This is a genomic window from Paenibacillus thalictri (assembly GCF_004307995.1).
Taxonomy (GTDB): Bacteria; Bacillota; Bacilli; order Paenibacillales; family NBRC-103111; genus Paenibacillus_AF; species Paenibacillus_AF thalictri.
In genome coordinates, this window is sequence record NZ_SIRE01000004.1 from 1 (window position 1) to 57671 (window position 57671).

At 52.3% G+C, this 57671-nt stretch carries 41 protein-coding genes, 1 rRNA gene and 1 riboswitch (1 of these 43 running past the window's edge); of the genes, 10 read left to right on the forward strand and 32 right to left on the reverse strand.

What is annotated here, in order from left to right:
- The 4 genes from EYB31_RS04715 to EYB31_RS04730 all read right to left on the reverse strand — a co-directional run.
- A 16S ribosomal RNA gene (locus tag EYB31_RS04715) occupies positions 1 to 213 on the reverse strand; the annotation flags it as partial.
- Between the two features lie 386 nt (positions 214 to 599).
- Positions 600 to 1373 carry a thiazole synthase gene (locus EYB31_RS04720; protein ID WP_131012136.1) on the reverse strand — a complete coding sequence of 258 codons (774 nt, stop codon included), beginning with the start codon at positions 1371 to 1373 and terminating at the stop codon, positions 600 to 602.
- A gap of 43 nt (positions 1374 to 1416) precedes the next feature.
- Positions 1417 to 1617 carry a sulfur carrier protein ThiS gene (gene thiS / locus EYB31_RS04725; RefSeq protein WP_131012137.1) on the reverse strand — a complete coding sequence of 67 codons (201 nt, stop codon included), beginning with the start codon at positions 1615 to 1617 and terminating at the stop codon, positions 1417 to 1419.
- 227 nt (positions 1618 to 1844) lie between these two features.
- Positions 1845 to 1984, reverse strand: a riboswitch (TPP riboswitch).
- A gap of 27 nt (positions 1985 to 2011) precedes the next feature.
- The gene (locus EYB31_RS04730) at positions 2012 to 2881 is read right to left on the reverse strand and encodes a nucleotidyltransferase-like protein (protein ID WP_131012138.1); all 870 of its coding nucleotides are present in this window, start codon (positions 2879 to 2881) and stop codon (positions 2012 to 2014) included.
- A gap of 122 nt (positions 2882 to 3003) precedes the next feature.
- Here EYB31_RS04730 and EYB31_RS04735 point away from each other — a divergent pair, with 122 nt between their 5' ends.
- Positions 3004 to 3354, forward strand: a complete 351-nt coding sequence (locus EYB31_RS04735; RefSeq protein WP_131012139.1) for a DUF2614 family zinc ribbon-containing protein — start codon at positions 3004 to 3006, stop codon at positions 3352 to 3354.
- Positions 3355 to 3511: 157 nt separating this feature from the next.
- On the opposite strand, the gene EYB31_RS04740 is transcribed toward EYB31_RS04735, so the two are convergent.
- The 3 genes from EYB31_RS04740 to EYB31_RS04750 all read right to left on the reverse strand — a co-directional run bounded on the left by EYB31_RS04740 (position 3512) and on the right by EYB31_RS04750 (position 7091).
- Complete coding sequence (locus EYB31_RS04740) at positions 3512 to 5251, reverse strand: glycosyl hydrolase family 18 protein (RefSeq protein ID WP_131012140.1); 1740 nt, start codon at positions 5249 to 5251, stop codon at positions 3512 to 3514.
- Between the two features lie 108 nt (positions 5252 to 5359).
- On the reverse strand, positions 5360 to 5794 hold the full coding sequence (gene perR / locus EYB31_RS04745; RefSeq protein ID WP_131012141.1) for a peroxide-responsive transcriptional repressor PerR: 435 nt from the start codon (positions 5792 to 5794) through the stop codon (positions 5360 to 5362).
- A 61-nt stretch (positions 5795 to 5855) separates the two neighbouring features.
- Complete coding sequence (locus EYB31_RS04750) at positions 5856 to 7091, reverse strand: DUF4097 family beta strand repeat-containing protein (RefSeq protein WP_131012142.1); 1236 nt, start codon at positions 7089 to 7091, stop codon at positions 5856 to 5858.
- 207 nt (positions 7092 to 7298) lie between these two features.
- Here EYB31_RS04750 and EYB31_RS04755 point away from each other — a divergent pair, with 207 nt between their 5' ends.
- A complete protein-coding gene (locus EYB31_RS04755; protein WP_131012143.1) occupies positions 7299 to 9056 on the forward strand; it encodes a hypothetical protein in 1758 nt (585 codons plus the stop codon).
- 10 nt (positions 9057 to 9066) lie between these two features.
- Here the strand turns inward: EYB31_RS04755 and EYB31_RS04760 are convergent, their stop codons facing one another.
- From EYB31_RS04760 to gatC, 4 genes are all read right to left on the reverse strand, one after another.
- Complete coding sequence (locus tag EYB31_RS04760; protein WP_131012144.1) at positions 9067 to 9561, reverse strand: GNAT family N-acetyltransferase; 495 nt, start codon at positions 9559 to 9561, stop codon at positions 9067 to 9069.
- Between the two features lie 52 nt (positions 9562 to 9613).
- On the reverse strand, positions 9614 to 11059 hold the full coding sequence (gatB, locus tag EYB31_RS04765; RefSeq protein ID WP_131012145.1) for an Asp-tRNA(Asn)/Glu-tRNA(Gln) amidotransferase subunit GatB: 1446 nt from the start codon (positions 11057 to 11059) through the stop codon (positions 9614 to 9616).
- 332 nt (positions 11060 to 11391) lie between these two features.
- Positions 11392 to 12849, reverse strand: a complete 1458-nt coding sequence (gene gatA / locus EYB31_RS04770; RefSeq protein WP_131012146.1) for an Asp-tRNA(Asn)/Glu-tRNA(Gln) amidotransferase subunit GatA — start codon at positions 12847 to 12849, stop codon at positions 11392 to 11394.
- A gap of 144 nt (positions 12850 to 12993) precedes the next feature.
- Positions 12994 to 13281, reverse strand: a complete 288-nt coding sequence (gatC, locus tag EYB31_RS04775; RefSeq protein ID WP_240762069.1) for an Asp-tRNA(Asn)/Glu-tRNA(Gln) amidotransferase subunit GatC — start codon at positions 13279 to 13281, stop codon at positions 12994 to 12996.
- A 358-nt stretch (positions 13282 to 13639) separates the two neighbouring features.
- Here gatC and EYB31_RS04780 point away from each other — a divergent pair, with 358 nt between their 5' ends.
- The 7 genes from EYB31_RS04780 (at position 13640) to EYB31_RS04810 (ending at position 24216) form a co-directional block, all read left to right on the forward strand.
- Complete coding sequence (locus EYB31_RS04780; protein WP_165452210.1) at positions 13640 to 15409, forward strand: sensor histidine kinase; 1770 nt, start codon at positions 13640 to 13642, stop codon at positions 15407 to 15409.
- Positions 15402 to 16454 carry a helix-turn-helix domain-containing protein gene (locus EYB31_RS04785; RefSeq protein ID WP_131012149.1) on the forward strand — a complete coding sequence of 351 codons (1053 nt, stop codon included), beginning with the start codon at positions 15402 to 15404 and terminating at the stop codon, positions 16452 to 16454. The genes EYB31_RS04780 and EYB31_RS04785 overlap by 8 nt, the downstream gene beginning before the upstream one ends.
- Before the next feature lie 152 nt (positions 16455 to 16606).
- Entirely contained in the window at positions 16607 to 18280 is a 1674-nt protein-coding gene (locus EYB31_RS04790) for an extracellular solute-binding protein (protein WP_165452211.1), read from the forward strand.
- Positions 18281 to 18306: 26 nt separating this feature from the next.
- Complete coding sequence (locus tag EYB31_RS04795) at positions 18307 to 19197, forward strand: ABC transporter permease (protein ID WP_131012151.1); 891 nt, start codon at positions 18307 to 18309, stop codon at positions 19195 to 19197.
- Positions 19198 to 19246: 49 nt separating this feature from the next.
- Complete coding sequence (locus EYB31_RS04800; RefSeq protein ID WP_338119903.1) at positions 19247 to 20146, forward strand: carbohydrate ABC transporter permease; 900 nt, start codon at positions 19247 to 19249, stop codon at positions 20144 to 20146.
- 30 nt (positions 20147 to 20176) lie between these two features.
- Positions 20177 to 21115, forward strand: a complete 939-nt coding sequence (locus EYB31_RS04805; RefSeq protein ID WP_131012152.1) for a metallophosphoesterase family protein — start codon at positions 20177 to 20179, stop codon at positions 21113 to 21115.
- A 143-nt stretch (positions 21116 to 21258) separates the two neighbouring features.
- Entirely contained in the window at positions 21259 to 24216 is a 2958-nt protein-coding gene (locus EYB31_RS04810) for a lamin tail domain-containing protein (RefSeq protein WP_131012153.1), read from the forward strand.
- 319 nt (positions 24217 to 24535) lie between these two features.
- Here EYB31_RS04810 and EYB31_RS04815 read toward each other — a convergent pair whose 3' ends face one another.
- The 3 genes from EYB31_RS04815 to EYB31_RS04820 all read right to left on the reverse strand — a co-directional run bounded on the left by EYB31_RS04815 (position 24536) and on the right by EYB31_RS04820 (position 25861).
- Positions 24536 to 25081, reverse strand: a complete 546-nt coding sequence (locus tag EYB31_RS04815; RefSeq protein ID WP_165452212.1) for a GNAT family N-acetyltransferase — start codon at positions 25079 to 25081, stop codon at positions 24536 to 24538.
- Complete coding sequence (locus tag EYB31_RS40070; RefSeq protein ID WP_165452213.1) at positions 25038 to 25211, reverse strand: hypothetical protein; 174 nt, start codon at positions 25209 to 25211, stop codon at positions 25038 to 25040. Before EYB31_RS40070 ends, EYB31_RS04815 begins: the two co-directional genes overlap by 44 nt.
- Before the next feature lie 272 nt (positions 25212 to 25483).
- A complete protein-coding gene (locus EYB31_RS04820) occupies positions 25484 to 25861 on the reverse strand; it encodes an ATPase (protein WP_131012155.1) in 378 nt (125 codons plus the stop codon).
- 387 nt (positions 25862 to 26248) lie between these two features.
- Between EYB31_RS04820 and EYB31_RS04825 the strand changes: the two genes are divergently transcribed.
- Positions 26249 to 27709, forward strand: a complete 1461-nt coding sequence (locus EYB31_RS04825) for a sulfatase family protein (RefSeq protein ID WP_131012156.1) — start codon at positions 26249 to 26251, stop codon at positions 27707 to 27709.
- 119 nt (positions 27710 to 27828) lie between these two features.
- Here EYB31_RS04825 and EYB31_RS04830 read toward each other — a convergent pair whose 3' ends face one another.
- The 18 genes from EYB31_RS04830 to EYB31_RS04915 all read right to left on the reverse strand — a co-directional run.
- Entirely contained in the window at positions 27829 to 28815 is a 987-nt protein-coding gene (locus tag EYB31_RS04830) for a Gfo/Idh/MocA family protein (protein WP_131012157.1), read from the reverse strand.
- Complete coding sequence (locus EYB31_RS04835) at positions 28802 to 29833, reverse strand: Gfo/Idh/MocA family protein (protein ID WP_131012158.1); 1032 nt, start codon at positions 29831 to 29833, stop codon at positions 28802 to 28804. The genes EYB31_RS04830 and EYB31_RS04835 overlap by 14 nt, the downstream gene beginning before the upstream one ends.
- Before the next feature lie 13 nt (positions 29834 to 29846).
- Positions 29847 to 30905: a Gfo/Idh/MocA family protein gene (locus EYB31_RS04840; RefSeq protein WP_131012159.1), complete on the reverse strand. Its 1059-nt coding sequence runs from the start codon at positions 30903 to 30905 to the stop codon at positions 29847 to 29849.
- Positions 30906 to 30938: 33 nt separating this feature from the next.
- On the reverse strand, positions 30939 to 31676 hold the full coding sequence (locus EYB31_RS04845; RefSeq protein WP_131012160.1) for an endonuclease/exonuclease/phosphatase family protein: 738 nt from the start codon (positions 31674 to 31676) through the stop codon (positions 30939 to 30941).
- Between the two features lie 127 nt (positions 31677 to 31803).
- Positions 31804 to 32643, reverse strand: a complete 840-nt coding sequence (locus EYB31_RS04850; RefSeq protein WP_165452214.1) for an endonuclease/exonuclease/phosphatase family protein — start codon at positions 32641 to 32643, stop codon at positions 31804 to 31806.
- A 19-nt stretch (positions 32644 to 32662) separates the two neighbouring features.
- Positions 32663 to 41500: a lamin tail domain-containing protein gene (locus EYB31_RS04855; RefSeq protein ID WP_165452215.1), complete on the reverse strand. Its 8838-nt coding sequence runs from the start codon at positions 41498 to 41500 to the stop codon at positions 32663 to 32665.
- Positions 41478 to 43754 carry a lamin tail domain-containing protein gene (locus EYB31_RS04860; RefSeq protein WP_131012163.1) on the reverse strand — a complete coding sequence of 759 codons (2277 nt, stop codon included), beginning with the start codon at positions 43752 to 43754 and terminating at the stop codon, positions 41478 to 41480. The genes EYB31_RS04855 and EYB31_RS04860 overlap by 23 nt, the downstream gene beginning before the upstream one ends.
- Before the next feature lie 23 nt (positions 43755 to 43777).
- The gene (locus EYB31_RS04865) at positions 43778 to 45097 is read right to left on the reverse strand and encodes an ABC transporter substrate-binding protein (protein ID WP_165452216.1); all 1320 of its coding nucleotides are present in this window, start codon (positions 45095 to 45097) and stop codon (positions 43778 to 43780) included.
- Between the two features lie 331 nt (positions 45098 to 45428).
- On the reverse strand, positions 45429 to 46286 hold the full coding sequence (locus EYB31_RS04870) for a helix-turn-helix domain-containing protein (RefSeq protein WP_131012165.1): 858 nt from the start codon (positions 46284 to 46286) through the stop codon (positions 45429 to 45431).
- 213 nt (positions 46287 to 46499) lie between these two features.
- Entirely contained in the window at positions 46500 to 47654 is a 1155-nt protein-coding gene (locus EYB31_RS04875) for a stalk domain-containing protein (RefSeq protein WP_131012166.1), read from the reverse strand.
- A 101-nt stretch (positions 47655 to 47755) separates the two neighbouring features.
- On the reverse strand, positions 47756 to 49270 hold the full coding sequence (locus EYB31_RS04880; protein WP_240762072.1) for a sensor histidine kinase: 1515 nt from the start codon (positions 49268 to 49270) through the stop codon (positions 47756 to 47758).
- Positions 49267 to 49977 (reverse strand): response regulator transcription factor, encoded by a 711-nt coding sequence (locus EYB31_RS04885; RefSeq protein ID WP_131012168.1) that lies wholly within the window; start codon positions 49975 to 49977, stop codon positions 49267 to 49269. The genes EYB31_RS04880 and EYB31_RS04885 overlap by 4 nt, the downstream gene beginning before the upstream one ends.
- Positions 49970 to 51484 (reverse strand): FG-GAP repeat domain-containing protein, encoded by a 1515-nt coding sequence (locus EYB31_RS04890; protein WP_131012169.1) that lies wholly within the window; start codon positions 51482 to 51484, stop codon positions 49970 to 49972. The genes EYB31_RS04885 and EYB31_RS04890 overlap by 8 nt, the downstream gene beginning before the upstream one ends.
- A gap of 383 nt (positions 51485 to 51867) precedes the next feature.
- Positions 51868 to 53979: a heparinase II/III domain-containing protein gene (locus EYB31_RS04895; protein ID WP_131012170.1), complete on the reverse strand. Its 2112-nt coding sequence runs from the start codon at positions 53977 to 53979 to the stop codon at positions 51868 to 51870.
- A gap of 129 nt (positions 53980 to 54108) precedes the next feature.
- Positions 54109 to 54957, reverse strand: a complete 849-nt coding sequence (locus EYB31_RS04900; RefSeq protein ID WP_131012171.1) for a carbohydrate ABC transporter permease — start codon at positions 54955 to 54957, stop codon at positions 54109 to 54111.
- A 15-nt stretch (positions 54958 to 54972) separates the two neighbouring features.
- Positions 54973 to 55920 carry a carbohydrate ABC transporter permease gene (locus tag EYB31_RS04905; protein WP_240762075.1) on the reverse strand — a complete coding sequence of 316 codons (948 nt, stop codon included), beginning with the start codon at positions 55918 to 55920 and terminating at the stop codon, positions 54973 to 54975.
- Positions 55921 to 56031: 111 nt separating this feature from the next.
- Positions 56032 to 57492 (reverse strand): ABC transporter substrate-binding protein, encoded by a 1461-nt coding sequence (locus EYB31_RS04910; protein WP_131012172.1) that lies wholly within the window; start codon positions 57490 to 57492, stop codon positions 56032 to 56034.
- A gap of 160 nt (positions 57493 to 57652) precedes the next feature.
- Positions 57653 to 57671: the 3' portion of a response regulator transcription factor gene (locus tag EYB31_RS04915; RefSeq protein WP_165452217.1), read on the reverse strand. It continues 1622 nt past the right edge of the window; the window shows 19 of its 1641 coding nt (coding positions 1623–1641); the start codon falls outside the window, past its right edge; the stop codon is at positions 57653 to 57655.

The window sequence follows — 57671 nt, forward strand, 5'->3', positions numbered from 1 at the left end:
TTGCCCCGTGTTTCTTGATCTCCTCATGCGAGAAAACCACTCATCCGGTCTTAGCTACCGTTTCCGGTAGTTATCCCGATCTTACAGGCAGGTTGCCTACGTGTTACTCACCCGTCCGCCGCTAACCATCCCCGAAGGAATGATCCGCTCGACTTGCATGTATTAGGCACGCCGCCAGCGTTCGTCCTGAGCCAGGATCAAACTCTCCATTAAGGTTTGTTTAATATAGCTCATAACACTACTGACTTGCTTGTTTTACATTCACTCGTTGTTCAGTTTTCAAAGAGCAATTTCTTGTTACTTTTTGTCGTCGTTTTTAGCGGCGACTTTTATAATATACCACACTTGCCTAGTTCGATGCAAGCACTTTTTTTAACCTTTTTTTCAAGCACTTGCTGTTTCTTGCTTTATTTGCTGCCGCTTCAGAAGCGGCGAGAGTTAATGTACCATATCCCGTTTATTAAAGTCAAGCATAAATAGAAAAAACTTTTGCTGCAATCAAAAGCTTGTTTCCGGGGCAAAATAAAAGACGCCAGATACTCCGCATGTGTATGCGTAACATCAAGGGGCGTCTCTTTTTCAGAGGGATCTTGTAATGGTTACTCAATCATTCCTTCAACTGGACTGCTAGCTGAAGCATACCGCTTTTTCGGGATACGTCCTGCCATATATCCCTTTCTGCCTGCTATGACTGCCCATTTAAATGCCTCCGCCATTAGGGCCGGATCCTGGGCCCCGGCCACGGCCGTATTCAAAAGCACTCCGTCCGCTCCGAGCTCCATCGCCAGAGCCGCATCGGAAGGTCCGCCAATACCTGCGTCAACAATGACCGGCACCTTAGCTTCTTCAATAATGAATCGCAGATGATTCGGATTAACGATGCCTTGTCCCGACCCGATCGGAGAAGCTCCCGGCATGACCGCAGCGGCTCCGGCCTCCTGAAGTTTTCTCGCCAAGATCGGATCATCCGAAGTATACGGAAGTACGATGAAACCTTCCTCAACCAAAATTTTTGTAGCTTCCAAGGTACCGATAGGATCGGGAAGCAGCGTTCTCGGATCTCCGATAACCTCCACTTTAATCATATCGCAAAGACCCGAAGCTTTCGCCAGCCGCGCAATGCGCACCGCTTCTTCAACGGTATAGGCGCCTGCTGTGTTCGGCAGCAGCGTAAACCGCTTCAAATCGAGCTGCTCAAGAAAGTTAGGCGCATCCGGAGTATCGATCGGCAATCTGCGAATGGCAAACGTCAGTATATCCGTCCCCGACGCTTCCACCGCTCTGCTCTGCACGTCAATTCCGGAAAATTTACCGGTCCCCAGCAGCAGCCTCGAATTAAATTCATACGGACCTATTTTTAATGTATCGTTCATATGTATGTCCCCTCTCATATTTTTTATTGCTGCAACCCCCGTATCAACCGCCCCCGACAAAATGGACGATTTCAATTTTATCACCGCCGCTCAGCTGCGTTTCATCGTATACATCCTTATTGATAATGACCCTGTTTAATTCGATGACCAAAATCTTATTCTGCAATTGAAAGGCGCGTAATAGATCGGCAACCGTGGAAACATTGTAAACTTCCTTGGTTTCCCCGTTGATAACAAGCTCCATAATTCCTCCTCCTTTATCCAAAATATCAAAACCTTAAAAAATCCATTTTCTCGCAGCGCCAGAAGAGGATCCCCGGACAAGATGATCCGTTCAGGGAAAAGAAGAACACCTTCTAACGAAAGTCTTCCATGATGAGCGACCGCGGTTTAGCGCAAGCTTTTCTTAATATAAGCTCAAAAAAGCCAACCTCGGGTAGGTTGGCTTCATGGCTGCATGCATATAAAACTTGATGCATTACTCCACTTCCCTACGCTGGCATAATCCAGAGCATAACCCGTAACTTCAGGTCATGCATAATCAGGTTCCAAGGGTCAAGGGTTTAGCTCCCTTTCTCAGCCCGGCTTCACGGGCTCCCCTAGTGGTTATATGAAATTCTATATAGTATATCACAAAATCAGGCTATCGTATATCGAAGCTCCAAATTGGATAATTCAAGATCGTCCGAATAAACAAGCTCCTTCACGACCGATTTTTGAACCAGCTTATTCATAAGCAACGATAGTTCCGCGCTAACTTCGCGTAAATCGGCAAGCAATTGCAGCTCGTTCATGCTCCACGCTTCGGGTCTGCTTTTCAAGATGTCAAGCAGAAGCCCGCAGCACGATTCCAAACGGGACATGACGGAGAAATCGCTGGCCAACAGCACAAGCTCGATTCGCTGCTTTAACGTCTCGCTGCTGAATGTAAGTTCCTCGTACAGCTTGTATACGCCAGGATTAATCGTCTTGACCTGTTTCCAGACCGTCACTTCCGGATGCGCGCCTTCTTCGATAATAACGATGCGGGCCCAATGATGGAGTGCCTCCATGATGTTATTGTACGCATCCAGCATCTGCTCTTCCAAAACAAACTCCTTGCTCTGCAAATAACAGCGCAGAAATCCGGAGAACTCGATAAGGAGCCTCTTGGCCCGCAAATCGGGCGGAAACTCCAGCATACGGTGTCGTAACCCTTCCAAATACGTATCCCGGTCCAGAATGATCTCCCCTTTTAAAATCCAATGGAACATGTTTCGGTGCGTCCCGCGCAAAATCCATTGTTCCAAACTTTCGGGATCCACCCATCTTTCTTGTATACGAAGATTGTCTCTTATATAATGAAATAGTTGATTGCCTGCGTGCAAACGGTTGGAGATGACAAGAAGCAGCAGATCGAACCCGTCAGTCAGCGAAGATTGGAGCTTCGACTTATCAATGACCGATACGCTAAGTACGTCGGGATTTCGTCCCAATCGTTCTGCCAATTGCTGTTTTAAGTAGTTCAACCGTTTCCAACCTCCTGAACATCGATTACGCGAATACTATCTATTTCTCCATCCAAATAAGGTTTCCTGCCTGCAATTGTGACAAAACACACATAATACTTACGAAAGAAGTGAAAAAAGGGATGCAGTTAAAATCTAGCAAAGTGAATGAATTCCGATTATGGGGGCTGCTGCTGACGATGGGCGGCATGCTGCTGATGATCGTTGGTCTAGCGGGAATTGTGTTTGATTGGGGGCAAGTCGGACGAATCGCCGCGGTAATCTGTATGCTCATCGGAGCGGTCAGCATGCTGGGGAGCATGGGCATTTATTTCTTCGCAGGCATGATGTCAACAAGCGCTGTTGTCGTAGAATGCCCGGAATGCGCCAAGCCGACTAAAATGATCGGTAAAACGGACCGCTGCATGTTCTGTAAAACCATTCTGACGATGGACCCGGAACATGCCACGAAACCGGAGAGCAAGACGACTTAAGCTTGCCGCTTAGACAGGTTCATCTTGAATAACAATCCGAGAATACCAACAATAACAACATTTCATCTGCGGCATATTTTACCCGCAGCAAAAAAGCTTCCCGGCCTCGGCGCAAAACCGAAAACCGGAAAGCTTTTTTTATTGCAGGTTTACGCTATCAAGGCCTTTTTTCCAACGCCGATTGAATAACCGGCCAAATACTTGCGTTTTCGAGCCCTCTTTTCCATGAAGCGACTCCTGCAAGACCGTACTTTTTGACGATATCGATACGCGCTTTCATTGAGGTTTCATCTTCAATCCATATTTTAATAAGCTTATTCCCGTCTTTGTATTCAACGTAATTTTGTCCGGCGTCCTCTTGAAATGCCGGTGTCAGCTTCTTATCCTTGATCGTCTGCTGCACGCTGTCCATCGTTACGGCTTTCGAGGATACCGAAGTTTTGCCATCCTTCGTTTCTTCCGTCCAGACGCGCGCATAAAAAGGAACTCCCAGTACAAGCTTGGACGGCGGTATCGCGTCTTCCTTCAACAATTGGGCGACCGACCTGTCCACCCATGGAAGCGAGGCGACAGAGCCCGCTTTGGGGCTTGTAGCCCAGTGCTCGTCATAAGCCATCACCATCATATAATCCAAAGTCTCGATAAGCGCGCGGCGGTCGTAGAACATCGACCAATTCTCGTTAGTTGATTTGACGGTAACGTCCATCGATACGACAAGCCCTTGTTCGTGCATGAACGGGGTCATCTCGCGGACAAACTGGACCAGCTCGTCCTTATCCGAAAGCGATACGTTCTCAAAGTCGATATTAATGCCTTGAAGAGAGTATAATTGCGCATAACTGATCAGCTGTTTGATCATTTTCATCCGTTTATCGTAGGTGGATAACGCTTCGGTTGTCCGTTTTGGTTCAAAGCCGTTGCTGAACAACGCCCATACCTGTAAATTTTTGCTGCGGGCCCACGTCATGTAGGCAGGGTCGGCCAGGTTCTTGATCGTGCCTTGGCCGTCCTCCAATTGAAACCAAGTCGGGCTGACCACGTTCACGCCAGGCATCGGACCGACCTTTTTCATATCCGGTGTCTTGGTAACGACCTGCTCCCAAGTCATATTGATTTTACCGCCGATCGGTTTCCAAGGAACAAAGGAGTCGGGAAGATCTTGCACCGGGAGCATGTCCACTTTATCCAGCACTACGTCGCTTTTCTGCATGTAACCTGTAACGCCGTTCTCCAACTGTGTGTAATACCATCCTTCCCGCTCCGACCAGATCATCACGGGAGCGGCCTGTTTCACATCCTCATAGATCGGGGCTTTAATGGACGGCTCCTTACGCAATGCGATAGTTTCTTGAGGTTTCTTGGGAATTGCCGCCGTTTTCCCCCATTGAATGACGTCGCCTTGCTTCTGTAAAATGATAATGCCCGTCTGCGGAGCTTCTTTCACTTGGATCGAATACAGCTGCAGCAGCGGCGCAATCGGCACATACATTTCATCGTTGATTTTCTCAACGGGGAAACTTAAGCTAAACGGCTTCTCGTTTATCATTGCGGTTAACTGGCTTGTTTTCAGCCGGACCACTTTATCTTGCGTCGTAATGATGACCGAATCGCTAGCCTGCTCGTACAACATGTTCGGGTCAATTTCCTTCTTGATCAGCGCATACGGCAGTTTCAAGCTTTCACTCTCTCCTGCCGCAGATTGCTCCAGCAGCTTGCCTTTATAATATACGGGTTTGGCCAAGCCTTTAAAATCGGGCTTGGTATGCTCCGTCGAGGCCCTCAGTTCGATCCAATAATACGCAAACAAGGCAGCTCCCATCAGAACAAGCAGCAGAAGCAGAAGCACTACCATGACGGTTTTGAGGCGATTTTTTCGAGTGCGTTGAACCGTATCCATAGATTCACTCCCGCTAGTTTAATAGATTGTAAAACGAAAAGAAACGTATCCGGAGGCGATAATCGCTTATCCGAACACGTTTCATTATACATGAAATATAGAGTGCTGTTAATGTTTAGTAATATCGGCGCAATTCGGGCATATGCCATATATTTCCAATCGATGTCCAGTCACGATAAATCCCGTCTGTTCGGAGGCCGCTCTTTCGACTTCCGCCAGCGGCGGATAATCGAAATCGAACATTCCCCCGCACCGCTCGCAATGAGCATGGTAATGATCGGTCATATCTGCATCGAACCGGCTTGATTGGTCGCCGTAATTCATTTCCCGCACCAAGCCAACTTCGATAAACACTTTCAAATTGTTATAGACGGTTGCCACGCTCATACTCGGAAAACGCGGCTCAAGCGCCTTATAAATATCATCCGCCGTGGGATGACACATCGTATCGATCAAATACGCGAGAATGGCATGTCTCTGAGGTGTCATGCGCACGCCGGTGCTTTTCAGCTTTGTTAACGCTAACTCCAATCGGGAGTCCATGCTTATCACCACCACGCAAGCTATGTTATTCATATATTTTACGATTGCGCCGCCTGATTTGTCAATCCGCCTTGCGCACAGAGACTCTGCCATTCGTATCCAAGTCGAGGCGGTACGTGCCCGAACCGATTTGGCCGCGCAGCGAACGCTTGTCGGTTTGCAGCGGGAAATCGCTGCTGATCTGGCCGGCGCCGCCTTTGCCCTTAACATCAAGATCGGCCTGGGCGGGGAGCAAAACGTCGATGCTGCCGTGCATCGTTTTCAAATCCCAGTTGCCTTGGATAGAGCTTGACTTCGCATTAATCGAGCCGTTGGTTGTATGGGCGTTCACATCACGCAGCGCATCGCTCACCGTAAGGGAACCGTTGATCGTTTCCGCCTGCAGCGATCCGCTTATGCCGACGGCGCTTATGGAACCGTTCGTGCTGGTCAACCTGGCATCGCCTTGATTATGAAGCAATGAAACGGAACCGTTGACTGTTTTCAAAACAGCTGTGCCTTTTATATTCTGAGCGTTAATATTCCCATTGGTGGAATTCAACTTGACGTTTGCTTCCAGGTCGGACACGTCAATTTCGCCGTTGATCGTAGAGGCGGTAAATTGGCCCCTTATGGGCAGTTGGGATGCCTCTGCTTTGCCGCTAACCAATGAGAGCTCGATATCCGCTTTAATCCCGGACGGCACGGTGACGGTAAGATTCATGCGCGGTTTGCGCCTTGCAAACACGCCGCTGCCGTATTCTTTGCCGCGGGCTTCAATTTTTAGACTACCATTAGAAACGAGAGACTCTACGGTGGATTGTCCGGCAATGCCCGCCGCGTCCTCTGCGTCTACATTATCGACCCACACCGTCGTATCGATTTGTATTTGCTCGACAGCTCCCGATTTTACCGTTACACTGCCTGATGGATTATCGATCAACACTTTTTCGGCATTCCGCTCCAGAGGAACGTTCATCACCGGTTTATCAAACCGGTTGCCCGACTCCGAAGATAAAGAAAACAGTCCGTCCAGGCGAAACCATTTTTCCGAAAACACCGAATTTTGCGTACTGAACACGACGGCTGACAAGATGCAGGCCAGCAGCATCCCCCCAATATCAAGCCGTGTCGGCTTGCCGGTGCGCCCATAGATCAGTTGAAAAAGCACGTATTCGATTCCAAGCGAGATCAGCAATACGGGCCACCACCGTGCAGCCAATGCCGTGTAGTCCGTGCCCGTCTGTTTGCCGGCGATAACCGCAACGCCGACGCCAACGAGCAGCAGCGCAGCCGTATATCTCCCTATTTTGCGCATGATGATTGACCCCTTAATGTATGTTGTCAACTTTTATTGTATCATGAGGCCGCCGACAAAGCTTTGTTTTTATACGGTATGCTTCACGGCAAACCTTGACGGCATGGAAATGTCGACTTTTTGAACTCGCAGGATATGCGCTTGTACTTTCCCGCTAACTCGCCTAGACTACAAGTACACATAATCTGCTTAGAAAGGATGAACGATGTGACGACGTTTGAACAGCGCCGCGCGGAAATATTGCGTTCGGCTGCACTTACGGCAGCCGGGCTGCCGCTGAAGGACAGCGGATTGTGGTTCCATGCGGATTTGCGCGATAACTATTATTTTGCCATTCATTTGTATGCTTTTATTACTCATACCCCGGAGGAAACGAGGACGGAGCAGCAGAAACACGATCTGAAGCTGGCCGTACGCATCATTTCCAAGGTGCTCAGCTTGCAGGATCAAAACCCGGAGAGCCCGATGTATGGACACTGGCCGCTGAACTTAGGCGAAAATCCCGATACGGCCAAACCTCACGTGCTCCCCGTCGAGCTGATGGGCTGTCTGATCGCTTTCTTCTACGATAAATATGCCGCAGATATGGATGTAAGTCTTAAAAGCGAGCTGAGTCTTGCTCTGACTCATATTTATCAAAGCGGCGTTTACCGCAACCCGCTGGAACAGATCCATCACCATGAAGCCAAACATACCTCCCTCAAGCTGCTGCTCGGTCATCTGTTTGGCGATAACGAGCTGCTTGCCGAAGGAATCGAGTGTGCACGCCGTCAGCTCGCTCATGTGCAAACCTTCGGTTTTAAGGAATACGGCGCGCTGCCGTGGTTCTGGCATTGGGTCCAAGCGTTTACGTGCGTGTGGGAGGTCGTCGACGATCCTCGGGCCAAAGCGGTCTCCGAGCAGCTGCTCGGGTATTTATGGGAGCTGCGGGCCGAATATTACCTGAAAGGCACATGGATCGGGCCAAAATCCCGGGAATGGCCGCACGATGCTCCCCGTGACCGGAATACGCCGCACGACTACATTCAGTTCGGCGATTTCCCCGCACCGCTCGATTTTCCGCGGGTGGAAGGCGCGGCGCTGTATTCCTACCAAATTCCGGCAGCGGTCCGCGAGAAAGGCACAACAAGGGCAGCGTCCGGTTCCGAAGAGCTCAAGAAACGGATCCGAATCACCAATGCGGATGCCGCTCTCGTGGAGGATGTGCACAGCTACACCTACGTAACGCCGGAATATGCGGTCGGCGGCTTGTGGGAACGGCGGTTGGAGTTTGACAACGAGCAGCACCGCTGGAACGTCACCCTGCCGCTCACCAATGTGGCAAACGGCGTAAATCAGGCCTACTTCTTCCATCCCGGCGAAAAATATAAGCCCGGAGACGACCGGCATGCCAGCCCGTATGGAGAGGTGCTGCTTCACCGCAACAGCGCTTGCGCGCTGTATATACTGCCGCAAAATGCAGGGGAAACACTGATCGGCTGCCTCCCGCGCGGGCAATGGATCTTTAACGAACATACCGGCGCCGGGAAAATCGGAGATGTGTATATCGCTTTTGCCGTGATGCAGCCTTATACAACCGAGGAAAAACCGGAGCGCATTTCCGTTTCAAGCAGCGGCCGGATCAACGGCGTGATGATGGAAGCCATCAGCGAGTATGAAGCGCGTTCCATTGGCATCGAGTCGCTGGAACAGCTCCAAGACAGATGGGGTCAACTGGCGCACCGTCAAGTCTTCCGTCAGATCGAAGCGGCGGAGGATAATGAAGCCGGTGATACAGTGGTATTCTCATATGAAAGCTTGCTCGGAACCAAGCTGGAGATGAGCCTGACCGCCGCGCATGACGAAAAGGACTGCCGCCTCCTCAAGCTTGAACGGAGCGTGAACGGCAGTCCGGTGGATTTCACCCAATATAAAGCTGCAGCTCTTGTAGAGCTGTCGGTGATGAGTGCGAGACAGAAAACTTAAAACAACAAACTTATGTGCGCCGATCGGCTTCCTGCCGGCCGGCGTTTCTGCGTTTCACCAGCATCGTAATGGTGATGCCCCTCGCGACCAGAACCTCGTTCTCCGGCACATATCCGTGCTTCAAATACAAACTCATCGCAGGTTCGTTTCGCGTCCCCGCCGGGACGTGAATGGTCAGATGAGGACCGATCCGCCGCTCCATCTCCAACAGCAGCATCGTTGCGACGCCTCGGCGAAAATGGTCTGGATGGACCATCATCCGGCAAATCGTCGCCTCATCCGCGCTTTCTTTGAAGGAAGCCGCGCCTATGAGCTTCCCCTCCTCATAGCAGCCGATAAACGTTTCTTTCGAACGCTGCAGTGTTTGAAAGGAATCCGAAAGCGGCGGAGCCTGCTCAAATCCGATCCGCTTCGCTTCAATCTCATAGGATATGATCTGCAGCGCCAACAATTCCAGTGCAGCCTGATGGTCGAAAACATCAATCGGACGGAGCAGCAAGGTCATCTTCCTTTCAGCGCAAACGAGGCGCGCCTTGCGGCTGCGCCTCGATATGATTTTACCCTTTGAGACGGTCCATAATGAGCTTGTTGGCCAATCCGGGGTTCGCTTTGCCTTTGGATTCCTTCATCACTTGACCGACCAGGAAGCCGATCGCTTTATCTTTACCTGCATGAAAATCGGCGACCGATTGCGGGTTGTTCGCAATGACCTGATCCACGATGGCCAAAATCGCGCCTTCGTCGCTGATTTGCACAAGCCCTTGCTCCTCGACAATCGTTCGCGGCGCCTTACCGGTTTCCAGCATCGCTTTAAATACCGTTTTGGCGATTTTGCTGCTGATCGTTCCTTTGTCCATCAGTCCGATCATTTCGCCGAGCGATTGTCCTGTAATCTTCAGATCGCCGAATTCCAGATTGTTGGCGTTCAAGTAGCCGAGCAGATCGCCCATAATCCAGTTGGAGGCCGCTTTCGCGTCCTTCGTGTATTTTAAGCTTTCCTCAAAAAAGTCGGCCATTTTCATCGAAGATGTGATGACCTCGGCGTCATAGCTCGGCAGGCCGAATTCGGACATATAACGCGCTTTACGCGCATCCGGCAGTTCAGGAATGGTAGCGCGGATGCGCTCCTTCCATTCGTCGTCGAGATGCATCTTCACAAGATCCGGATCCGGGAAGTAGCGGTAGTCGTGGGCTTGCTCTTTACCGCGCATCGACAGCGTCTTGCCTTGGGCTTCATCCCAGCGCCGCGTCTCCTGCACGACCTTGCCGCCGCCATCCAGCACGTCGGCTTGACGCCATTGCTCGTATTCAAGCCCGCGCTGTACGCCGCGGAACGAGTTCATGTTTTTCAGCTCGGCTTTGGTCCCGAACTCTTCTTGACCATAAGGGCGGAGGCTGATGTTGGCATCGCAGCGCATCGAGCCCTCCTCCATCTTCACGTCGGACACGTCGCAGTACTGCATAATGGCGCGCATCTTCTCGAGGTAAGCCTTTGCTTCCTCCGGCGTGCGGATATCCGGCTCGGAGACGATCTCAATGAGCGGCGTGCCGACACGGTTAAAATCGACAAGCGAAGCGTAACCGCCGTCCACATGCGTCAATTTGCCTGCGTCTTCTTCCAGATGAACACGTGTGATGCCAATCCGCTTTGTCTCGCCATTTACTTCGATGTCAATGTAGCCGTGTTCGCCGACCGGCTTGTCGTATTGCGAAATCTGATACGCCTTAGGCGAATCGGGGTAAAAATAGTTTTTGCGGTCAAACTTGCTTTCGGTGGCAACCTGGCAGTTCAGCGCCATCGCCGCTTTCATAGCATATTCGACGGCTTGCCGGTTCAGCACCGGAAGCACGCCGGGATACCCGAGACATACCGGGCATGTATGGGTATTCGGCGGCGCACCGAATTCGGTGGAGCAGCCGCAGAAAATTTTGGACTTCGTATGAAGCTCCACGTGAACTTCAAGGCCGATGACCGTTTCGTATTTCGTTTGCGTTGCTGACATACGGAACACTCCTAAGAGTTTTTTTGCGCCAGCAAAAAAGCTGGCTTCGTAAGCATAATCTTTAGGTTTTCGCAAGGAAAACTATATAAATTGAACCCATGGGGAAGTACGTTCCATTCCGGAAGGGATGATCTTGCCCGCTTCAAACATCTTGTTTTGAATTCCTTTTAGTAATGGGCCTGCGGATTGTAGGAATTCAAAGCCAAAACTCGCTGGCAAGACCATTCCCTTCCTCCATTTCTCTCTGCTTTTCCTGGTAGTATTCGGTTCAACTTATATAGCTTCGCAGCGTAATCTTTAAGCCTTCGCAAGGAAAACTTGCTTTCTATACCTTACAGCGCCGGGCGCTGTTTATGGAAATCAGTCGCTTGCTCGTAGGCATGCGCCGCGCGAAGCACGGTTGACTCATCCAGCGGTTTACCCACGATCTGCAGTCCAACCGGCATTCCGTCCGCAAAACCGCACGGGATGCTAATTCCCGGTACGCCCGCCAAGTTGACGGGAATTGTCAAAATATCATTTAAATACATCGTGAGCGGATCGCTTGTCTGTGAACCGATCTTAAATGCGGCCGTTGGTGTAGTCGGTCCGATGATCACGTCGTAATTTTTGAAAACATTGTCAAAATCCTGCTTAATCAGCGTACGCACTTTCTGAGCCTTCAAATAATATGCGTCGTAGTAACCGGAACTGAGAGCGTATGTGCCAAGCATGATGCGGCGTTTCACTTCCGGGCCGAAACCTTGGCTGCGCGACTTATGGTACAAGTCCAACAGGTTGGCCGGATTCTCCGCGCGAACACCGTAACGTACCCCGTCAAAACGTGCCAGGTTGGATGAAGCTTCGGAAGAAGCGAGCAAATAATATGTGGCTACGGCATATTCGGAATGCGGCATCGATACTTCCTCGACGATCGCTCCCATGCTTTCGTAAACTTTCAATGCGGTGAGTACGGCATCCTTGACTTGCGGGTCTATGCCTTCGCCGAGATATTCCTTTGGCACGGCAATGCGCAGCCCTTTCACATCCCCGGTTAGCGAGCTGATGTAATCGGGAATATCGACCTTCGCCGATGTCGAGTCCTGCGGATCGTGCCCGGCAATCGCTTGGAGCACATATGCGGAGTCTTCGACGTTTTTCGTGAGCGGACCGATTTGGTCAAGCGACGAGGCAAAAGCGACAAGACCAAAACGGGATACAAGCCCGTAGGTCGGCTTCATGCCGACGATACCGCAATAAGCGGCCGGTTGGCGAATTGAGCCGCCGGTATCGGAGCCAAGTGAGAAATACACTTCTCCAGCGGCCACAGCCGCTGCCGAGCCGCCGCTTGAGCCGCCCGGTACATGCTCCGGATTCCACGGATTATAGGTCGGGTGGAAGCTGGAATTTTCGTTCGAACCGCCCATGGCGAATTCGTCCATATTCAGCTTGCCGATGGTGACGGATTGAGCCGCTTTCAGCTTTTGGACAACCGTAGCGTCATAAACCGGGTTGAAGTTGCGCAAAAACTGGCTTGCGCATGTCGTCGTCAGTCCCTCGGTAACGATATTATCCTTAATCCCCGCCGGCAATCCGAACAGCAGTCCGCGAGACTCGTCGCCGCCAAGCTGCTCGTCCAGCTTGCGCGCGGCGGCACGGGCATTTTCTTCATCAAGCGTCAAAAAAGCCTTAACCTTCCCGTCTACTTGCCCGATCCGGCTGTACGACTCGTCGACCAACTCGGAAACGGAGAGCTGCTTGCCGTGCAGCTTGTTATGTATCTCCTGCAATTTGAGATCGAATAAAGACAAAACGGCCCCTCCTTAAAGTTTTGCGATAGCAAAACTAACTTCGTAAGCATTCACTTAAAGTTTTGCCAAAGGCAAAACTGACTTCGTAAGCATTCTTTTTCTAATATCCCGCTTGGAGCTTGTCCCCAAAATACAAGCCCTGTTCTATTCGAGCACAGCCGGGACTTTAATCTGCCCGTCTTCCTCATCAGGCGCGTTCAGCAGCACTTTTTCCAGCGTCAGGGACGGTCTGTCCGCATCCTCACGCATGACGTTAACAAGCGGCATCACATGGCTGGTCGGCTCTACATGCTCGGTATCCAAACCGTTAAGCTGCTCCGCATATTTTAAAATGGCGTTCAATTGCTCGGTAAGCTGTTCCTTTTCCGCATCGGACAACTCCAGACGAGCCAATCCCGCAACATGCTCGACATCCTTTATTGAAATACTCAAGTATCTACACCCCTTTTCTCCTGCGGTCATTCTGTTTATTATAACGTAAACTTGCCGGCGAACTCAATTGCTATTGATTTTGCGGTTCAATACGCGAAAAACATTTTTCTACATTCGCCCGCACATTTATAGCTCACTGCCGCTCCGCCCTCCCGGTTACAATGGAAATAAGCACGCTATCGCCGGAACGGCCTTTCGGTACCTTGTACAGCTTCCCCGCATCCGCGACAGGTGCGACATGGTACGGCTGGCTACCAAATTCCGAATACCAAGCGGTTTTGGCCTGAAACAAGGAGTGCGTAAGGGCAAGAGAGAATGTATGTAACGAATGCAACCTACAAATGAGGGAGTTCTGCACATGCCATGGCTGAATATTCCGCGATTACGCTCCATAAAAACAGTCAGACCGCGGTCATTGCGGACCAATCTGATTATCGGCTTATTGTTTAGCACGGTCGTACCGATCATGCTGATCGGGGCTGTCTCCTATTATATGATTTACCTGATTCTTGACAATAAAACGGCAAAAGGGATAGAAAGCACGCTGCATCAGGTCAGAACCAACGTGGAGAAGACGTATATGAACCTGAATTATTTCTCGCAGCAGCTCAGCGCCCGCGATATGCAGCTGATGTTCGAATCGGAGGATCCCGTGGAGCGTTACATTCTCGGACAGCAAGTGTTCAGCCGGCTGCAACTGCTCAGCTTTACCAATCCCGAAACGAATCTGATTTATATATACACTCTGCCGGCCAATGATCCCTTCTATCAAAATCAGCAGATGCAGCCCGAGTCGAACCCGGACCATCTGCCTGCGCTTACGACGTACAAAGGCGTGACCTTCTACGCGCCTCACAACACGTTTACTTTTAATAACGGCTTGGTGTTCTCGCTCTCCCGTTCGGTCAATTTATTGAAAAAAGACGGCAAGAGTATCTACGTGGAATCGAGCATCGGACTTGTCGATCAATTGATGAATAACCGTCAATACGGCATCAAAACAGTACAGGTGCTTGCCGATAAGGAGGGTACTGTTGTTTACAGCCAAGACGGCGGGTTTCCTGCCGGCTCCCGGATGCCATCCCATCTTCGTCCCGACAAATACAGCATGATCGGCGATTATTACTATTTTCAGGAGTACAGCGAAGAGCAAGGATGGTACATCTACTCCATCGTCCATAAAACCGATTTTCAAAAAGAAGTGCGCAGCTGGGCCATCTCCTGGGCGGCGATTTCCGTGCTGTCGCTTGTTTTCAGCGTGGCGGTCGGCTGGTGGATATGGAATATGATCTATGGCCCGCTCCGCAAGCTGAACCGCGAAATCCGCCAGCTCGGGGACAGCCGGCTGGACGGTGAAACGCCGATGCGGCAGCCCCTGCAGCTGACGCACGTGACCGAGCTGGACGTATTGCTTACGCAATTTGAGGAAATGCGCACGAATATATGGACGCTGCTCACCGAGCTGAAACAGAAGGAGGAAGATAAGCGGCATCTGGAGGTGGAAAAGCTGGTCGCGCAAATCAATCCGCACTTTTTGTACAATACGCTGAATACGGTGCAATGGCTTGCCAAAGGAAACGGCCAGCAGGATATTTTTAACCTGGTGACCGTATTTATCCGGCTGCTGCGCTATAATCTCGGCAAAGACGGGGAACTCGTCAAGCTGCGCCAGGAAATCGACGCGCTTCAGGATTACGTTAAGCTGCAGCAAATCCGGTACCACTATGAGTTTACCGTTCGCATTCATGCCGATCCGCAGACGCTTGACGTGCTTGTCCCCCGCTTCCTGCTGCAGCCGTTAATCGAAAATGCGCTGTACCACGGGCTCACCGAAGAAGGCAGCGCGATTGAATTAACCGTAACTGTAACGGACGAAACTTATATCGCCGTGCAGGTAAAAGATAACGGCAAAGGCATGAGCCCGGAAGAAATCGAAAAGCTGCTGCTGCATGATATTCCCGAGCGGGAAAAAGTCGGTATGGGCATCGGTTTGAATTATGTGAACACCATGCTGCAGGTCCATTACGGCCAATCCGCCAGGCTGCGGGCGGACAGCTCGCCGGAAACCGGAACAACGATGTATTTTTACATTCCAATCGCTGAAGCGGGAGGCTCACACCATGATTAACGCGCTTATCGTCGACGACGAATATATTGTCCGCAAAGGCCTGATCTCCACGCTCCCCTGGAAGGAGTTCGACATTCATATCGCAGGCGAAGCAAGCAACGGAGAAAAAGCGCTTGAATTCATGCTCAGGCATCCCATCGACTTGCTAATCACTGATTTGGCCATGCCGGTCATGAACGGATTTGATTTGATGCGGCGTGTCCGCGAGCAGTTTGCCCATATTCATATGGTCGTGCTCACCTGCCACGAGGATTTCAAGTATATCCAGGAAGCGCTTAGACTAGGCGCCGTTGATTATATCGTCAAAACAGAGCTGGAAGACGATATGATGAAGGATGCGCTCCGGCGCATTGCCCTGCGGATGGGAGAGAAACCGGAAGAGAAAGCGAAACCGGCAGCATCGGAGCCGCTGTGGTCGCCCGATGATGAGAAAAGGCTGCAAGTCCATATGAATAAATGGCTGCCGCTGCATTGGACGATTAAGCAAGAACTGTTTGACGAGTTCAGCCGCGAGCTGCACGGCATGAATCCGCCCATTCTTAAGCTGAGGCAGATGATGCATTATTTGCTGGTGGAGTGGAACCGGATGCTCGGCGGCGATTTGCTGCCGGAGTGGCTGCCCGGTGCGGAAGGTTTGCAGGATTTGGCGGCATGGGATGTATATATCGGCGGATTCCGGGACCGGCTGCGGAACGTCCTGCAAGTTTCCGCCTATCCGCAGGACGTTGCGCTGCGCATTATGGATGCGGCCGATTTTATCAAAACGAACATGGACTTGAACATCACGCAAGGCGAGCTGGCCCGCAAAATGGGGCTCAGCCGCGGGTATTTCAGCAAATGCTTCAAAGATCTGCTGGGCAAGCCGTTTCATGATTACATGAAGGAGCTGCGCATCGCCCGGGCCAAAACGCTGCTGCTGCAAAGCTCGAGGTCTGTCGCCGACATTGCCGAGGAATGCGGTTACTCGGACCATCGCTACTTCAGCAGGCAATTCCGGGACGAGACCGGACTGCTGCCATCGGAATATAGAACTTGGCATGTATGAAAACGGTGCAAAGGTAGGAAAAGCGTTTCGCACCCAACGCTGCAAAACCAACGATTTTCCCCATAAACGAAGACACGTATGGCTCACGCCCGCTCCGCTTCTTCCCTTACCATTAGTTTGAAACTCACTTTATGCACAGGGGGAATATTTTGATGAAACGAAAAAAAACGTGGTTTACGCTGCTGCTGGCGTTGTCTTTTGCATTTACCGCAGCTTGCAGCGATAAGCAGGAACCATCCGCGAGTTCCGGAACGGCAGGCAAGCCGGCCGAAGGTGACGCTCCAGGCCCAATGGGCAAATACGCAAGTCCGGTTACGATCAACCTTGGCTATTATAATCCGGGAGAAGTGAAATGGCCTGCTGGCTCCAACGACACGCTGCAGGACAACCGCTATACCCGCTTGATCGAAGACACGCTGAATATCAAAATCCAGCATGCTTTCGAGGTGCCCCAAACGGGCTACGAGGACAAAGTCAGCTTGCTCATTTCCAGCAACGATATTCCCGACTTTATGTTTGTCTCCGAAGGCCAGTTCAAAATTATGGCCGACTCGGACATGCTGGAGGATATGACCGCAGCCTACAACAACTACGCCTCCCCGCTGCTGAAAGATGTCATTAGCGGCTTCGGTCCCGAATTTATGAAGAAGGTCACCTATAACGGCAAAATGCTGGGCATCCCCTCGACTTCTCCGGCACACGACAGCGACGGGGTCGTATGGATCCGCAAGGACTGGCTGAAAAACGTCGGCATTGATCTGCCCGAAGTGATTAAGATGGACGACTTGGAGAAGGTCGCAAAAGCGTTTATCGAAAACGATCCCGATCAAAATGGCAAAAAAGATACGTACGGCATTCAGAGCACCTCATCGTTTGTCACCTCGACGGTTGGCTACAATTCGCTCGATTTGATTTTCACGGCTTATAACGCTTATCCGAAAACGTGGCGAAAAGATGCAAACGGCCAAATCGTGTATGGCTCCTTGCTGCCGGAAACAAAACAAGCGTTGTCCAAGCTGAGAGACATGTATGCGGGCGGAATGCTCGACAAGGAATTCGGGACGGTGAAAACCGATCAATTCGCCAAAGACATCAGCGCCGGCAAAGCAGGCATTTCGATGGGATACACCTGGGCTCCGATGAAAGCGCTCGCGGATTCAGTCAAAAACAATCCGAAGGCAGAATGGGGCGCCTACATGCTGGTATCTCCGGACGGCAAGCTGCACGCCCGCCAGCCGAATCCGCTTGGCCGAATTATGGCGGTGAAGAAAGGCGCCAAACATCCGGAAGCGATCATCAAGCTGATCAACCTGTTCGCCACCATGGACAACAACGCCCCCGACGCGCCGAAGGTATACGCCGACAGTCCGGGAACCAACTGGACGGTCCGTCCGATCCAGATGACGTTCCGCACGAAAAATACGGTGCGCGACCGGTTCCAGCGCTTCCAGGACGCAGCTGCCGGAAAGCTGAAGCGGGAGCAGCTGCCGGAAAGCGACCAAGGCATTTACGACAACTATACTAAAGGGTTGGATGCATTGAAGGCGTCGCCGCAGGACTGGGCTTATGTGTTGTATCAATTCGTCGGAGGCAAGATGGTGCTTCGTCCTGAAGTGGTTGAGGAATACAACCAGTTCTACGGCATTACGAAGTCGATGGAAACCAAGTGGGCCAATTTGACCAAGCTGGAAGACGAAGCGTTCATCCGTATCATCGTTGGCGACAAACCGGTCGATTATTTCGATACGTTTGTAACCGAATGGAAAAAGCAAGGCGGCGACGACGTAACTAAAGAGGTGGCGAAGGAAGCCGAGCGGCTTAAGTAACGGCAGCTCTGCAGGAGGACAATCGCATGAAAAGCTTGAAAGCGCAATTTCCTTATCACCTGATGCTGCTGCCCGGCATGATCGTGCTGGCCGTATTTCATCTTTATCCGATGCTTGGCGCGGTTATCGCCTTTAAAAAGTTTTTGCCGGCCAAAGGCATATGGGGCTCTCCATGGGTTGGCCTGGACAACATCTCTTATATGTTTCAAATTTCCGACAGCAAACTTGTCTTTTTTAATACGATCTACATTGCTTCAATGAAAATCGTCGCTCATTTAATCGCGCCGCTGTTGTTCGCCTTGCTGCTGAACGAGGTCAGGGTGCGCTATTTTAAACGATGGGTGCAGACGATCGTGTATTTGCCGCATTTTATGTCGTGGGTTATCCTCTCGGTCGTCATGGTCAATCTGCTGTCGCTGCGGGGTATGGTCAATCAGTTCCTCGGCTTGTTTGGGATGGAGCCGATCTTGTTTCTCGGCAGCAATACGTGGTTTCCGTTTGTGCTGGTCGGCAGCGATGTCTGGAAAGATTTCGGCTTCAAGGCAATCGTCTATTTGGCGGCGCTGACCGCGATCAACCCGTCGCTCTACGAAGCGGCGGAAATCGATGGGGCGACACGCCTTCAGAAGTTGTGGAGCGTGACGCTGCCGGGTATGATGTCCACGATCATTTTGCTTGCCGCGCTGTCGCTGGAAAATGTGCTGAACGCCGGGTTCGAGCAAATTTTGAACATGTACAATCCGCTGGTGTACGCTTCCGGCGACGTCATTGACACTTACGTATACCGTGTCGGGCTCGTTCATGCGCAATACGGCATTGCCAGCGCGGTCGGATTGATGAAATCGGTCGTCAGCTTTGTGCTGATCGTGGCGTCTTATCAGCTCGCGTCCCGGTTTGCAGGATACAAAATTTTCTAGGAGATGCTTACGAGGCCAGTTTTTGCTGGCGCAAAAACTCTAATAGGACGTGATCGCATTGGTCGTTTACGGCAAAAGCTGGCGGTCGAAACTGGCCGACCTTGTCATACTCGCTTTACTTACCGTCATCGCCTGCTTGTCGTTGTTTCCGATCTTGAATACGCTGGCGATTTCGTTCAGTGAGAAAGCGGCGGTCGCCGCGGGCAAGGTGACGTTGTTTCCGGTGGATGTAAGTTTGGCGAATTATACGGCGATGATGGGCGACAAGCAATTTTTCGTGTCGTTTGGCGTCTCCGTCAAAAGAGTGCTGCTCGGCGGCGCGATTCAATTTCTCCTGACGGTGCTGATGGCGTTTCCGCTCTCGCGCGACAACAAGCGGTTCCCGGCTCGCAATGTGTACATGTGGGTCGTTATCGTGTCGATGCTGTTTCACGGCGGGTTGATCCCTTGGTACATCACGGTCCGCTCCGTCGGCCTGATCGACACGATTTGGGCGCTTGTGCTGCCTGGCGCAGTTCCTGTATTCAACGTCCTCTTGCTGATGAATTTCTTCCGCGGTCTGCCAAAGGAGCTGGACGAAGCAGCGATGATGGATGGAGCCGGGCCGTGGTATACAATGGTTAAGCTGTATATCCCGCTTGCGCTGCCCGCCCTCGCCACCGTTACGCTGTTCAGCATCGTGGGGCATTGGAACGCTTTTTTCGACGGGCTTGTGCTCATTCATAAAGCGCAGAACTTGCCGCTGCAAACGTATATCAACACGCTGCGGCTGCAGCCTAGTCAGTGGGAGAACATGGATCCGGAAACGCTGAAAACGCTGATGCAAACGTCGGACGAAGGCCTGAACTCAGCCAAAATCATCGTCAGCATGGTGCCGATTTTACTCATTTATCCGCTGCTGCAGCGGTATTTCATTCATGGGATCGTGCTTGGTTCGGTGAAGGAATAAAGCTGAGGGAACTTAAGGAGGAACTTCAAGATGACCGGAACAACAATCCGCTTTGGCCTGATGGCCGACGTGCATCAAGACTTCATGTACCAAGCCGAGTCCCGGCTGCGCGAATTTATAGACCGCATGAACCGCGAGCGGCCCGATTTTATTATCCAGCTCGGCGACTTTTGTTACCCGCGGGAAGAAAACCGCCCGTTCGTCGGCGTGTGGGAATCGTTTACCGGACCAAAATACCATGTGCTCGGCAACCACGATATGGATGTGTGCGATAAACGTACGATCATGGACTTTCTTGGCATGGAGCGCAATTATTATTCGTTCGACTGCGGCGATTATCATTTTATCGTATTGGATGCGAATTTCTTAAGCCTAGAGGATGGATACGCCGACTACGAATACGGCAACTACCACAAGCTGCCGGATGCGATTAACAATCTGACTTCCGGACAGCTCGCTTGGTTGAAGACCGACCTCGCGGCGACAGAGCGGCAAACCGTCATTTTCAGCCATCAAAACCTGGAGTCCCATTATGTCGCTCCGAACATGGGGATTCGCAATCATGAGGAGTTTCGCGCGATTTTACGGGAAGCCAATGAGACGTCCGGTTTTCAAAAGGTAATCGCCTGCTTGAACGGGCATCAGCACCTCGACGGTGTCAAAGTTATCGATGATGTCTATTACGTTCAAATCAATAGCATGTCGTATTACTACCTGGGCAAAAATTATACAACCACGCGTTATTCAGAGGAAATATCCGCCGCCCACCGGCTGCTGCCGCAGTGCGCCCCTTATGAGGAAAGTTTGTACGCCATCGTGACGCTGGAGCCGGGGCTGCTGACGATCGAAGGCAAGCAATCGCGTTTTGTCGGGCCAACGCCGCTGGAGCTGGGGCATTCGAATTCGTGCGGTGGGCACGTGCTTGTACCTCATATTAACAGCAGGCGGCTGCTGTTTCCGGCGAAGTAAGGCCCCCTAGTTGCTATGCGGAAATACAGCAGACAATTCCCCGCTGCTTGCGGGAGATTGCGGGCATCGACAGCATCGTGCAAATCCGGAATTTGCCGCCGTGGCGAATGACGGGAAAAATCGATCGATAGGAGAAATAACGCATGCCCCAAAAGAGTTATATCCCTTTTTTTGCCGGCTTGTTTGCTGTCCTGCTTTCATTAATAGGCGGTACGGCGGGAATTCCCGGAACTGCTTATGCCGCCGCTGAAAACCCGCCGTCGCTGCTGATTACCGAAGTGATGATTCATTCCCCGGAAACGGGAGCTCCCTACCGCTACATTGAGTTGTACAACAACAGCGGCCGCTCGATCGATTTAACGAAACGCAAGCTGCTGTATTATTGGCCGGGCGTTGCTTCAAACCCTTGGCAGAATACAAGCGCGGACACCTACGATTTGATCGCCGACGGAAGAACAACCGATACTTACATTCATCCGTATAGCACCAAAATCGTCTGGCTGCTGACCGACGAAACCAAAACCGTGGCCGACTTCAACATCGCATACAATGCGCATTTAACCGAAGACCAGTTTGTGTATACAAAAGGAAACGGCTTTAATTACACGGCTCAGCGATATATGGCGATCGTCTCTCCCCCTTATGACAAGGTCAACGACCGGATTACTTTTGTGCGTTATAACGCTGACGCCGGCACAGGCACGTGTACGGCGGGAATCAACTGCGATTTCGTGCAGGGGGAAAGCGTCGACTACTATTTTCCCGAGCAGTTCGATACGACAAGCAGGGAGATGACGCGCAAGACGCCCCAATCGCTGCATCAAGCACCGACACCGGGTACGCTTAAATCCGGACAAGTGCCGACGCCGCCGGGAAAACTGCTGATCACCGAAATGGTGATTCATTCCTCAGGTACGGGGACTCCCTACCGCTATATCGAATTGTATAACAACAGCGCTCAAGCGATTGATTTATCCCAGCAAAAATTGTTGTACTATTGGAACGTCAGCGCCAAACCGTGGCTGTCGCCGGGCGTGGATACGTACAGTATCGTCTCGGCCGGTAGAGCGACCGACATGTTCATCCAGCCTTACAGCACCAAAATCGTCTGGTTGTTGTCGGACGCAAGCAAAACGACGGCCGATTTTAACGCCAATTACCATACCAGCTTGCCGGAAAGCCAGTTTGCTTACATCCAAGGAAGCGGCTTCTCTTATACCGCCCAAAGATATATGGCCGTTGTCGGTTCCCCCTACAACCAAGTCAACGACCGGCATTCCTTCGTCCGCTATAACGCCGATGCCGGGACGGGATCTTGTACGGCAGGCGTGAATTGTGATTTCGTTCAGGGTGAAGGCGTTAATTATTATGCGCCGGCTTCATTTGATACGGAGAGCCGGGAAATGGTCCGCAAAACATCCGGCACAACACACCAAACTCCGACCCCCGGCACCGTAAAAGCAGGGCAAGTCCCTCCCAGACCACCTACGCAAACAGAGCCGGCGGATATGGTTGTAACGGATTCTCCGAACTATGCCAAATATTTCAGCATGAGCACGGCACATTTCATTGTTCCCGGCCTTACGGAAGATTACGTTCCCCAAGGGATCTGTTACGTTCCATCCAAAAACTGGATGATCGTCGTATCTTACAGGTCGGACGGCGGTCCAAGTTTGCTCTCCGTCATCGATTTCACAAGCGGCAATCTGATTAAATCGGTCAGACTGTTTACCGACCCGCTGACCCCGTATACCGGACATGCGGGAGGGATCGCGGCCGGTGTGAGCCATGGCTGGATCGCCTCGGTGAACGGCATCGACCAATTTGACATCAAAGATATTGAACACGCTGTCAATATGGACACATTGATTTTGACCGATCATATTAAAACCGAATCGAGAGCCGATTACATGACGATTGACAATGGCGTGTTATGGGTTGGCGAACATGCCAGATACACGTATCCGGTCACGGATACGACGCATCATCTGCAGAACAGAGACAACCGGGAGTATTCCGCCTGGGTGTCCGGTTACCGTTTAGCTGCAGGCGAAGCGGTTGTTACATCCCGCGTGTACGCCGCAACAGGGGCCGTCATCCCGGATTATATTTTAGCGGTTCCCGATGAAGTTCAAGGAATGGCTATCGACGGCAACCGCATCGTGCTCAGCAAGTCATATGGCAGCAGAACAAGCGACCTGCTTGTCTACCAGGTAAATCTGGCCGACCCGCCTCATACCACAACGGCAAAGTTTGGCGCGACGGCGACACCGGTCTGGTTCCTGGACGGAGAAAATCAGCTTTATAATCTTATGGCGCCGCCGATGGCCGAAGGGATGTTTGTGCGTGGCGGAAACCTGTATACGGTATTCGAGTCGGGAGCGACTCCATACCGCACGGCCAGCGGCATGTATGCAGTCGATCACGTTTATGCGACTAACACCGCATCGCTATTTAGCGCAACCGCACCGCCGCGGGTTGTTCCCGGCGATCTGCAGATCACCGAAGCGGTCATCAGTTCCACGGGAGTCAACCAGCCTTACCGGTACATCGAGCTTTACAACAACAGCAATCAGCCAATCGATTTGACCGATCACCGGATCTATTATTATTGGGGCAATCAATATGCGAAGCCATGGGAATATGATGTCGGGGAATATCTCGTTTACTCGGCAGGCCGCACGACGGATATGACCATTGAGCCGCACAGCACCAAAATCGTCTGGTTTCTGTCCGACGAAACCAAAACCGTATCCGACTTCAACGCCGCCTACGGCACAAGTTTGACGGCCGACCAGTTTGTGTATATCAAGGGCGGCGCATTTTCCGCAACAACACAGCGGTTTTTGGCGATCGTCGGGCCGGCGGGAGATAAGGATGTCGACCGGTATACGTTCGTCCGGTACAATACCGGCGCGGGCACGGGGAACTGCACTGCCGGGGTCAACTGCGATTTTCAAAGCGGAGAAAGCATCGTTTATTTTTACCCTTCCTCACTAAATGAGGTGAGCAGGGAGTTGGACCGCAAAGTGCCGGAATCGCTGCATCAGCCCCCAACGCCGGGAACGGTGCTGCCCGGGCAGGTGAGGCCGCTTCCGTAAACGAAATAAGGTTCCGTGATGAACGCGAGTCGGACTCGAATCGAATTTTAAATGTGCCAGGATTGCTGCCTTTAGAAAAAGCTACCTCGCCTTTTATGACAAAATAATTAATCTTTTTTCTGAAATTTCTCAATAGCCTGTTTCAATTTCTCACGTTTTTGGTTTATGATCGTCACAATTTTTTCGGTTTCTTTTTTTTTTAACAAAGGTCTCGACCTTTTCTGAGCTGGCACTGAGAAATCACCTCGCTCATAATATGAATTTTATAGGATGAAAATAACCAAAAAAAGAACACTCGCATTTTTAGCGGGTGTTCTTGCTATTCGTCAAAAAATTCATTTATAAATTTCTCATCATAAAGTTCCAGTATCATGTTAACTAATCCATCAGAGGCATTAGGATTAACTATTTCCTTTTCAATGGTATAGTTAAAACCTAACTCCTGGTACCATGTCCAGCTTTCATACAGTGCATCTAACGTGATGAATCTTTCATTTGTTTTTATTGCGAGATCAATGATATGTTTTACAATGTAAGAACCAATTCCTAGACTCTTAAAATGTTTTGACACGCCTAATCGAGCCAAATCCAAGGACATGCGGTGTTGATCATGTAAATGTTCAATTTGGCTGACATCAAAGTTCAGCGGAAGTCTTTGTAAAGTGTAAAAAGCCGCCAACTGATCGCCCACGAATACGAGAGTGGTACTTGCTTCTCTTAATAAGTGAGAAAAAAATGCTTCCCCGATTAAAAATTCCGAAATGGAATCATTGTCACAATCAAATTTTTTGATCTGACTTAAATCTTCAACTGAAATTGTCTTAAATATGATTTTTTGAGGATCGACTTGCAGTTCCTTGGGCATATTGGTTGGCTGTGTCCATCTTTCTCTCAATCTTTTTTCTCATGTTATTGCTATTATGATTAATTCTAGCGATGAGTTTATCTGCATCTTTTCCTGTAATGTGTGGACGTTCCCTCATGCTGGCAGCCATTTGAAACGCCTCCTTATACAACTCTTTGTAATTGACTGTGGTACTGTTTATATCCATAATGTAACATTTACACTGTGCAAAAGTAAATATAAACACCCTACTTTAGTCAGGGATAGTTATATGCAAACAACGCTAAATTTCTCTGGCAGGGTGTTCGCAAGCCCTTGTTCGGGACTTTCACCCGTGCGGGCATACAAAAAAGGATGCGCATACACGCATCCTTTTTTGCTCACGGCGAATCGTCGTACGCCCGCTATATGGCCTCACACCGGCTAAATCCACGCCTTGAGGTTGATCTGCTTAATAAAATCCTGCGTCGACTGCACGTCCTTGTTGGCGTCCTGTTCGTTCAGGATCGGTTCGCCGTTCATAATGCGGCGAAACAATTCAGCGTTCTTCGTTGCAAGCGCGAAATCGATCAGCGCTTCCCGTTCCAGCCGGTCGACTTCCTGCTGGACAAGCACTTCCTCCAGCTCTATATCTATGGCGGGCACAAAAAAATGCTTGTTCATCTTAGGTACCCGGATTACGTAATCAAACACGTTGTCTGCGTTGCGGTCATAGGCAATAATATACGCGTAATCGCCGATGGGCAAATTTTGTTCGAAGCTGTCGGCGACGATATATACTTTCTGTCCTAACTTCAGCATCCGCCATCCTCCCTTCCAAAATCTGCGCATCCGCGAATGACTCTATCATAATTAAATAGAATAACCTTTTAATAGATTATTATTCATATGGTACTAAAAAAAGATAGCCATGTCCAATAGTTCCTTAACAATGCGTCAAGAATTCGCGGATTGCCCAAATTAACAGCGAGACGCTTCCAAGCTGCGGGCTAACGCAATTACTCGGCCGCTGTAAGCGAATCTTCGCCTGCAGCGGACCCCATTCTATTGGTCGGCAGAGAAAAATGCAATAAATCGTGGATCCGTGTAACGACACGGTGAAAGCATACGGCTATACTGATGGCAGGTTATGCATAGCTCCCTATTTCATTCACAATTAGCGTAAACACAAAGGAGGAGACGTAAGGGATGTCCGATCGAAAAATGAACATCGTATTGCTCATGACCGACCAGCAACGGCTCGATCACGTAAGTTATCACGGCATCGGCCGCATCGAAACCCCCAACATCCATAAAATCGCGGAAAGCGTCGGCTTCACGAACTGTGTATCCGTCAATCCGGTTTGCACTCCGGCCCGCACCGCGCTGCTGACGGGCAAATACACGCATCAAATCGGTATGGTGGCGATGTCCGGCGATCTGTCGCTGCAGCATCCCACCTATCCGCGCGCGCTGCAGAAGGCAGGCTACAGGACATACGGCATCGGCAAATTCCACTGGCTGCAAGGCTGGAAATTCGGCCGTCCGATCGGGCAGGGGCATCCGCTGACCTCGCTTAAGGACGAAATTCGCGGATACGGCTTTGATGAAGTGTGGGAAGCGTCCGGCAAGCAGCTGGTCAGCCGCAACTACTGCGACTATGCGGAACATCTGGACCGGCAGGGACTGCTGGAAGCATATCGCGAGTTTAATAGCCGCAATAAGTCAAACACCAACGAGGCCGAGACCCAGCGCTTTACCGGAGAGCCGTTCCCGTTCGGCGAAAGCAACTATATGGACATCGTGATCGCCGACCACATCATTAAAGCGATCGACAGCCGGCCCAAAGACCAGCCGTTTTTCCTGTTCGGCTCGTTTGTTGGCCCGCATCCGCCTTATGATCCGCCGCAATCGTATATGGATCGGATTCCCTATGAGGAAATTGACGATTTCCTGCCCGGGCCCAATGGTCCGCTGTCCGAGGATGCCAAGCGGCACTTGTACAAGCTTCGCCAGTCCTATAAAGCAATGATTGCGATCATCGACGAACAGGTCGGCCGCATTTGGGCCAAACTGGAAGAGCAAGGAATATTGGAGGATACGGTCATCCTGTTTACTTCCGATCACGGAGAAATGATGGGCGATCACGGCCGGGCTCAGAAGCAATCTCCGTTTCATGCCTCAGCCGTCGTACCGGCAGCGATCCGTCATCCGGACTATTTGCGCCGGGCGCTAAATGACACGCCCATCGAGCTGACCGACTTCACCGCCACCATATTGGATGCGGCCGGACTCGATCCGCAGCGGGAACTGAGCAAAGATTGGCCTGCTTTCCATGACCGGGTTCCGTGCAGATCGCTGCTGCCGATCGCTAAAGGAAGCGCAACCCGGGTGCGCGACTATGCTTTCTCCGAATGCCAGGGACAATGGCAGATGATCCAGTCGGACAGGTGGAAATATATCAGACAATTGAAATATGATGATCCGGACTGCGTACCGGAGCAGCTTTATGATTTGCAGGAAGATCCGCAGGAACTATGCAATTTGATCGGCGACCCGGCTTATGCAGAAGAAGCGGCCTGGTGCCGCCGCCGCCGCGACTATGTGCTTGACCAGACACCTGCCGCACAGCTGCGCTGGGCTCCCATCATCGGAGAGCAAAATCCATAAGGAAGAATGCCCCGGTCAAATGCTTTAATCAAGTGGTAACGAATAACCCCCGGCTGACGGCCGGGGGCTGCAATTCACCTTCATCCATTTTTATTTCATCATCCCGTAAAATAAACTGGTTAGCACATCGTTACAGGTTTGCCTGCACGGATCGAGTCGTAAGCGGCAAGCGCCACTTGGGCGGAATACAATCCGTCTTCCCCGGTAATCGGTACGCCCCGTCCCGCGCGAAGCGCATCGACAAAAGCTTCGATCAGCCCTTTGTTCATGCTGTAGCCCCAATATTTCCACTCGGTTTTCATTTTGGTGTCGCTGTATACCTCGTTTTTCTGGGAGAAGGAGTCGATCGAGATGACTCCTTCCGTGCCGATAATCTCCATCGTTACGTCACCCCAAAATGGAAACGACTTCGTTCTTGACCAGCTTGTATCGATAACGGCAAATGTGCCGTCAGGGAATTTCATATGAACCATACCGGAGTCGTCGACCGGAATGTCGTGAAACAACGTGCCCGATTCGGCGTATACCTCAATCGGCCTGCTGCCGAGCATCCAGTTCAGCAAATCCATGACATGCACCGTATGATCGAGCACCGCGCCGCCGCCGGATAAAGCCGGATCGATAAACCAACTGCCCGGCATCGTACCCCGGTTTGTTCCTTTTACGGCAATAATGTTGCCGATATCCCCGCGCTCCATAGCGGCCTTGGCTTCGACGACGGCCGGAATATACCGGCAAGGGAATGCCGTCATCAGTTGTACCTGCCGCTCCTTGCACGTTGCAATCATGCGCTGCATTTCCCCGACCGAAACGCCGAGCGGTTTTTCGCATAATACATGTTTGCCGGCCAAAGCGGCGTCTATCGTCATTTGCGCGTGATGCACATTTTCCGAGCAGATGATGACAGCATCCACATCGGTTTGAAGCAACTCGCGATAATCCGCAAAATAAGGGATGCCGTGTTTGGCCAAATGAGCTTCGACGCGTTCCCGGTTATCGTCGGCAATGGCTGTCACTTTAACGTCCGGCATGGACAACAACACGTTCAAATACGTATTGGCATGCGAATGGGCAAAACTGATCATCCCGATTTTAATTGGCTGCATAGCGCTGTTCCTCCGTTACTGATGGCGTACCAATATGCGCCGGCACGCCGGTCCGGCTGGATAATACGGCCGCCAGAGCGATCTCCAGCGCCTTATAGGCATCGTAAGCGGTCCCGTCCGGCTCCCGCCCTTGCCGCAGGCAAGCGATAAAATGCTCAAGCTGGCTCATATAGGCATCTTCGGCCCATATGGGGGCGACGGTGCGGGAACACGTTCCTGGCGCCGACGCTGCGGCTTGAGCGCCATTCTTGCGAATTCGCATCGAAGCCGCGTCGCTGCTGTTGAAGCGGATGAGCCCGCCGTTGCCGGCAAATTCCACCGCTGCGGCCATCGGTTCAGGATGGCCCATGTAGGCTTCCAGGTTGGCGATCGCACCGCTCTCGAAGCGAAGCGTGGCAAGCGCATAGTCGTGTTTGCCGGTTTTTCGGTTCATCGCATACACGCTTTTGACTTCGCCGAGCACGGAGCGGGTAATATCGATATCGTGAAGCATCCAATCGAGGATTACGCTGCCGTCATCATGAACCGCTTCTTCGGCGTGAAATGGCGCAGGACCGGTCCGCTTCATATGCGCTACGCCAACGCTGCCGATGGAGCCGCTACGGATTTCGCGCCGCAGGTTCGCATATTGCGGCAAAAACCGCATGCTTTGAGCGACATACAGCTTGACGCCTTTCTCCCGGCACACTTCGATCATCGTCTGCGCATCGGACAAATTCGGCGCGATCGGCGTATGACAGATGATGTGTTTGCCATGGAACGCCGCGATGAATGCAAACTCCTTATGCAGCGCCGCAGGCAAGCAGATGCAAACGACATCGGCCGCCGTCTCGGAAAACATCCGCTCGAACGAAGTAAAAGCTTGCGCTCCGCATCGCCCGGCGAGCTGCCCCGCCGCTTCTTCCCGCTTATCGTAAACCGCCGTCACCTCGACCTGCGGCATATTTAGAAAGCAGCTTGCATAAGCGCTTCCGGTTGCCCCGCAGCCTGCGATCACCGCTTTTATCGTTGATTCCATGAACTGGCTCCCCCTATGAAAACGTAATTTCGACGCTCTTATCCGCCGACTCGTATACGGCGCACAATATTTTCATAATTTCCACGCCGTCCTGCACCGAGCTGAGCGGCTGCTCGCCGGACTGGCAGCAAGCGATAAAGTGGTCGATTTCGTTTTGGAAGGCGGAAGTAAACTCAAATTTCAGATGATCCAGCTGCGGATGCACGTTAAGAACCGTATTGTGCTTCTCCGTAACCAGCGTCAGCTCCGGTTCCATTTCCACACCGCCTTTTTCTCCGAACAGCTTGACGCTTAGCTCGTCTTTTTTTGCATGCAGGGTAAAACTGACGTCAACCATCAAAGAAGCCCCATTTTCAAAACGGATCAGCGCGTTCGCCAAGTCCTCTACGTCGTTGCTGGCATTGTAGTCCGCCGACTTGTAGTAGGATAAGTTTTGGATATGGCTGCGGTTTCCAAGCTTGCGGTACGTATTGCCGCTGACGGACTTCACTTTCGGACGCCCCATCAAATACCAGCACAAGTCGATGACATGGACGCCAAGATCGATCAGCGGGCCCCCTCCCGAACGCTTTTTGTCGGAAAACCAGCCTCCCGGGTTGCCGAGACGGCGCAGACAAGACACTTTTGCATAATAAATGTCGCCAAGCTCCCCGGCGTCGATAAACTGCTTGGCCACACGTGTCGTATTGGCAAACCGCCGCACAAAACCGACCTGCAGCAGCTTGCCGCTTTCCTTCGCTGCCCGCTCAACCTGCAGCGCCTGCTCGACCGTTTGTGCCAGCGGTTTTTCCACCAGCACATGTTTGCCCGCCTGCAGCGCCTCCATGGCGATTTGAGCGTGTGTGTCGTTCCAAGTGCAGATGCTGACCGCGTCTACAAGCGGGCTTGCCAGCAGCTCACGGTAATCCGTGAATATATGCTCGATTTCATATTTCTCCGCTTTTTCGCGCGCCCGCTCTTCTTGAAGATCGAAGATAGCGACTAGCTTGGCGTTGGCATTGTTTTTATATGAATTCAGGTGGGACACGGAGATTGAACCGGCTCCGATGACCCCTACGCGAACAGTGTTCATTGTTGTCGGGCTCCTTTAAACGGTCGGATGAATTTAGAATTGCAGTACGGCTGTTGGCGGCAAATGATCGGAAGCAATTGTGTCGATGATCTCACTGCGAACCGCCTCCATATTTTTCGAGAAAAAAATGTAGTCGCCTTGGATGGACGGCTGAGTGACCGGGAAGGTGTAAGCATCTTCCCGGCCTTGAAATGCTTCTGCATAATGCTCAAACATCGGCTTCATTTCCGTCGTTTTAGGCCCGGCGTTGAAATCGCCCATAAAAATATGGGAACCGCTTTGCCCTTGCGCGATTTCCACGATTTTTTGGTTTTGCAATAGGCGTTCCTCTACGCTTAACGCCAGATGTACGCTGTACACATGGACGGTTGCCGCTCCCACTTGAATCGTGGCCTGCAGCAATCCCCGCTGCTCGCTATCCTCTTCCAGCTTGGGCAATGCGTGGTGGCTGGACGCGGCAATGGGGTATTTGCTGAGCAGCGCCAGGCCGTATTGCCTGCGCTGTGTACGGCCTTCGGCCGGCGCCCGGTCCAAATTGGCGGCAAAAACGCAATGCATATCCAGCAATTCGGCCAGCGTTTGCGCCTGATCGGCATATTGGCTGCGCTCGGACCAATGTTTGTCCACTTCCTGCAGCGCGATGATCTCCGCTCCGGCTTGCTTGATGACGCCCGCGATCCTTGCCAGATCAAGCTTGCCGTCTTCCCCTACGCCATGATGAATGTTATAAGACAATACGTTGACCGATTGTTTGTTGCCTTCGGTATTCATGTCGGTTCCTCCAGCTGAATGAAATATGGATTCTCTATCGCCGGAAACCGGACGGAAAGAAAGAAGATCCCCCGTCCGTTCTCCTCAGCCCCAAAATCGGGCCGCCTTGGCGCATTCAATGTTTAATCTAATCTGTCACTTTACCCTTAATGCGCAGCTGCGCGGTAACCGGCAGATGGTCGGATGCAATCGTCTGCAGCACTTCACTGCTAAGCAGCTCAAAATCGTTGTTAAACAAAATGAAGTCGATCTGCGATGCCGGTTTGGACGTAGGCGCAGTTAACGCGTTTTTGCCGCGAAACGCCTCATTATAATTTCTCATCAGCGGCCGCATCTCAAACGTGTTGGGTTTGGCGTTAAAATCGCCCATAAACACGACCGGACCACTCTTTTTGCCGGCAATGCCGGCCAGTTCCTTAATCTGCACAACCCGTTCTCCGGCGATGATGGACATATGTGTATTAAACACCGTGATGTCGGTGCCGCCTACATCAATCGTCGCCTCCAGCAACCCCCGTGGCTCGCTGGAATCTTCAATTTTGGGCAGCGGATGGCGGCGGCTGTCTTTAATCGGGTATTTGCTCAGTACGGCCGTCCCGTACTGGCGGGGTTCGGACTGGCCGTTCCCCGCAGTTTGCTCCAAATTTGCTATAAACGCATACTCCATGCCAAGCAGCTCCGAAAGCTTCTTCGCTTCATCCAAAAATTCGCTTCGCGCCGACCAGTTGTTATCGACTTCCTGCAGGCCAACGATCTCTGCATTGGATTTCTTGATCACATCCGCCGTCCGGTTCAAATCAAACTTGTCGTCGTCGCCTTGGCCGTGACGGATGTTGTAGGACATGAAGCGGACGGTTTGGGCGGCCTGTTCGCCGCTTTCCGATTCGGCAACAGCCGTCTGGACAAGCGCATGCGATATAGACAGTACAATAAGTAATGAAACAAGTGCTTTTATCTTTGCTTTCATTCTTAGCCTCCAGACCTGCCTATTCATCCTGCAAATACTGAACAAAACGCATCATTCGTTTGACCATCGCCGCCGCTTGAGCGCGGGTCGCGTTATCGGCCGGAACAAAGGTGTCTTCGGTCATACCTTCGATAATGCCCGCCTGCACTGCTTCAGCTACTGAAATGCGGGCCCATTCGCTGATCCGGTCTTTGTCGCTGAAAGACAAAGCCGCTTCCGACAATTCGCCGCCGTGACCGGCAATACGGATGGCACGGACGATCATGCTGGCCATCTCTTCGCGGGTGACTAGCGCATCCGGTTTAAAGGTGCTGCCGTCGTACCCCATGACAAAACCTTTCTCGGCCGCCGTCTGCACTGACGAAGCGTACCACTGGTCAGCCCGGACATCTTGGAAGGCCGATTCTTCATCGGGCGCAATTCCGGACAACCCCAATGCATTCACCAGCACCGCCGCAAATTCGGCTCTTGTGATGCTTGCATCCGGAGAGAAGGTTTGTTTGGCAAGACCGTTTAATACTTGTAATGCGGCCAATTGCTCGACAACGCCTTGAGACCAATGCTCCTCGATATCGTCATACGTTTTCGTGGATGATACTGCGGCGTACATGCTGTTATGCGTATTGGTCATCGTTACGTACGTGTTGCCGTCCGCTTCCTCGCGTTGCGTCGAAGGCACAAAATGCAAGCCGCCATCCGGGGAAACGTAAGTGCCCGTAACTGTACCGGTATGAGCCAAACCTTGAAGCATCAACGTGCGGGTCACTTTATAGCCGCCAAAATCGTTGATTTCGATCATTTTGCCGCCCGCTTCGGCATAAACCGTGAAGCTAAACGCGTCCGTTAGCAGCACCGCATCGCTTTGCGAAGCCGCATTTCGCGTTTTCTCCTGCTGCTGATCCGGTACGGAGGAAATCATAATGCGAATGTTCATCTTGTCCAGCGCGACGCCCAGCTCTGCGGCCTTCGCCTGCAAACCAAGCGCTGCCAACGGGAGGTGGAAAGACACCCCGTTTTTATAAATGGCGATACCTCTGTTGTTTAGGCCGCCTTTGCCTGCTTCCAATGCCCGCGAAGGCAAGATAACTTCGACGGCACTTTCGTTCCCTTTGTAAGAGATGGCCACATACCTGTCGTTATCGCTTAATCCTTGCAGCGCATCCCGCAGTTTGGCGCTGTCGACGCTTAGTCGGGCGACATTTTGCCCCGCATCGTTTTTCACCGCCGATACCGAATAGGCGTCCGATTGCAGCGTCGTCTTATCCGGAGCAGTCACCGGAGGTACGTAGGACGGACCGCTGTCCAGCGCCGGATCGTATTGCGGCCGCGTCCTTGTATCTGCGATGTCGACCATCACGTTTAGCGAATAAACCTGCGTGCCGTAGCTGGCTCGAAGCGTCGTCAGCCCCCTGCTCTCGGCTGTGAGACGATTGCCGTTGGTTACTGAAACAATCTCCGGATTATCGCTGGTAATGGAGGATAACGACGTGACGTCGGTATCTTTTTTGCCGTCGTATTTCAGCACGGCTTTGGCCGTTGCGCTTCGTCCCATCCACATGAGCGCCGGCACACCGTCGAGGAAATATCCGAGACTGACATACGGACTTGCGTAAACCGGCGACATCAGCGGAATTTCTCCTGCCGGCTCGCCGTTTGCGCCTTTGAGCACGCCGGTAAGCCTGAATTCGTAGGAACCGCCGTTTCTTAAGCCGCTGACGTTATAAGAGTAAGTGCCATACGTCACCGTCACGACGGAGGAAGTCACCGCTTGTCCGTCCTTGTACACCTTGTAGCCAAGCAAATCAAGGTTCAGCGAATCCCATTTTAAATCGACGGTCTGATCGCCGGGAATTGCCAGGAAACCTGTCGGTACTTGCCCTGCCGCGAGTTTGCCGGGGGTTGGAACCTGGTTCAGCGAATCGGGATTGCGCCGCTCCATCAGCCTGCTATCCGCGTCCAGCCCCTTCTCCGGGTAGTAAAATATGACGCTTTGCTGCAGCTTGTTTTCCGTTCGGGCGTAATCGCATGCCGGCAGCGTGGTCGGCACGTATTGGCAGCTCCCGGTTCCCGCCCCGACGTTGTAGGCCGCCATGTTGAGCCGGTTGCCGGCAGGGGCGGCAATCGCGACAAACCGCTGGGCCGCGTTATCCAAACCTTCATTGGTACCAAGCTTGGCGTAAACAAGCTGGTCTTTGGTCAGCGACGGATCGTACTCCGCAATAAACTGTTCCGCTTTATAACCGGTGAATTGCGTTTTGATCAGCCAGACGACTTTGGTGGAATAAGGCTGGACCATCATATTGGTCGGCGCGCCGTTGATATCGTCCATTGCCATGATGCTCCACTGCTTCATAGCTCCAGTCCAAGGCTGCGCAATCGCCGGATTCGTGTAATAGTTCAGCTTGTAACCCGTCAAATCAATCGGCTGATTTGTCGTGTTGTACAACTCGACATATTCGTACGGCTCCCCTGCTGCTTTCGGCGCCGCCATAATTTCCGTAATTAGCAGCGGTGGAACGGGAACTTCCGGTTTTTCCTCCGGCTCTTCGGTCGGAGGTGTACCGATGTATGTTTTGACCCCGATGCTTTCCAGGCCTAATGCACCTACCGTCGATAAAATAAACGTATAATTCTCATATACAAGTCCGGTTACAGTTGCCGTGGTCGTGCCTTTCGGAACCGGTCCGGCTACCTTCACCAGATCCTGGTTGTAAATATTGACGTACAAATAATCGGGTTTGCCTCCCAAGTCAGCCGGTTCGGTCCAACTGATCGCTGCTTGCGAGCCGCTTCTGACCGCAGCCGGATTCAGCACTTCCGCCGAAAACGGCGGTTCTTGTCCGGCGCTTAATTTGCCGGGTGTAGGCGCTTGGTTGACCGAACCGCTTCTGCGTTCCATCATCTTGCTGGTCGCATCCAGACCATCTACAGGGAAGAAAAAGATGACGCTTTGCTGCATCGTATCCGTCTTGTTGTAATCGCAGTAAGGAGCCGATCGGTAAGCGCAGCTGCCAGTACCCGCATTGACGTTGTAAGCGGCCATGCTCAGCCGGTCCTGCGCCGGATCGCCGCCGGGTCCCACAATCGCGACAAATCGCTGCACCGCATTGTCAAGCCCGTCGCCGCTCCCCAGTTTGGCGTATACAAACTGGTCTTTTTTCAGGAACGTGTCAAACTCGGCGTTAAATTGATCGACCGTTACATTGCTGCTTGACGGCTTGATCAACCAGACGATTTTGGTGCTGTGCGGCGCGATCGTCATATCGGTTGTTCCGCCGGTGATATTGTCCATCGCGACGATGTTCCACTTTTTCGCGCTCGGGTCCGTCCAAGGCTGGGTTAACCCCGGATTCGTGTAGTAGTGGAGCTTATAGCCGGTCAAATCAATCGGCTGATTTGTCGTGTTGTATAACTCGACGTATTCGTAAGGTTCGCCCGCCGCTTTCGGAGCTGCCATAATTTCCGTAATCAGCAGTGAGGCTGCCCCTTTCGCACCCGGATCGACCGGGGGCTGCTGATCCGTTGCGAGCAGCGACTGCATGGAGATAAGCCGCATCGTATCGATCGGGTATTTCCCGTCCGCATACTCCTGCGCGCCGGATTCGAACAGCACGTATAAGCTGCCGTTGCGTTCAAAAATGCCTTCGGACATCGGCGGCATCGTCAGCGACTTCAGCTTATTGCCGCCGTCCATGTACCAGATCGGCACCGCAGCCGCTCCGAATTTGGCCGTTTGCGTATGCTGCGCTTCGGTCAATGACCAGTTGTAGACCAATAGCGTGCTATCGTTATTGCGGCCGTATGACCGGCTTAGCACGATTTTGTTTCCGGCCACCGCCATGCCTTGAATTTCTTTCGGTATGGACAAGATGTAGTCCGGGATCGCCACGCCGTCAGGGCCCGATAGTTTTGCCGGATCAATCCCATCTCCAATCAGCTTGTAGCCGGCCACCCATGCGGGATTTTCCGTCTGATCGCGGTTGGTCATGTGATGCGATGCATCCGTCGGATAATCCGAGCGGGCAAATTCCCCAACCCACAATACGCCGTCGGCGTAAGTGACAAAAGATGCGTTGGTCTCCACCTTTTGCTGTTCCGATAATATCAGCTTGTCGCCGTCTTCCGTATCGATCACCGCTTGCAGCGCGACCGGGTACACCTTGGAACCAGAAGCGATCCACAGCCGGTTTTGACTGACGGTAAGTCCTCCGGCATGTCCCGTATACGGGGTGGTGCTATTTTCGTAAAACTGCAGTGCTTTCACAAACCGGCCGGTTGCCAGATCGATCACAGTAATGCCGCTAGGCTTGCCGTCGCTGCGGTAATACGATACGAGCATCCAGTTTTTGGCCGGCACATAAGCTGCGCCTTGAGGAACAACTCCTTGCTTCAAGCCGGGAATAACCGGGCCTTCCTGGCTGACAAGATTGAAGTCGCCGTAGGCTGTTACGCTTTGCGATAAAGTATCAAACACCGCTTTGGCGATCACCTTTGTTCCGGTGCCGTCCGGATGCACGTTATCCGGGAAATGGTCCTGCATGCCGCCGGTCACCGAATAGACATCGATATAGGAGGAACCGGTCTGGGCTGCCGCTTCTTTAATCGCAGGGATCACTTCGTTTTTGACAAAGGTGTCCGTAATGTTGAACCCTCCCGCACCGTATACCTTCGGAGGCAGGTTTACAAACACCTTCGGATGCGATGGCAGGTTCTTGTATTGGTTGATCATATCGACGTAATCGGCGACAAATTGGCTTTTGTAAGCCCAATTTTGCGGCTTGGAGTCGTTTGAGCCCAACATGATAACGACGATGTCGGGATTCCAGGTTTTGCTCTGCTGATACTCCGGCGTATTCCAATACGAGCTATCTCCTTGCTTCAGCAGCGTAGTGCCGGATACCCCGTAATTTCTCACTTCAAAATCGTTGCCAAGCAATGCCCCGAGATGCTGCGGATACGTTGGTACGACATTTGTATTGCGGGTAATGCTGTCTCCGATCGCAGCCACCTTTACTTTCGGAAGCCGCAGGTTCAGCGATTCCTGTGTGATACCCGAGCCCAGGTTGTCCCCTACTTTGACACCGGTGCTTTCAATGCCCAGGCTGCTGACCGTTGCGATCGTAAAGGTATATTCGGCTCCTACCATAAGCCCCGCAACCACAGCCGACGTGGTGCCTTTGGCAATCGGCCCCGCTGATTTGGCCCCCGTTTGGTCATACATGTTGACAAAAACATAGTCCGCTTTGCCGCCAAGATCGGTCGGCTCCGTCCAGTTCAGCGTGGCCTGGGTACCGCTTCTCACCAAAGCCGGATCCAGCACATCAGCGGGAAGCGTCGGCTCCTGTCCGGTACTCAATCTGCCGGGTGTCGGCGTCTGGTTGATCGAAGCGGGCACTCTACGCTCCATCATTTTCGATATCGGATCAAGACCGGTTGACGGGAAAAAGTAATTGACGCTTTCCGTCGACGTTGCTGTTTTGTTAAAATCGCAATAAGGCGCTGCGCGGTAAGCGCAAGTTCCGGTTTTGGTGTTGCCGGCGTTGACGTTGTATTCCACCATGCTGATCCGGTCCGCTGCCGGATCGCCTGCAGGGGCAACGACCGCCGCAAAATGGTGGTGCGTATTGTCCAAACCTTCGCCGCTTGCAAGGTCGGCATAGGCGAACTGGTCGCTTGTCAGCGAGACGCCGAACTCCGTGTTAAACTTGGCTATCGTATTGACGGTTGTTCCCAAAGGCTTCACAAGCCAAACCACTTTAACGGCATGCGGCCCGACGATCATGTTTGGCGTTCCGATATCGCCGATGTTCTGGCTGTTCATCGCCTTGATTTTCCAACGTTTCGCCGCCGTATCCGTCCATGGCTGCGCCAGCGAAGGATCCGTATAATATTGGATTTGATAATTCGTCAAATCGATCGGGTGGCTTGTCGTATTGTACAATTCCACATATTCGTAAGCCTCGCTTGACTTCGGAGCCGCCATAATCTCCGAAATGAGCAGCGACGGCGTCGTATCGTGCTTGAACCGCAATGCCGCGAAAGGCGGCAAATGATCGGATGCTTTGGATACGATCACTTCGCTTTGCATCACTTCCATATCCGGAGAATAAAAAATATAATCGCTTTTAATCGTCGGGTTGGTTACCGGATATGTATAAACATTGGCAGCACCTGCAAATGCTTCCCGGTAGCGGCTCGCCATCGGGCGCATTTCCGCCGTATCGGGTCCAGCGTTAAAATCCCCCATTACGATTTGCGGACCTGGCTTAGCGCCTGCAATCTCCACGATGTTTTGCGTTTGCAGCAGCCGTTCTTCCGAGATTAACGACGTATGCGTGTTGTAAACGTTCATTTCCGCGTTGTTGACGCGAATGGTCGTTTCGAGTAAACCTCTTTTTTCATTCCCTGCGGTTAATAACGGCAATTCATAATGATTGGATGCGAGAATCGGATACTTGCTTAACGTAGCCAATCCGTATTGTCTTACCGCAGTTTGACCCGACTCGGGCGGAAGCTCCAAATCGGCGGCAAACACCACATTCATATGAGTCAGTCCGGCCAATTGCTGCGCCTGATCGGCGTATTTGCTCCGGTCCGACCAATGATTGTCGACTTCCTGCAGCGCGACAATATCGGCGTCCGATTGTTTAATGACATCTGCGATCCGGCTGAGATCCAGCTTGCCGTCTTCGCCTACCCCGTGATGCATGTTGTACGACAATACTCTGACTGCGTTCGCTACGCCGAGGCTTTCCACTCCCGCGCTGCTGACGGTCACCAGTTTGAACGTATCATTAAGACCGTTCACCGGTCCCGTAATGGTTGCGGTTGTCGTGCCTTTGGCGATCGGCCCCGCTACCTTGACCCGATTCTTGTCGTATATGTTCACATAAACGTAGTCCGCTTTACCGCCCAAATCGGTCGGCTCCGTCCAGCTCACCGTGGCTTGTGTGCCGCTCACGGTCACGGTCGGATTCAGCACCTCGGCCGGGAGCGCCGGCTCCTGTCCGAGACTGGCACTTAGCACGCCGGGCGAAGGGATCTGTCTGTTTGCTTCCAGCAGATCGTTTGCTCCGCCGCGAGCTTTGGCCACCCGCTGCATCATACGTGTCGTTGCATCCAGTCCGGCCGCAGGGAGCATGTATTCAACGCTTTCCGAATAATTGGCCGTTTTATTAAAATCGCAATATGGAGCCGCACGATATGCGCAAGTAGCAGTTTTGGAATTGCCCAAGCCGGCATTGTAATCGATCATGCTGAGCCGGTCCGTCGCCGCATTGCCGCCGGGACCAACAATCGCTACATAGATGTGGTGCGTATTGTCCAAACCGTCGCCGCTCGGCAGATCCGCATAAACAAATTGGTCGCTGGTCGGCGTTATTGTGGCATCGTCTTTAAAGGATGCATACGCTGCATACTCGTTTAAAAATTTGTCTATCGTATTGTTGCTGCGTCCCTGCTTGACCAGCCAGACGATTTTGACGCCATGTGGCGCAATCGTCATGTTTGTTACGGAGCCGGTGATGCCGTCCATCGCCTTGATTGTCCACTTTTTCGCTGCCGGATCGGTCCATGGCTCGGCCAATGAAGCATCGGTATAATAATGAACCTGATAATTCGTCAAATCGATCGGCTGGCTTGTCGCATTGTACAGCTCCAAGTATTCGTAATCGTCGCTTGTTCTCGCCGCCGCCATAATCTCCGTAATCATCAGCGAAGCCGGTGCCGTACCGCTCGTAACCGGGAGGTTCGCGGTTTGCTTCACGCCAACGCTCTCCACGCCTGCACTGCTGATTGAAGCTATCGTAAACGTATAATCGCTGTAAACGAGATTTGTGACGGTAGCCGACGTCGTGCCTTTCGGAATCGGGCCTGCTACTTTGTTGGCATCTTGGTCGTATATATTGACCGATACGTAATCCGGTTTGCCGCCCAAATCAGTCGGCTCCGTCCAGCTAAGCGCAGCTTCTGTTCCGCTGCGGATCGCTTGCGGACTCAGTACATCGGCCGGGATCGGCGGTTCCTGTCCGGCATTTAAGACGCCAGGGGTCGGAATCTGGCGGTTGGCTTCCAGCAAGTCGTTTGCTCCGCCCCGGGGTTTAATAATCTGCTGCATCATACGTGTCGTCGGATCCAAGCCTGCCGCCGGAAGCAGATAATCGACGCTTTCCGCGTAATTACTTGTTTTATTAAAATCGCAATACGGAGCCGAGCGATACGCGCAAGTCGCCGTTTTGGAATTGCCCAAATTGACATTGTATTCGACCATGCTGATGCGGTCGGATGACGCATTGCCGCCCGGACCTACGATCGCCAGAAAATGGTGGTGCGTATTGTCGAGGCCATCGCCGTTTGCCAGATCCGCGTAAACAAACTGGTCGGCCGTCGGCGTTTTGCTGGTGTCGGTTTTAAAAGATGCATAAGGTTGATATTCGGCAATAAATTTGTCGAGCGTGTTATTCGCTTTACCCTGCTTTACCAGCCAGACGATTTTGACGCCATGCGGCGCAATCGTCATGTTTGTCGTGCCGCCGGTAATGCCGTCCATCGCCTTGATCGTCCACTTTTTTGCCGCCGTATCCGTCCATGGCTGAGCCAGCGTCGCATCGGTATAATAATGAATCTGGTAATTGGTCAAATTGATCGGCTGGCTAGTCGTGTTGTACAATTCCAAGTATTCATAATCGTCGCTTGTTCTCGCCGCCGCCATCATTTCCGTGATCAGCAGCGAGCCAACCGCAGGCGCGGGCGCAGCTTCGGCAGGAGTCTCGGGCAGCGCTGTAAAGTTGAATACCGACCATACTATCGAGAACAGCGCCGTCCATGTGATCCATTTATTCCGTGTCTTCGTCAACATCCGTACCTCCCTGCACATTCGTCATGCCGCCATTCCCCTTCGGCGCTTGATCCGCAGCAGAAGACGCCGGTATCGCCGCTTTCTCTTGAGAAGGAGCTGTCACCTGGCCCGGTTTAACCGTGCCCGGCGTCGGTTTTTGGTGCGCCGAAGCCCCGTCTTTTCGCTGCATCAGCTTGCTGGCTTGATCAAGTCCCGTTTCGGGATAAAAATAATCTACGCTTTCCGACGAAACATCGGCTACTTTAGTGATGTCGCATGCCGCTTCACCCGGTTTGGCTACATATTTGCACGACCCGCCGCCTGCCGCCGTATTATAAGCAGCCGCGCTGATACGGTCGGCGATTTGATCTCCCTGCGGACTGACAAGCGCCACATAACGCTGCACCGAATTGTCCAATCCTTCGCCTTCGCCAAGCTTCACATACACAAACTGTGAAGGCTGCAGGGCGGTCCCGTATTCTTCGTTGAAATCCGGCACGCTGAGCACTTCGCCATAGCTTTTTTTCAGAAGCCACACTACTTTGACGCCGCCGGGCTCAATGATCATATTGGTTTTTCCGCCGGTCACCTTATCCGAAGCAACAATGTTCCATTGGGATACCTTTGAGGTCCAAGGTTCCGGACTTGTCATATCCTTATAGTAATAAAGCTTAAAACCTTTCAAATCGATCGGCTTGGAGGACCGATTGTACAATTCCACAAATTCGAAAATTTCCGCTTCGGTTGGTGGTGCGGGCGATATTTCCGTAATCAGCAAAGCGTCCTGCAGATTTTCGATTTTGTACGCTTCCATATCAACGGTTTTGCCGTACGCTTCCGCTTGAGCGGGAGCAACTATACCCGGAGTTGGCTTCTGATGGGTCGATTCTCGGCCCCGGCGCTCCATCATCCGGGTGGACGGATCCAGTCCGACCAGCGGGTAAAAATAGTTTACGCTTTCCGCCAACTGGTTGGCTCTCCGTGCAAAATCGCAAGCCGCCTCGTTGGCTTTGGCCGCATATTTGCATTTGCCGATACCGGCTTCGTCATTGTAGGAAACCATGCTGATACGGTCATCAGCCGGATCGCCGCCGGGCCCCACGATGGAGACAAAGCGCTTCTGGTCGTTAGCCAGACCTTGTCCGGCGCTTAACCGCACAAATACGAACTGGCTGCCGTCCAGATTGCTGCCGTATTCTTTATTGAAATCCTGCAGCGTACCTTTGAAATTGCGCTTGATAATCCAGACGATTTTGGCGTTTTTCGCTTTGATGCTCATATCGGTTTTGCCGTCAACCAGCGTATCCATCGGCACAATATCCCATTTAGTCGCCTGGGACGTCCAGGGGGTCGCGCTGCCTGCGTCCTCATAGTAATACAGTTTATGGCCGGTCAGATCGATATCGCTTTCCGTCGGATTGTACAGCTCGATATACTCAAAATGCTCGCCGTCCGTCTTTGGTGCAGCGACGATTTCCGTAATCAGCAGCGAATCTGCCGATACTTCCGTTGTTCCCGACTGCAATATTTGGCCGGGAGTCGGTTTTTTATGGAGCGAATAAGGCTCTCTGCGGTCCATCAGCTTTGTATCGGGATCAAGCCCCTTCTCCGGGAAAAAGTAGATGACGCTTTCCGCCGCTTGCCCTTCTTTCCGCACAAAATCGCACGGCTTTTCCCCGGGATCGGGAGCGTATTTGCATTTGCCCGTTCCGGCCTTGACGTTGTAAGCAGCCATGCTGATCCTGTCCTTCACCGGGCCGCCTCCCGGCCCAATCAATGCGACGTACCGCTGTTCGTCGTTAGCCAGCCCTTCATTTTGGCCTAATTGCACATATACAAATTGGCTGCCGTCCAGCTCCGTGCCGTATTCTTCGTTAAACTGCCGGATCGTGCCGCTGAAGCCTTTTTTGAGCAGCCATACGACTTTGGCGGTTTGCGGTTTGATCGTCATATCCGTCTTGCCGCCGGTGATATCGTCACGCGCGACGATATCCCACATCACAACGTCCGAGGTCCATGGCTGCAAGCTTTGCATATCGGTATAATACGCGATCTTGTAGCCCGTCAAATCGACGGGCCGGTCTGTGGGGTTATATAACTCCACATATTCAAAGGCTCCCCCTTTCGCCTTAGGAGCCGGGACAATTTCCGAAATGTACAGGTTATCGGCGCTTGCTGCCAGCGAGGTTTGGGGAGCGGGCATAATCTGCGCAGCGGACAACAGCACGGCAAAAAGCATGATTGCAAAACATATTTTCCATAACCGGGAATTCAACTTGGCATCCCCCTACGCTCAAATTATTTCACTTTTTTCTCGGCAATGATTTTATTCGCTTTCTCGTCGGCCGTCCGGAGCGCCGTGTTAATATCCATGTTGTTTAACACGACATTTTTCATTGCTTCCCGCAGCGCCGCATAAATGTCCAGTTCGTACCGCGAGCTGTTTGCCACCGGAGCCGGTTTAACCTTAAACATGCCTGTTAAGTTTTTGCCGTCATACAGCTTCGAATCTTTGGCGAAATCTCTGCGCAGCGCCGGATCCTGCAGGATCGTCAGCCGCGTCCCTTTATTCATCGCTACCTGGGCTTCGTCGCTGACCAGCGTTTGCAGCACCTTGTAGGCGGCTTCCTTATGTTTGCTTGTCGGAGGCACCACCATCATGTGAAAGTCGACCTCTCTGCCGACTCCCGGCTTATCGTCAAAAGTCGGGTAAGAAACGAGGTCCCATTGGAACACATTGCCCGATTGCTCGATCAGCGGAATACGGCTGGTGTAAGCGGAAATCCAATACGGAATCATCGCCATTTTCTGATCTTTAATGAAATAATTGATGCCGTACGCATATTTATTGTTAGCGACCATGCCGGGGATATCGTAAACCTGGCGCAGCAGATTAAACACCTTCTGGTATCCCTCGGTGTTCAGCACCGCTTTCTCCTGCTTCTCGTCGACGACCGGGAGCGAATAAGAGCGGGTTAACGAGTTGGCGTCGCCCGGGTCGAGGCCGATGTACTGTACGCCGTCCTGCATTTTGGTCAGCTTTTTGCCAAGCTCGATCACCTGGCTCCAAGTCATATTGTCGGTCGGATAAGCAACGCCGAATTTATCAAAAATGTCCTTGTTGTACACCAGCACCCCATAGTTCATCGTATACGGCATGCCGTAAAGCTCGCCGTTTTTGCCAAATTGCTTCAGCGCGTTAATCGCTTCCGGTTCGAACCGGTTCAAATCGATTTTTTCCTTCTTCACCAGCTCGTTCAGATCGGAAACAAGGCCAAGCTCGATCAGCGCGTTCAAATAAAAGTTGCTCGTCGGGATCAAATCCGGCACTTCACCGGCCGCAATCATCTGCTCCAGCGTCTGGCCGGTAACAAGCTCAAAGGAAATGTTCGGATATTTCTTCTGCACCGGAACGTTAAAAATTTCGTCCACATCTTTCTGCGAGTTAATTCCCGCATTGTAATTGACGATTTTCAACTTAACCGGCTCGGAAGCCGCTTGATCGGCTTTTTTGTCGTTCGGAACGGAGGCGGTAGGCGCATCGCCGCCTTTGCTGCAGCCTGCAACTACAAGTCCGGCCGCCGCAATAATGCTGAGCAGTATCTGAAGTTTTTTCATCGATTTGTTCATCTTTTATTGACCTGCTTTCTTATGTATAATTAATCTCCATCAACAAACGCTGCCGACTTCAACACGATTATAGAAAACGCTTACTACATCTCAATGGAAATGACCGTTCTCTCCTCTCTTCCATCATTCGACAAACTTTAGTTTCATTATAAGGGAGGTCCCGGCGCAGCATAATGACGATATTATGGAAAACACTACTCAATTTTTCGATATGTCCCGATCCGCGCAGCCAGCCATTCCCAAATGGCAAGAAAAAAACTTCCGCCCCAGCGCAATCGCAATTTCCCGAAAGCGCATCGTATCGGAAGCTTTTGTCCTTTCACCGGATGTCGCTCATTTTTTTGCGGAATTCTTTAGGTGAGCATTGATTGTATTTGCGGAACGTTTTGTAGAAGTGGCCGACGCTTTCCATACCGATCATATCGCCAATTTGCTCAATGCTGACGTCTTCGGTGAGCAATATGCGTTCCGCCAGCTTAATCCGATGGTAGTTGACATAATCGACAAATGACATCCCGATCACCTTTTTGAAATAGGTGGCAAAATAGGAGTAGCTGATATTGGCGATGCCGCTTGCTTCCATCACGGTAATTTTCTCGGTCAAATGTTTCTCCACATAATCCAGCACGGCCTTCAGCCGGTCGAGCCCGACATGCTTGTTGGAGGATACAATCTGCCTTTGATCCGAACGCAGCAAGGTGAGCAGTATTTTACGAATATGCCAGCTGATGGCCATATCGTAACCGTACGATTTCTCCTTCGCTTCTTTGAAAATATCGAGAATACATTGCGATACCGACTGCCGCGCCTCCGCATTCTCCATAAATACGTAGTTTAAGTCGCTTAGCGCCGCATTTACTCCTGCAAATAATTTCAAGTAAGACACGGTGGAAGGATCAAAATATTGCAGCGGGTCGAAGTGAAAAATCACATATTCGGTATCGCGCGTAACATGGTCCCTGTGCAGCTGATTTGCGCCGATGATGATAACGTCGCCGTTTGCAAGAGTGTATTTTTGCCGGTCGATCAGCACATCCATGCCGCCGCTAACGACATGGAGCATTTCGATCTGCTTGTGGTAATGCCACTCGTTCCAGCTCTCCGGGCGTTTCTTCACGTATATTTTCATAGGAACAAGCGGGTTTTCATATAAGATGTTTTCGTTAAACGGCTGCAATATACCAGCGCCTCCTTATAGGGAAGTTTGCGTCGTAATATAACGAACAGGCACTTATTTTAACAAGGAAGTATCAACACTGTATTTTACTTTTGTTAAATCTATAAATCTATCATATCACATTAAACAAAAAGATAAGCTTAAACCGTGCGGTAAATGGCACGATTCAAGCTTATCTTCGGGTGCGCCGCCCTGCCGGCGGTCACAACTAGTTTAAGGCTGCTGCGAGATTTGGATCACGCCGGCCGGCGTTTTGGTTACGGACGCTTTCAGCACTTTGTCCGCAAAGGCAAGCGGCACGTACATTTTTTCGTCAGCGATGATCGGCGCTGCACCTAGCTGGAACGGAGCCTCCTTGGCGAAAAAGTACGCATCTTTGCCCAGCGTCACCTTGGTCCACTGAGCGCCTTTCTTCAACTCGGCGGAAGAGTCGGCGGAGTTCCAGGTTAACTCATAACCAAGCTTGTCGGCGAGCAGCCGGAGCGGGACCATGATCGTTTTATCTTGAGAAACGATCACTTTCCCTTGATCCGCGGGAATCGCTTCACCCGCGATGTTCAGCGTCCACGACTGCGGCAAGGCGCTTTCGTTGCCGGGAATCGGAATCCGGAAGGCCGGCTGGCCGGACGAATACGGCGCTATCGCATATTGCGGGAATTCGATCACCGCTTCGCCGTTTTCGATATAAAAACCTTGAGTGTCGTCGATGCCTTTAAACGTGTCCTTGAAGAAATTTTCCGGCTTCGCCGCGATGCCTTCCCGGACTGCCTTATCGACAATCGTCTTGTATTCAGGTCCGAACAAATCGGAAAGCTGGGCCGCTCTGGCCTGCTTGGTGTTCATGATGTTGTAGTAGTCGGTACGTGTCTCTCCGTGCGCGCCGCCGGCAAAACCGTATGTCGTTACACGCAGCGAAACGATGTCCGGCGGCCATCCGGTGCCGTCCGATTTCAGCTCGTAGACGACCATCATTTCCCCTTGTCTGACGGGAAACCCTCCCGCTTTGGCCGCATCGTTATTTTCTTTGGCCCTTTGTTTCCAGCTCTCCAGATCCTTCATGGCGGTCGACTCGATCAAGGCGTTCACCTTGGCCTGGTATTCCGTATCCTTCAACCCGGAAAGCACCGGAATCTTCAAAGCGGCCTTTAAGTTTTCATCTTCGTTGTTTACTTCTTTGGCCGTTGCGGTTACCGGTGTTGCCACCGCCGCGGGAGCTTCCTCAGCTTGTATATCAATCGGCTGCAAAATCGGAATCGCTTGCGCGTCCTCCGCGGCAAACACGTTCAGCGGTGCGAGGGCGCTCGCGCCGGATAATAATATGGAGCTTACTACGCTCAGCGTCAGTATCGTTTTAATCGTTTTTTTCATATAGATCGGGTTCCTTTCTCCATTGAAATTTGCCAAATGCAGAACTGCTCGGCTGCAAACCCATCATACCCCGCGAACGGTCGAAGTTGGTAACAAAGGGGTTACAATGCCAAACCAGGCTCAAGCCGCAGCGCCACCGTTACCATTGTGCCTTGACCCGGCTCGCTTTCGATAAGCAGCTTGCCGCCATGCAGCTCCATAATTTCACGGCAAATGGCCAGTCCCAACCCGGTTCCTTCGGCGCCGGGATTTACCTGGTAAAATTTTTCCCCAACATGGCGCAGTTGATCCGCAGCGATACCGATGCCTTCGTCCCGTACCCGGACGGTGACCGTCCGCTTGGTCGGCTCCCCGGAATCTGGGCCCGTGTCCCGGCCTCTCTTAGCTGTGGCCAATTCCCACGAGGCAGCGCCGCTGCTATCCTCTTCTGCCGAAGCTTCCGATATTTCCGCTTCAAGCCATATGGAACCGCCGGGGTGTGAATATTTGATCGCATTGTCCAGCACATTGAGGAATACTTGGCGCAGCCGGTTGCCGTCCGCATGCAGCTTGCCCGGGACTTGCCCAACCGCGCAGATCAGGTTCAGCCGCTTATGGTCGGCTTTGGACTGGACCTGAAGCAGCACCTCCCGCAGCAGCGACTCCAGCTCGACTTCACCCCATTCCAATACGATCCGCTTTTCAGATAGCCGGGAAAAATCAAGCAGTTCCTCAACAAGGCCGATCAACCGCTCCGTCTCTTTGGAAATCATCTGCAATCCGAATCGCGTTTCCTCCGCATCTTGCATCTCTCCGGTGAGGATCGTTTCGCTCCAGCCTTTGATGCCGCTGATCGGCGTACGCAGCTCATGGGAAACGGAAGAAATAAAATCGTTCTTCAGCTTTTCCGTCCGTTCGATTTCCGAAGCCATGTAGTTGAGCGTCCGGCCCAACTCGCGGACCTCGTCCGGTCCGGCCTCCTGCACCCGCGTTTCGTATTCGCCTTTAGCCATACGCGAGGAGGCGGCCGTTATGTCGCGAATCGGCCGGACGATGCTGCCGGCAAGCGACCCGCTGAGCGTTAGTACGATGCCCAGCACCGCCAGACCGATCCCGGCGGAAACCGCATAAATGACCAGCAGGAGCCGGTCCACCTCCTTCAGCGAAGTTACGTAACGCAGCAGCACAAACGGCTGGCCGTGATCCAGCAGCGGAATCGCAACAGACATCACATGCTCTCCCGTGCCCGGCTGATACCCTTTCCACACTTCCGTCTGCGCGGCTTTAAAAGCCAATTTCACGTCACCCGTCGCAATCCGTTCATCCGAGGAAAAACCGGAGGATGCGGCGAGCAGCCGGCCGTCGCGATTGATGATTTGCAGCTCGGCCGAAGGATGGGCATACTGCTGCAGCAGCGTATTTAATTGGAACGATAAATTCGTGCTTGATACTTCACCCGAATATTTATTGTAAAAGGAAGATGTCACCTTGGCGTGATTGGCCAGCACGCTGAGAATGCTGTTGTAGTAAAACTGCCGGACCGCGACAAAAAATACGCCCTCAAGCAAAAACAGCGTCACCAGCACAACGGCGATAAAGCGGACGGTCACATGCCGTTTCAGGCTCCCCTTGCTCATGACGGCTCGCCTTTCCAGCGGTAGCCCATTCCCCATACCGTTTCGATATACTCCGGTTTGGACGGGTCCATCTCGATTTTTTGGCGCAGCCTGCGGATATTGACGTCGACGATTTTCGGATCGCCCACGTAATTGACGCCCCATACCTCATCCAGCAGCTTGTCGCGGCTTAAAGAAACGTTCGGATTGCGCATGAAAAAACGGACAAGCGCCAGCTCGGTCGGCGTCAGATCGACAATGGCACCGTCTTTGGCGAAGCGCTGTTCCGCTTCCCTCAGCTCAAACGGGCCGCTTCGGCACACCTCGGCCGACGCAGCTCCCAGCGGCGCCGCCTTCAGCAGCCGCACCCTGCGCAGCAGCGACTGCACCCGAGCCATCAGCTCGGCCGGGCTGAACGGCTTGCCGATGTGGTCGTCGGCGCCAAGCGACAGCGCCATCACTTTGTCCCGCTCCTGCACCTTGGCCGTTAAAAAAATAATGCCGATCGTTTCATCGCTTGCACGAATGCGGCGGCACACCTCGAAGCCGTCGATGCCCGGCACCATCACGTCAAGCAGCGCCACCGCCGTATCCGGATGGCGCTGCAGCAGCGACAGCGCCTGCTCTCCGTCCACCGCCTCCAGCGGTTCGTAGCCGTGGCGCTTGAGGTTCACCACGACAAAGCTGCGGATGGATTCCTCATCTTCCAGCACCAGCACTTTATCCATGGTCGTCCTCTCCTTTCGTTTCCGTGGTCAGATGAAATTGGGTCCGCAGCTCCGCATGCTCCCGGTCGATGGCATATACAATCTGCGATGTGCGGGCCAGTTCCTGCCAGGAATCGGGCTGGGCACTTCCGGCTGCCGGTGCTGGCGGCGTCCCTTCAGCCGATTGCGACTGCGAGGATGACGCTGCCAGCACCGGCGGGCTTGCGGCGAGTGATGATTGCGGCGGCGACATTTCCGAAAGCTGCGACTCTCGCGAAGATAGAGACGATGCTGAGCCTTGTAACGCCTCTTGTACGTTTTCCTGCGTTTGCGAGCCTTGCGGCGTTTGCTGCATAGCATCGCTTGTCTCTTGAGCCCACTCCTCCAGCGAAAACATACGGATCGCGGCAAGCTGCTTCCGGTCGGGATAAGAGACGAAGCGCACGATGTGTTCCCCGTCGATTTCCACCGTGTAGCCATCGCCCCAATCCTTGGGAATGTTAAAATAATACCCCAATCCGAGGTTATTGTAGCGCTCCATAACGGGGATAAGGCCTTTATCTCCGTCCCACCGGGCGTACGTCATAATCCAAGGAATTTTATACATCGGCTCCTGCTCCCAGCCGGGCGGCTGCTTCATACCGGAAATTTCAATGATGCCGTCCCCGTCCGCGTCTTCGCTAAGTCCGCTGTAAGCTTTAAACGTCCGTTCGACCGGCAGCGGCGTCTTGAGCTCATCTTGATCAAATACGACAAGCTGCGTTTGCGACGAGTGTGCGCCAACGCTCATATCCAGCACAACGCCTTGCCGTCCCGCCGCTACATTGCCAAGCTTCATCGAATAGACGGCGTTAATGCCGGAAGCAAGCTCGATCGTCCCCAGCGTAACCGGCTGCCCGTCGTATTGCATCAGCGTAAAAGATGAGCTGGTCAGGCCGCCGTTTCTTTTTTCCGTTTCCACCGAGATATCCTTCTTACCGTCTCCGTTCAGATCTCCCACCGCCCAGTTGGAGTAGGTCAGCTTCATCTTGGCCGTCCAATTTGTCCCGTCCCAGCCGTATACGCTAAGTCCTTTGGGCTGGGCGTTGCTGAGCGAGGTGCCAACCGCGATGTCGATTTGACCGTCGTTGGTCAAATCCTGAAAGCTGAGTTCCTCCAGGCTGCTCCCTTCCTCGGGAAGCCGGGCCGCCATCTGCCAGCCGCCGTCCGGCTTTTGCTTCCATACTTCGCCGATGATATGACTGCTCGTCTGCTCCTTGTAAAAAGCGACCGCTTCCTTCACGCCGTCCCCGTCCAGATCCAGCACCGGGATCGTCCCGTAACGATTCGGCGTCTTCGGACGCACAAGCACCGCGCCTGCAGGCAGCGACTGCTCGATCGTTGTCTTCAGCGCTTCCTGCTCCGCAGGCAGCTTCGGCAGCCGCATATACGACTCCGGCGACTGAATAATGCCGCAAGCGGAGCAGAGGCACAGAACTGCGACCGAGCCAATCGCCGCGCTTTTTTGAACAATGGGCGGAATTCTCATTCTCCAATCCTCATCTCCTTTCCGCCGACTTTGTGCATCGCAAAAGCCGTCCAAACCTGTCTATGTTACATAGTAAACCTTGAGTATCCGCGATCGGTTACAAAACAGTAACAAACCCGCAACTATTCTTCAAGTGTACCCGATTTCGTTCTGCCGTACATAATCGCCACGACAAAAATGCGGAGGTTCTGCCTCCGCTTGACTTCCGGAGCAGCACCGCCGCATGAATAATAGCTTTTAGAAAGATGTTCGAAGGGGTCCGAGGACGCTAAGAAGATCGGATGACCTTGGAATGTCTCATTATCTCCCAAATATGAGAGGTTGGGGGTTCCATGCCTCGCTCGCATAGTTCAGCATGTTGTACGCAGACAGCAGCCTCTCTCTTATGACAAGACGCCTATCTCGAATGGATGCTCCTTTACGCCGTCAGCGCAGGTCAAGATCACCTTGACCCGCCGTCCGCCATTCGCTTCCAAGCCTTCTTCCGGTTCCCGGCCGGTTTCCCATCCTTTGTCGACTTCCGATCCCCGGTCACCTTCCGATGCACGTCCATCGACCCATTGTACCGCGACGCTGCGAATATACGGATCTTCCCCTTCATACGCTTCAAACACGTTGACAAAAAGCACGTCCCCGTCCGCCTCCACCCTATTCAGCATATAGGAAAGCTCGCCGGTTGACGGATTATCCGGCCCTTTGGCGTAAATGACCGTGCTGGCATCGCTGCAAAAACTGAACAAACTCAGCGCGCTGCCGCCCGATTTCCAATGCGTATGCACAATGCCATTCGGCGTTAAGCTTTGCACCTTGCGGACATACTTGAGCGGCTTGTCGGCGGACAACACCTCCAGCATGGCTAGTTGTTGCGGATCCAGCCGCTCCCCCGTGCGCTCACCCCGGCAGTGAACAATCCAATCGACCGTTCGGCCGGTCGCATTGGAGACAAGGAACGCCTCCACGAAATAGCGGTCCTGCCACAATAAAAGCCGCCGCATCCGCACACCTTCATAAGCGGCTTCGTCCCATTCAACCCGGGTCAGCGAATCGATGCCGGGAAACGAACCGTCCCACACCGCTTCCGCTTCGAGCAAAATTTGCCCGTCCCCCCGCTCGTACCGCACCGTTCTGCCGTTGGCCGGCGGCTGGTTGGCTCCGTTGATCGCCACCGTGTTGTGGGTCGCCGTATTTTTGTAATAACCGTAATGATGTAGTGCTCCATAACCGGTCGTGCCCAAATCTGGCAATATATCTTCCCCGAAAGCCGAGAAATGAATGCCCAGCTTGTCGTAATGATCGTGCTCTCCACCGTACCGCCCGTGTTTCATCAGCAAATACTTTTGCCCGGACCCGCCGCGTATGACCGTAAAACCGGAATTCTCGTCGTCGTGATAATCCACCAGGTCAAATGCGGGCACATCAGGCAGCGTTTCCGCTCCGTACAAATAAGCTTCGATGTTGTCCCTTTCACGGGTCCGGTAATATTCGTTCAGCATCCAGGCAAACTCCGAATCTCCGTAGACGGCGTAGGCAAATTCGTAAAACTCCGGTAAATGCTTATGCAAAATATCGCCGACACCGTCGCCCACTTGCGGCAGACGCAAGCCGGGCTGCAGCAGGCGCACCGGCATATGCAGCATGCGGCGGTATTCGGGACGGTGCAATAAGCCGTACGGCGTATGCCGGGCAAACTTTTCAAACGTCATAAACGCTTCCAACGCAAAGTAGTGATAGTGGAACGTACCCTCGAACCAGAAGTCGTCCTGCAGCACGGCGTGTTCCAACTGATAAGCAAGCCCGTATTTGGAATGAAGCGCAAACTCCACATAATCCGGTCTGTCAAGCAGCACGCCAAGCATGGCGATACCGCCGCCGACCAGCACCTCGTGGTTATGGATCTGGTCCATTCTGTACTGCATCAGAAATTCCGCGCAAACTGTAAACAAATCGCCTTCAATCCGAGCTTTTTTGTCCTGGGGCAGCGTGTCCTTGATGATGTCGTAGCCCATCGCCAAGCTGCGGATCCACATCGCTTCGCACAACGTCTGGGCGTTCGCTTTGCCCGGATTGTTGTACGGAATGCCTCCGTGAATTTCGTATCCCGGATAATAAGCCGCATATTGCAGCAATATTTCCTCGGCAATACTCCGGTACCTCTCCTCGCCGGTCAGCATCCACAGCAGCGCCAGATCACGGCAGCTATCGGCGTTCATGCCGTTGACAAACCGCCACCAAGCGCCGTCATAGGGCTCTCCTTCGTACGTCTTGTCGCAGACAGGACAGCGGTGCCGCCGGCCTTCATCATACCGCAGCTCCAACTGAACCGAATGCACCGGGCAATAATAAAAGAGCGTCCAGGTTGCGACCGCTTTGTCCGGAATGTTAATCCCGTGCTTCAGCACAGGTTCGACACTTTCCAGCAGCTTGCCCGCAATATTCCCGTTTGTTGCGGCTTTCCGGCGCAGCGAGGCGACTTCCTCTTCGGTAAACTGAATCATGAAAACAACCTCCCCGTTGGTCCTTGAACGATGTTTCTATGAACGGCGATCGAACCCCACGCGGCCGGTGAAGACGCTGAACACGTGATAGCTGACTATTCAGCTGTCTCCTCGCGGTCCACCGTTCGCTTAACCTTTGATCGCGCCTGCGGTCAATCCCGAAATAAACTGCTTGTTGGCCAGCAAATACACAATCAGAATCGGCAGCAAAGCGATGCTTGCGCCCGCCGTCATAATGTTAAGCTCGGCTGCGGCGTTGGTGGAATAACGCAAACTGACGACGGCCACGGTAAGCGGCTTTAGCTCGGGTCTGGACATCGTAAAAATCAGCGAGGTGATGTAATCGTTCCATGTCGAACGGAAAGTGAATAAAGCAACCACCGCCAGAATCGGCTTGATCAAAGGCAGCAAAATCGTCCGGTAAATTTGAAACGGCGAGCAGCCGTCCATAAACGCCGATTCATCCAATTCCTTCGGAATGCTTTTGGTAAAACCCATAATAAGAAATACATTGGCCGCTTGCCCGCCGGTCAGCACAATTGCAAGCCCGAGCAGATTTCCGGTCAGCCCCAGCTGGTACATCAAAATGTACTGCGGGTACAGCGATACGGCTCCGAGCGACACAAACATCAAACCGAGATACAAGCTCATCAGCAGCTTTTTGCCGACAAATTGATGCCGCGCCACGACATATCCGGCAAGCGAGGACGTAATCAGCGCCAGCACTGTTGTCATTACGCTCAGCACAACACTGTTGATGGAATACAATATAAACTTCGCTTTCTGGAATGCGTCGATATAATTTTGAAACATCGGTTTTGCCGGTAGGAATGTGCCTCCCAAAGTCAGCTCCATATTAGTCTTTAAGGAGCCAAGCAGCGCATATACAACGGGGTAGACCGCAAACAGCGCCATAGCCGCAATAAACAGTACAGTCACGGTACTGGTCAATATTTTGCCAGCCGTCCAACGTTCCATCGTTTTCACCCCCGTTTAGTAAATTTCATCCAGTTTCCTGGTGAAAAACAAATAGATCATCGTGATGCCCCCGACAATGACAGCCGATATGACACTTAACGCCGCACCGTAGCCGAATTCGGCACGAACGAGCCCGCCTGCGGAAAGCGGGAAGAAAAATTTATACACATACAGGAACATTACTTCTGTGGCACCGTTTGGCCCGCCTTCGGTGAGCACCATGATGCTTTGCATATCCTGAAAAGCAATCGTAATGGCCAACATCAGGATGATCTTCAACACAGGCCCGAGCATCGGAATCGTAATGCTCCACAGCTTGCGCCACGGGGTTACCCCGTCGATTTCCGCGCTTTCGTATATATCGTTCGGAATGCTTTGCAGTCCTGCCAAAAAGTACACCATATAGTTGCCAAGCGCTCCCCACGCTCCCACAATGATAACCGTGAGCATTGCGTAATCCTGGCCCAGCCAGTTGACCGGCGAATGAATGATGCCGAGCTTCATCAAATAATGGTTGACGTCCCCGTTGTAGGCGTTAAACAGAAAATAAAAGATGATCGCCATCACGGACGCGCTCATGATCGTCGGGCTGAAAATCATCGCTTGCACCGCACGGTTGCCCCTAAACTTCTTATTCAGCAGCAGTGCCAATAAAAAGGAAAACGGCAACGTCAACACGAGTTTTCCGACCACATAAACCAGCGTATTCAGGACCGTCCTCCAGAAATAAGTGTCACGGGTAAAGGCACGGACAAAATTATCAAGCCCGATAAATTTGGCCGGAGAGGTCATATCGTATTGAAAAAACATATATTTGAGCACCCATAAGATCGGGTAGATGGACATAGCCGAGAAAATCAGCACGTTGGGCAGCAGCATCAAATAAATTTGCCGCTTGTTCTTGAACTTTTTGGCGATCATGACGCCAAAACCGGGCTTTGCGCCTGCCAGTTGGGTCTCCACCGGTCATCTCTCCTTATGAAGGGGCCGCCGCGTTCGGCCGGCAGCCCCTTTTCCTCTATTTACAGCGGCACTTCGCGCGACCGCCCGCGCTAGGCTCAATCCATTCGCCGCTTATTTATTCATCGCTTTGGTCGGATCCTTCGGATCGAAGCCAGCATAGACGATCCGTTTGGACGAGCCGTCGGCAACCGCTTTATCGAAGGCCGTGTTATAACGCGTTTTCAGATCCTCCAGCGTTTTGTCGAGATCGCTATATTCCTTGGCTCCCAGCATATAACCGACAAACACCTGGTACATATCTTGTCCTTCGGGTTTCACATTCAGCGGAATGGCAGGCCACAGTTTATCGGAATCGGTAAAGGCAAGGCCCGGTCTTTGCTTGATCGTGTCCGGCTGTTTCGCCTTCTGCAGCACGGTCGGAATCATAATCGACCCGTAACCGGCCTCATGATAACCGATTTCCACATCGTCGCTGTATAAATACTGCATAACCTTCCACGCCTTATCCAAATTTTTCGATTTGGCGTTCATGAAATACCCCGTTCCGCCTTGCAGCATTTGCGAGCCTTTGGCTGTTCCGTCAGCCGTAGGCAGAGGGGCGACGTCCCAATCCTCCTTGGTTGGGAATTGGTCCTTGTAGACACCCGGCTCGGCATGCGTCCATGAGATGTACATGCCGATTTTGCCTGCCGCAAACTGCGTTCTGAGCGGGTCGATGTCCAGGCTTTCCGTCCCCGGGAACATCGCGCCTTTGACAAACATATCCCGGTACGCCTGCAGCACCGGCTTATAGGAAGCAAAGTCGAATTTCCCCGTTGCAAAATCGTAACCCGCCTCCACTCCGCCGTCCCGGGTTACAATCATGTCGATCGACCGCTGCAGCGCGCTCGCCGGAGATTTGAAATTTTGCGCGTAACCGTAAATGCCCTCGCCCTTCAGCTTATCGGTAATCGTCTTCGCCGTGTCGACCAATTCGGCCAGCGTTTTGGGCGGCGCGGCAATGCCGGCTTTTTTGAAAATGCCTTTGTTGTAAATCAGCCTTGTCGTTGTACCGCTTAGCGGCATCGAATAGATTTTGCCGTCGTACATATTGATGTTGTCTACAAATGCGCCAGGCCCGTAACGGGCTTTATCTTCAGGTTTCAAATAGCTGTCCAGCGGCGCGGCGAAACCCATCGGATAATATTTCTTGAGTGCGTTCTGGCCGTCCTGGATAATATCCGGTGCGTCATTGGTGGCAAACGCCATATCCAACGTCTGGATATAGTTGTCCGTATACATCTGGTAGTCGATTTCGATGCCGTCTTTGTTTTCCTTGTTGAATTTCGCAATTTTGTCGGTCATGTACACCTGGTCGTGGCGGTTTTGCGTCCATATTTTGATCTTGGTCGCCGCTTGGGCTGCGGGAGTACCGGCAGACGCTTGCGGTTTGTTGTCTTTGGGCGCATCCTTGGCAGCCTCTTTTGGAGCGGCGGTAATATTCACCGCCGGTTCGCTGCTGCATGCCGGAAGCAGCGCGACAGCCAGAACAGTCGGTAAAGCTACATGAAACGCTTTCAACACCCTTTTCATATTTCTTCTCCTCCAATGTAAGCGTTTTAATTTTCTTTTATATCATATAGCATCCTTTTCGGAGGCAAGTAGTGAATTTCAACGAACCATGGTTGAAAATATTACGCTCCTGGCAACAGCCAATAAAGCGGCTTTCAGATCCGGGAGAGGCTAACCGCGATTACTCCAACTGCTTCATT

Excerpts from the sequence above, each read along its gene's own strand:
- EYB31_RS04840 (WP_131012159.1), bottom strand. The coding sequence starts at position 30,905 with ATGAACACTGTTCGCGTAGGGGTCATCGGAGCCGGTTCAATCTCCGTG.
- EYB31_RS04735 (WP_131012139.1), top strand. The coding sequence starts at position 3,004 with ATGCAGTTAAAATCTAGCAAAGTGAATGAATTCCGATTATGGGGGCTG.
- EYB31_RS04850 (WP_165452214.1), bottom strand. The coding sequence starts at position 32,643 with ATGAAAGCAAAGATAAAAGCACTTGTTTCATTACTTATTGTACTGTCT.
- EYB31_RS04865 (WP_165452216.1), bottom strand. The coding sequence starts at position 45,097 with ATGAAAAAACTTCAGATACTGCTCAGCATTATTGCGGCGGCCGGACTT.
- EYB31_RS04910 (WP_131012172.1), bottom strand. The coding sequence starts at position 57,492 with ATGAAAAGGGTGTTGAAAGCGTTTCATGTAGCTTTACCGACTGTTCTG.
- EYB31_RS04835 (WP_131012158.1), bottom strand. The coding sequence starts at position 29,833 with ATGGAATCAACGATAAAAGCGGTGATCGCAGGCTGCGGGGCAACCGGA.
- EYB31_RS04885 (WP_131012168.1), bottom strand. The coding sequence starts at position 49,977 with ATGGATAAAGTGCTGGTGCTGGAAGATGAGGAATCCATCCGCAGCTTT.
- EYB31_RS04900 (WP_131012171.1), bottom strand. The coding sequence starts at position 54,957 with ATGGAACGTTGGACGGCTGGCAAAATATTGACCAGTACCGTGACTGTA.
- EYB31_RS04815 (WP_165452212.1), bottom strand. The coding sequence starts at position 25,081 with ATGCCCAAGGAACTGCAAGTCGATCCTCAAAAAATCATATTTAAGACA.
- EYB31_RS04795 (WP_131012151.1), top strand. The coding sequence starts at position 18,307 with ATGAAAAGCTTGAAAGCGCAATTTCCTTATCACCTGATGCTGCTGCCC.
- perR (WP_131012141.1), bottom strand. The coding sequence starts at position 5,794 with ATGGACTCCCGATTGGAGTTAGCGTTAACAAAGCTGAAAAGCACCGGC.
- gatB (WP_131012145.1), bottom strand. The coding sequence starts at position 11,059 with ATGTCAGCAACGCAAACGAAATACGAAACGGTCATCGGCCTTGAAGTT.
- EYB31_RS04820 (WP_131012155.1), bottom strand. The coding sequence starts at position 25,861 with ATGCTGAAGTTAGGACAGAAAGTATATATCGTCGCCGACAGCTTCGAA.
- EYB31_RS04810 (WP_131012153.1), top strand. The coding sequence starts at position 21,259 with ATGCCCCAAAAGAGTTATATCCCTTTTTTTGCCGGCTTGTTTGCTGTC.
- EYB31_RS04890 (WP_131012169.1), bottom strand. The coding sequence starts at position 51,484 with ATGAGAATTCCGCCCATTGTTCAAAAAAGCGCGGCGATTGGCTCGGTC.
- EYB31_RS04855 (WP_165452215.1), bottom strand. The coding sequence starts at position 41,500 with ATGTTGACGAAGACACGGAATAAATGGATCACATGGACGGCGCTGTTC.
- EYB31_RS04825 (WP_131012156.1), top strand. The coding sequence starts at position 26,249 with ATGTCCGATCGAAAAATGAACATCGTATTGCTCATGACCGACCAGCAA.
- EYB31_RS04875 (WP_131012166.1), bottom strand. The coding sequence starts at position 47,654 with ATGAAAAAAACGATTAAAACGATACTGACGCTGAGCGTAGTAAGCTCC.
- EYB31_RS04805 (WP_131012152.1), top strand. The coding sequence starts at position 20,177 with ATGACCGGAACAACAATCCGCTTTGGCCTGATGGCCGACGTGCATCAA.
- EYB31_RS04740 (WP_131012140.1), bottom strand. The coding sequence starts at position 5,251 with ATGGATACGGTTCAACGCACTCGAAAAAATCGCCTCAAAACCGTCATG.
- EYB31_RS04880 (WP_240762072.1), bottom strand. The coding sequence starts at position 49,270 with ATGAGCAAGGGGAGCCTGAAACGGCATGTGACCGTCCGCTTTATCGCC.
- EYB31_RS04830 (WP_131012157.1), bottom strand. The coding sequence starts at position 28,815 with ATGCAGCCAATTAAAATCGGGATGATCAGTTTTGCCCATTCGCATGCC.
- EYB31_RS04760 (WP_131012144.1), bottom strand. The coding sequence starts at position 9,561 with ATGACCTTGCTGCTCCGTCCGATTGATGTTTTCGACCATCAGGCTGCA.
- thiS (WP_131012137.1), bottom strand. The coding sequence starts at position 1,617 with ATGGAGCTTGTTATCAACGGGGAAACCAAGGAAGTTTACAATGTTTCC.
- EYB31_RS04780 (WP_165452210.1), top strand. The coding sequence starts at position 13,640 with ATGCCATGGCTGAATATTCCGCGATTACGCTCCATAAAAACAGTCAGA.
- EYB31_RS04790 (WP_165452211.1), top strand. The coding sequence starts at position 16,607 with ATGAAACGAAAAAAAACGTGGTTTACGCTGCTGCTGGCGTTGTCTTTT.
- EYB31_RS40070 (WP_165452213.1), bottom strand. The coding sequence starts at position 25,211 with ATGGCTGCCAGCATGAGGGAACGTCCACACATTACAGGAAAAGATGCA.
- EYB31_RS04785 (WP_131012149.1), top strand. The coding sequence starts at position 15,402 with ATGATTAACGCGCTTATCGTCGACGACGAATATATTGTCCGCAAAGGC.
- EYB31_RS04895 (WP_131012170.1), bottom strand. The coding sequence starts at position 53,979 with ATGATTCAGTTTACCGAAGAGGAAGTCGCCTCGCTGCGCCGGAAAGCC.
- EYB31_RS04750 (WP_131012142.1), bottom strand. The coding sequence starts at position 7,091 with ATGCGCAAAATAGGGAGATATACGGCTGCGCTGCTGCTCGTTGGCGTC.
- EYB31_RS04845 (WP_131012160.1), bottom strand. The coding sequence starts at position 31,676 with ATGAATACCGAAGGCAACAAACAATCGGTCAACGTATTGTCTTATAAC.
- EYB31_RS04720 (WP_131012136.1), bottom strand. The coding sequence starts at position 1,373 with ATGAACGATACATTAAAAATAGGTCCGTATGAATTTAATTCGAGGCTG.